The 54820-nt window shown below is 68.4% G+C and carries 51 protein-coding genes (1 of these 51 running past the window's edge); 31 read left to right on the top strand and 20 right to left on the bottom strand.

Annotated features, from left to right (window positions below):
- On the top strand, positions 1-1154 hold the 3' portion of the coding sequence (locus HYV14_16825; GenBank protein ID MBI2387652.1) for an AMP-binding protein. The gene continues 1474 nt to the left of window position 1, outside the view; 1154 of the gene's 2628 nt are visible here — the last part of the coding sequence; its start codon lies off the left edge, out of view; it ends in the stop codon at positions 1152-1154.
- A 35-nt stretch (positions 1155-1189) separates the two neighbouring features.
- On the opposite strand, the gene HYV14_16830 is transcribed toward HYV14_16825, so the two are convergent.
- Entirely contained in the window at positions 1190-2137 is a 948-nt protein-coding gene (locus HYV14_16830) for a hypothetical protein (GenBank protein ID MBI2387653.1), read from the bottom strand.
- A gap of 83 nt (positions 2138-2220) precedes the next feature.
- On the opposite strand from HYV14_16830, the gene HYV14_16835 reads away from it, so the two are divergent.
- Genes HYV14_16835 through HYV14_16845 form a run of 3 tightly spaced genes read left to right on the top strand, consistent with a single transcriptional unit; the run spans position 2221 to position 3940 of the window.
- Entirely contained in the window at positions 2221-2511 is a 291-nt protein-coding gene (locus tag HYV14_16835) for a hypothetical protein (protein ID MBI2387654.1), read from the top strand.
- Between the two features lie 2 nt (positions 2512-2513).
- Positions 2514-3704: an exodeoxyribonuclease VII large subunit gene (gene xseA / locus HYV14_16840; protein MBI2387655.1), complete on the top strand. Its 1191-nt coding sequence runs from the start codon at positions 2514-2516 to the stop codon at positions 3702-3704.
- Complete coding sequence (locus HYV14_16845; GenBank protein ID MBI2387656.1) at positions 3704-3940, top strand: exodeoxyribonuclease VII small subunit; 237 nt, start codon at positions 3704-3706, stop codon at positions 3938-3940. The genes xseA and HYV14_16845 overlap by 1 nt, the downstream gene beginning before the upstream one ends.
- Positions 3941-4102: 162 nt before the next feature.
- Here HYV14_16845 and HYV14_16850 read toward each other — a convergent pair whose 3' ends face one another.
- From HYV14_16850 to HYV14_16880, 7 genes are all read right to left on the bottom strand, one after another.
- Positions 4103-4681, bottom strand: a complete 579-nt coding sequence (locus HYV14_16850) for a YceI family protein (GenBank protein ID MBI2387657.1) — start codon at positions 4679-4681, stop codon at positions 4103-4105.
- A 2-nt stretch (positions 4682-4683) separates the two neighbouring features.
- Positions 4684-5457 carry an SDR family NAD(P)-dependent oxidoreductase gene (locus HYV14_16855; protein ID MBI2387658.1) on the bottom strand — a complete coding sequence of 258 codons (774 nt, stop codon included), beginning with the start codon at positions 5455-5457 and terminating at the stop codon, positions 4684-4686.
- An 18-nt stretch (positions 5458-5475) separates the two neighbouring features.
- Entirely contained in the window at positions 5476-8643 is a 3168-nt protein-coding gene (locus HYV14_16860; GenBank protein ID MBI2387659.1) for an efflux RND transporter permease subunit, read from the bottom strand.
- Between the two features lies 1 nt (position 8644).
- Complete coding sequence (locus tag HYV14_16865; GenBank protein MBI2387660.1) at positions 8645-9991, bottom strand: TolC family protein; 1347 nt, start codon at positions 9989-9991, stop codon at positions 8645-8647.
- Between the two features lie 109 nt (positions 9992-10100).
- Positions 10101-10721, bottom strand: a complete 621-nt coding sequence (locus HYV14_16870) for a TetR/AcrR family transcriptional regulator (protein ID MBI2387661.1) — start codon at positions 10719-10721, stop codon at positions 10101-10103.
- A gap of 60 nt (positions 10722-10781) precedes the next feature.
- A complete protein-coding gene (gene rimO / locus HYV14_16875) occupies positions 10782-12092 on the bottom strand; it encodes a 30S ribosomal protein S12 methylthiotransferase RimO (protein MBI2387662.1) in 1311 nt (436 codons plus the stop codon).
- A 43-nt stretch (positions 12093-12135) separates the two neighbouring features.
- Positions 12136-12393: a zinc ribbon domain-containing protein gene (locus tag HYV14_16880; GenBank protein MBI2387663.1), complete on the bottom strand. Its 258-nt coding sequence runs from the start codon at positions 12391-12393 to the stop codon at positions 12136-12138.
- An 86-nt stretch (positions 12394-12479) separates the two neighbouring features.
- On the opposite strand from HYV14_16880, the gene HYV14_16885 reads away from it, so the two are divergent.
- Genes HYV14_16885 through HYV14_16900 form a run of 4 tightly spaced genes read left to right on the top strand, consistent with a single transcriptional unit; the run spans position 12480 to position 15635 of the window.
- Positions 12480-13433 (top strand): RluA family pseudouridine synthase, encoded by a 954-nt coding sequence (locus tag HYV14_16885; protein MBI2387664.1) that lies wholly within the window; start codon positions 12480-12482, stop codon positions 13431-13433.
- Complete coding sequence (locus HYV14_16890) at positions 13430-14551, top strand: hypothetical protein (GenBank protein ID MBI2387665.1); 1122 nt, start codon at positions 13430-13432, stop codon at positions 14549-14551. Before HYV14_16885 ends, HYV14_16890 begins: the two co-directional genes overlap by 4 nt.
- 26 nt (positions 14552-14577) lie before the next feature.
- Positions 14578-15177 (top strand): HAD family phosphatase, encoded by a 600-nt coding sequence (locus tag HYV14_16895; GenBank protein MBI2387666.1) that lies wholly within the window; start codon positions 14578-14580, stop codon positions 15175-15177.
- A 2-nt stretch (positions 15178-15179) separates the two neighbouring features.
- The gene (locus HYV14_16900; protein ID MBI2387667.1) at positions 15180-15635 is read left to right on the top strand and encodes a thioredoxin family protein; all 456 of its coding nucleotides are present in this window, start codon (positions 15180-15182) and stop codon (positions 15633-15635) included.
- A gap of 49 nt (positions 15636-15684) precedes the next feature.
- Here the strand turns inward: HYV14_16900 and HYV14_16905 are convergent, their stop codons facing one another.
- From HYV14_16905 to HYV14_16915, 3 genes are read right to left on the bottom strand one after another with little or no spacing between them, the layout of a single operon-like run.
- On the bottom strand, positions 15685-16566 hold the full coding sequence (locus tag HYV14_16905) for a DMT family transporter (GenBank protein ID MBI2387668.1): 882 nt from the start codon (positions 16564-16566) through the stop codon (positions 15685-15687).
- Positions 16547-17428: a bifunctional 5,10-methylenetetrahydrofolate dehydrogenase/5,10-methenyltetrahydrofolate cyclohydrolase gene (locus tag HYV14_16910; GenBank protein ID MBI2387669.1), complete on the bottom strand. Its 882-nt coding sequence runs from the start codon at positions 17426-17428 to the stop codon at positions 16547-16549. The genes HYV14_16905 and HYV14_16910 overlap by 20 nt, the downstream gene beginning before the upstream one ends.
- Positions 17425-18645, bottom strand: a complete 1221-nt coding sequence (locus HYV14_16915) for a hypothetical protein (GenBank protein MBI2387670.1) — start codon at positions 18643-18645, stop codon at positions 17425-17427. Before HYV14_16915 ends, HYV14_16910 begins: the two co-directional genes overlap by 4 nt.
- A 32-nt stretch (positions 18646-18677) precedes the next feature.
- Here HYV14_16915 and HYV14_16920 point away from each other — a divergent pair, with 32 nt between their 5' ends.
- From HYV14_16920 to HYV14_16980, 13 genes are all read left to right on the top strand, one after another.
- Positions 18678-19415, top strand: coding sequence for a TlyA family RNA methyltransferase (locus HYV14_16920; protein ID MBI2387671.1), 738 nt, complete (start codon positions 18678-18680; stop codon positions 19413-19415).
- The gene (locus HYV14_16925) at positions 19412-19957 is read left to right on the top strand and encodes a response regulator (GenBank protein MBI2387672.1); all 546 of its coding nucleotides are present in this window, start codon (positions 19412-19414) and stop codon (positions 19955-19957) included. Before HYV14_16920 ends, HYV14_16925 begins: the two co-directional genes overlap by 4 nt.
- A 142-nt stretch (positions 19958-20099) precedes the next feature.
- Positions 20100-21593 (top strand): B12-binding domain-containing radical SAM protein, encoded by a 1494-nt coding sequence (locus HYV14_16930; GenBank protein ID MBI2387673.1) that lies wholly within the window; start codon positions 20100-20102, stop codon positions 21591-21593.
- A 3-nt stretch (positions 21594-21596) separates the two neighbouring features.
- On the top strand, positions 21597-22616 hold the full coding sequence (locus tag HYV14_16935) for a glycosyltransferase (GenBank protein MBI2387674.1): 1020 nt from the start codon (positions 21597-21599) through the stop codon (positions 22614-22616).
- Complete coding sequence (locus HYV14_16940) at positions 22613-23374, top strand: hypothetical protein (protein MBI2387675.1); 762 nt, start codon at positions 22613-22615, stop codon at positions 23372-23374. The genes HYV14_16935 and HYV14_16940 overlap by 4 nt, the downstream gene beginning before the upstream one ends.
- Before the next feature lie 64 nt (positions 23375-23438).
- The gene (locus HYV14_16945; protein ID MBI2387676.1) at positions 23439-25106 is read left to right on the top strand and encodes an O-antigen ligase family protein; all 1668 of its coding nucleotides are present in this window, start codon (positions 23439-23441) and stop codon (positions 25104-25106) included.
- A gap of 38 nt (positions 25107-25144) precedes the next feature.
- Positions 25145-25345 (top strand): hypothetical protein, encoded by a 201-nt coding sequence (locus HYV14_16950; protein MBI2387677.1) that lies wholly within the window; start codon positions 25145-25147, stop codon positions 25343-25345.
- 7 nt (positions 25346-25352) lie between these two features.
- Complete coding sequence (locus HYV14_16955; GenBank protein MBI2387678.1) at positions 25353-26381, top strand: DUF115 domain-containing protein; 1029 nt, start codon at positions 25353-25355, stop codon at positions 26379-26381.
- A complete protein-coding gene (locus HYV14_16960) occupies positions 26374-27975 on the top strand; it encodes a B12-binding domain-containing radical SAM protein (GenBank protein MBI2387679.1) in 1602 nt (533 codons plus the stop codon). Before HYV14_16955 ends, HYV14_16960 begins: the two co-directional genes overlap by 8 nt.
- A gap of 4 nt (positions 27976-27979) precedes the next feature.
- The gene (locus tag HYV14_16965) at positions 27980-29041 is read left to right on the top strand and encodes a nucleotidyltransferase family protein (GenBank protein MBI2387680.1); all 1062 of its coding nucleotides are present in this window, start codon (positions 27980-27982) and stop codon (positions 29039-29041) included.
- The gene (locus HYV14_16970; protein ID MBI2387681.1) at positions 29038-30828 is read left to right on the top strand and encodes an ABC transporter ATP-binding protein; all 1791 of its coding nucleotides are present in this window, start codon (positions 29038-29040) and stop codon (positions 30826-30828) included. The genes HYV14_16965 and HYV14_16970 overlap by 4 nt, the downstream gene beginning before the upstream one ends.
- Complete coding sequence (locus HYV14_16975; protein MBI2387682.1) at positions 30818-31843, top strand: Gfo/Idh/MocA family oxidoreductase; 1026 nt, start codon at positions 30818-30820, stop codon at positions 31841-31843. Before HYV14_16970 ends, HYV14_16975 begins: the two co-directional genes overlap by 11 nt.
- Positions 31840-33606 carry a hypothetical protein gene (locus HYV14_16980; protein MBI2387683.1) on the top strand — a complete coding sequence of 589 codons (1767 nt, stop codon included), beginning with the start codon at positions 31840-31842 and terminating at the stop codon, positions 33604-33606. Before HYV14_16975 ends, HYV14_16980 begins: the two co-directional genes overlap by 4 nt.
- Here the strand turns inward: HYV14_16980 and neuC are convergent.
- From neuC to HYV14_17015, 7 genes are read right to left on the bottom strand one after another with little or no spacing between them, the layout of a single operon-like run.
- Positions 33600-34784: a UDP-N-acetylglucosamine 2-epimerase (hydrolyzing) gene (neuC, locus tag HYV14_16985; GenBank protein ID MBI2387684.1), complete on the bottom strand. Its 1185-nt coding sequence runs from the start codon at positions 34782-34784 to the stop codon at positions 33600-33602. The two genes, HYV14_16980 and neuC, sit on opposite strands and share 7 nt — an antisense overlap.
- A gap of 5 nt (positions 34785-34789) precedes the next feature.
- Positions 34790-35620: an NAD-dependent epimerase/dehydratase family protein gene (locus HYV14_16990; protein ID MBI2387685.1), complete on the bottom strand. Its 831-nt coding sequence runs from the start codon at positions 35618-35620 to the stop codon at positions 34790-34792.
- A complete protein-coding gene (locus HYV14_16995) occupies positions 35601-36638 on the bottom strand; it encodes an N-acetylneuraminate synthase family protein (GenBank protein ID MBI2387686.1) in 1038 nt (345 codons plus the stop codon). The genes HYV14_16990 and HYV14_16995 overlap by 20 nt, the downstream gene beginning before the upstream one ends.
- A 7-nt stretch (positions 36639-36645) precedes the next feature.
- The gene (locus HYV14_17000) at positions 36646-37356 is read right to left on the bottom strand and encodes an acylneuraminate cytidylyltransferase family protein (GenBank protein MBI2387687.1); all 711 of its coding nucleotides are present in this window, start codon (positions 37354-37356) and stop codon (positions 36646-36648) included.
- Positions 37350-38747 (bottom strand): DegT/DnrJ/EryC1/StrS family aminotransferase, encoded by a 1398-nt coding sequence (locus HYV14_17005; GenBank protein ID MBI2387688.1) that lies wholly within the window; start codon positions 38745-38747, stop codon positions 37350-37352. The genes HYV14_17000 and HYV14_17005 overlap by 7 nt, the downstream gene beginning before the upstream one ends.
- A gap of 44 nt (positions 38748-38791) precedes the next feature.
- Positions 38792-40810 (bottom strand): protein kinase, encoded by a 2019-nt coding sequence (locus HYV14_17010; GenBank protein ID MBI2387689.1) that lies wholly within the window; start codon positions 40808-40810, stop codon positions 38792-38794.
- Between the two features lies 1 nt (position 40811).
- The gene (locus HYV14_17015) at positions 40812-41432 is read right to left on the bottom strand and encodes a sigma-70 family RNA polymerase sigma factor (GenBank protein MBI2387690.1); all 621 of its coding nucleotides are present in this window, start codon (positions 41430-41432) and stop codon (positions 40812-40814) included.
- Between the two features lie 395 nt (positions 41433-41827).
- Between HYV14_17015 and HYV14_17020 the strand changes: the two genes are divergently transcribed.
- The 5 genes from HYV14_17020 (at position 41828) to HYV14_17040 (ending at position 46829) form a co-directional block, all read left to right on the top strand.
- A complete protein-coding gene (locus HYV14_17020; protein MBI2387691.1) occupies positions 41828-42727 on the top strand; it encodes a DUF4384 domain-containing protein in 900 nt (299 codons plus the stop codon).
- Between the two features lie 73 nt (positions 42728-42800).
- A complete protein-coding gene (locus HYV14_17025; GenBank protein MBI2387692.1) occupies positions 42801-43316 on the top strand; it encodes an LPP20 family lipoprotein in 516 nt (171 codons plus the stop codon).
- Between the two features lie 56 nt (positions 43317-43372).
- Positions 43373-44296 carry a PorV/PorQ family protein gene (locus HYV14_17030; GenBank protein ID MBI2387693.1) on the top strand — a complete coding sequence of 308 codons (924 nt, stop codon included), beginning with the start codon at positions 43373-43375 and terminating at the stop codon, positions 44294-44296.
- A gap of 72 nt (positions 44297-44368) precedes the next feature.
- Positions 44369-46135, top strand: coding sequence for a caspase family protein (locus HYV14_17035; GenBank protein ID MBI2387694.1), 1767 nt, complete (start codon positions 44369-44371; stop codon positions 46133-46135).
- Between the two features lie 10 nt (positions 46136-46145).
- Positions 46146-46829, top strand: coding sequence for a T9SS type A sorting domain-containing protein (locus HYV14_17040; protein ID MBI2387695.1), 684 nt, complete (start codon positions 46146-46148; stop codon positions 46827-46829).
- Between the two features lie 29 nt (positions 46830-46858).
- Here the strand turns inward: HYV14_17040 and HYV14_17045 are convergent, their stop codons facing one another.
- Both HYV14_17045 and HYV14_17050 read right to left on the bottom strand, forming a co-directional pair.
- Positions 46859-47665 carry a class I SAM-dependent methyltransferase gene (locus HYV14_17045; GenBank protein ID MBI2387696.1) on the bottom strand — a complete coding sequence of 269 codons (807 nt, stop codon included), beginning with the start codon at positions 47663-47665 and terminating at the stop codon, positions 46859-46861.
- Between the two features lie 2 nt (positions 47666-47667).
- Entirely contained in the window at positions 47668-48660 is a 993-nt protein-coding gene (locus HYV14_17050; protein MBI2387697.1) for an SDR family NAD(P)-dependent oxidoreductase, read from the bottom strand.
- 89 nt (positions 48661-48749) lie between these two features.
- Here HYV14_17050 and neuB point away from each other — a divergent pair, with 89 nt between their 5' ends.
- The 5 genes from neuB to HYV14_17075 are packed head-to-tail and all read left to right on the top strand — an operon-like array spanning position 48750 to position 54530.
- A complete protein-coding gene (gene neuB, locus HYV14_17055) occupies positions 48750-49790 on the top strand; it encodes an N-acetylneuraminate synthase (protein MBI2387698.1) in 1041 nt (346 codons plus the stop codon).
- Entirely contained in the window at positions 49787-50824 is a 1038-nt protein-coding gene (locus HYV14_17060; GenBank protein ID MBI2387699.1) for an SDR family NAD(P)-dependent oxidoreductase, read from the top strand. The genes neuB and HYV14_17060 overlap by 4 nt, the downstream gene beginning before the upstream one ends.
- Positions 50808-51515: an acylneuraminate cytidylyltransferase family protein gene (locus HYV14_17065; GenBank protein ID MBI2387700.1), complete on the top strand. Its 708-nt coding sequence runs from the start codon at positions 50808-50810 to the stop codon at positions 51513-51515. The genes HYV14_17060 and HYV14_17065 overlap by 17 nt, the downstream gene beginning before the upstream one ends.
- Entirely contained in the window at positions 51508-52698 is a 1191-nt protein-coding gene (locus HYV14_17070; GenBank protein ID MBI2387701.1) for a DegT/DnrJ/EryC1/StrS family aminotransferase, read from the top strand. Before HYV14_17065 ends, HYV14_17070 begins: the two co-directional genes overlap by 8 nt.
- Positions 52699-52703: 5 nt before the next feature.
- On the top strand, positions 52704-54530 hold the full coding sequence (locus HYV14_17075) for a hypothetical protein (GenBank protein MBI2387702.1): 1827 nt from the start codon (positions 52704-52706) through the stop codon (positions 54528-54530).
- The last annotated feature ends 290 nt before the right edge of the window (positions 54531-54820 follow it).

The following is a 54820-nucleotide window of genomic DNA, read 5'->3' on the forward strand; positions in this document are numbered from 1 at the left end:
CCGCGCTGTATCTCCTGCTCAAGGTCCTCCCCTCGTCGATGGCGGAGAAACTGTTCCTCGGCAAGGCGTCGAGGAACCTCGACGACACCGCGACCATCCTGTTCACCAGCGGCTCGAGCGCCTTGCCCAAGGGCGTCGTGCTGACTCATAAGAACGTCCTGGCCAACGTGGAGATGGTGCGCGAGATCCTGCCGTGGGCCGAGCGCGACGCGATGCTCGGCGTCCTGCCCTTCTTCCATTCCTTCGGCTTCACGGTGACGCTGTGGATGCCGCTGGTCTCGGGAATGTCCGCCGCCTATCACGTCCATCCGATGCAGGCCGAGGCGATCGGCAAGCTCGCGGCGAGGTTCAAGCCCACCTTGCTGCTCGCCACCCCCGCCTTCCTGCAGCGCTACTCGCAGAAGATCCCGGCCGAGGCGTTCGAGGGGCTGCGCCTCGTGATCGCCGGCGCCGAGAAGTTGCGCGACACCGTCGCCGACGAGTTCGCGGCGAAGTTCGGCGTGCGCCCCTACGAGGGCTACGGCGCGACCGAGCTGTCCCCCGTCGCCTCCGCCGGCACGCCGGACGCGGGCGGCCAGAAGGGCTCCAAGCCCGGCTCCGTCGGCCGCGCCTTGCCCGGCACCGCGGTCAAGGCGGTGGACCTCAAGACCGGCAAGCCCGTCCCCGACGGCGAGGTCGGCATGCTGATGGTCAAGGGGCCCCACGTCATGAAGGGCTACCTCGGCCAGCCGGAGAAGACGGCCGAGGTGCTCCAGGACGGCTGGTACGTCACCGGCGACCTGGGCACGATCGACCGCGACGGGTTCATCTCGATCACCGGCCGCCTGTCGCGCTTCTCCAAGCTCGCCGGCGAGATGGTCTCGCACACCGCCGTCGAGGAGAAGCTACAGCAGGCCGCGGGCCTGGCCGACATGACCTTCGTCGTCACGGGCGTCAAGGACGAGAAGCGCGGCGAGAAGCTCGTCGTCCTGTACGCGGGCTGGGACGGCGACGTCGAGGCCCTGCTGGCGAAGATGCGCGCGGCCGGGGTGCCGAACCTTTGGCTCCCAGCGAAGTCCTCGTTCTACAAGGTCGAGCAGATCCCCCTGCTCGGCACCGGCAAGCTCGACCTGAAGGCCGTCAACGAGCTCGCGGCTCGCCTCGCCGGGAATTAAGCCGTCCGGCCGCGGCGCCCGCTCTCGATCCGTCGCTACTTCGCGCCGGCGATCTTCGACGTCACCGAGGCGAGCGCGGCGGTCGCCTGCGGGTTGGCGGCCAGGGCGGCCGCCCCGCGCGGGTCCATCACGAGCCCGAGGGCCTTGGGATTGGCCATCGCGATGCTCGTGATCGCGGTCGAGTCGCTGGAGAGCTCCTTCAGCGAAGGGCAGGCGCTGAGGCGCTTGACCATCTCGGTCCCCGCGAGCGCCGACACGAGGGCCGAGGCGTTGTCGGGCCGTCCCAGCGCCTGCTGGATCACGGGGAAGACCTTGTTCATCCCGCCGCTGTTGGGGTCGGAGAGGTAATTCTTGAGGGCGCCCCCGCTCTCGCAGTTCTCCTTGGCCCGGGGCCTGCTCATGAAGGCGTCCACGACCCTCTTGTTGTTGAACACCGCGGCCAGTATCTTCGGGTGGTCGAGCATCTTCGCGGCCAGCGCCGAGAGCATGCCCTCCTTCGCGCCGAGGTCGCTCAGGCCCCTGGCGTCGGTGGGTATGCCTGCCGCCGTCATGGCGGCGGCATCTCCCGCGGCATCCGGCGCCGCCGGCGGCGTCGGCGCGTCGGGTCGGCCCTGACTCGCCGCCGCGGCGGGGGTCACGGGAGGGCTCGCCGCCGCCGCGGGGCTGACGGAAGCGTCGGACGGAGGGGTTTGGCGGTAGAGGCTGGAGGTCACGCCGGCGGGGCCGTCTCCGATCTTGGCGCTGACCATGTCGAGGCTCGTCTTCGGGCGCGACTCGAACGGACGGCCGGTCGCCGCGGCGGGCGAGCCGCCCACGGCGCCCATGTTGAAGCCGCGCGAGGAGGCCGCCTCGTCTTCCGGGCGGGCGAACATCATCCACGCCGCGACGGCGGCGACGAAGCCGACGCCGATCAGCGCCTTCAGCTTGATGCCGTCCCAGTCCCAGGGCGCCGATCCCGCTCGCTGCTCCCGCCATTCGCTCATCGCGTCATTAGTGTAGCTCCTGGGAGGAATTCCGCAAGGGGGCGCGCGGCCTCGGACCATATTCGAAGTGTTATAATCGCCGCATGAAGCGAGCGCTCGTCGGGACCTTGATCGCCGGGTTCACCCTCGCCGTGTTCTCCGACCGCAGCACGCCCGCGTGCCTGCTCGCCGGCGGGCTGGCGACCTTCCTCGTCCTCCAGCTCGGCCCCCGCTCGATCGTGGAGAAGGTCGGCGCCCTGCTCACCGCCGCCGCGATCGCCTGGCTCGGCGGGCCCGCCGCGCCGCTGCCGAGCCAGAGCCTGACCGCCTACTTCGCGGGCTGGATCGTCGCCGCGACGGCGCTCTCCGTCTACCTGCACCCGCGCGCGGAGTAGCGGTGGAGCCGACCCGCCGCGTCTTCACGATCTCCGAGCTCAACGCCCAGGTCCACGAGCTCCTCGAGGCCTCGTTCCCCGAGCTGTGGGTCGAGGGCGAGGTCTCCAACTGCAAGGCGTACCCCTCCGGGCACACCTATCTCAGCCTCAAGGACGACAAGGCGCAGGTGCGCGCCGTTCTGTTCAAGGGCTCGTCGTTCGGGGTCAAGTTCAAGCTCCAAGACGGCCTCAAAATACTCGCCCGCGGACGCGTCACCTCCTACGAGGCCCGCGGCGAGCTGCAGTTCATCATCTCCGCCGCCGAGCCCCGCGAGAAGGGCGCGCTGCAGCTGGCGCTCGAACAGCTCAAGGCCAAGCTCATGGCCGAGGGCCTCTTCGACGCGTCAAGAAAAAAAGCCCTCCCTCCTTTTCCGAGATCGGTCGGCCTGGTCACCTCGGGACAGGGGGCCGCTGTCCGGGACATGATCCACGTCCTTTCCCGCCGCTGGCCGGGCCTCGAGATCCGGGTCTGGCCCGTGAAGGTGCAGGGCCCCGGCGCCGCGGCCGAGATCTCGGACGCGATACGCGGCTTCAACGAGCTCGCCACCGACACCGACGTCCTCCTCGTCGGCCGCGGCGGCGGCTCGATCGAGGACCTATGGGCGTTCAACGAGGAGCCCGTCGCCCGCGCGATCGCCGCGTCGGACATCCCGGTCATCTCCTGCGTCGGCCACGAGACCGACACGACGATCGCCGACTTCGTCGCCGACCTGCGCGCGCCGACGCCTTCGGCCGCGGCGGAGCTGGCCGTCCCCGAGAAGAGCGCGATCATGGACCGCGTCGCGGAGCTCGTCGACGCGATGGCGCTGGAGCTCACCGACACGCTGGACGCCCTGAGCCGGCGCCTGCTGTACGCGGCCGCGCACCCGTTCCTGAAGGACCCGCGCCGCCTGTGGGAGCAGCGGGTGCAGCGCGTCGACGACCTGTCGATGCGCCTCCCGGAGGCGCTGCGGCGGAGGCTGGAGACTCTGGGCCTGCGCCTCGGCGCCGCCGCGGGACGGCTCGACGCGATCAGCCCGCTGAACGTCCTCGCGCGCGGCTACGCGATCGCGACGAGCAAAGGAAAGATTTTGACGAGCCCGAAGCAGGTGAAGAAGGGCGATCCGGTGAGCGTGCGCCTGTCGGAAGGCGAGATCGATTGCGAGGTGTCCTAGTGGCCAAGGAATCCAAGGCGGAGACGTTCGAGAAGTCGCTGGAGTCGCTCGAGGAACTGGTGCGCGAGCTCGAGGCGGGCGACAAGGGGCTCGACGAGTCCCTCGCGCTGTTCGAGAAGGGCGTCGTGCTCGCCAAGGACCTCTCGAAGCGGCTCGAAGACGCGAAGACGAAGGTCGAGGCCCTGTCCAAGGAAGGCGGGAAGCTGGTGAAGAAGCCGTTCGCGGCCGAAGACTGATCCGGCCTCCTAAAAAAAGCCCCTGGCCCGCCGTTTCTCACCAGATTCTCGACTGCCGCGGGCCGCGGTGGATCAGGTGCCACGCGACGGCGAAGCAGGCCGCCGACAGCGCGCCGGCGATCTCCGCCCCGTGATAGGTCGACAGAAGCTCGGCGAGCGAGTTCATCTCGGCACCTCCGCGAGCGGTATCCGGTAGCCCAGCTCGAGCTCGTCGGCGACCTTCGCGACGAGGCCGCCGGCCACGGCCGGCGCCGGGATATTGAACGCGTCGAAGCGCGTCTTCACCGTGCCGAACGCGGCGCCGTCCCCGACGGCCGCCGACAGCGCGACGGGGTAGTCCGCGCCGCCGATCCGAAGATCGCCCTCGATCGCGGCCGCGCGGCCCTCGCGCAGGTCCGCCCACTCCTTGGCGCCGTAGGGCTTCGAGAGGAACACGAGCTCGGGCTGGACGGAAGCCTTCAGGATCTCGAGCACGTGCTTGTCCCGCGCCGGCTCGCCGCTGTCGAAGGAGGCGACGGGCACGGCGACGCGCAGGCGGCGGGCGCCCTTCTCCGGCACGGCCTCGACCTTGACGGCGCAGCTAAGGCCGGCCGGCTCGAGCTTCTTGAAGAGGAAGAGGCGCTTGCGCGTCTTCCAGGACACGCAGGCCTTGTCGGGCGCGAAGCCCGGGGTCTGCGCGGCGGCAGGCAGGACGGCCCCCAAGGCGAGGGCCGCGGCGGCGAGCATGGTTTTCGAGCTCATGGTCAGGCCTCGCTCGCCGGCACCAATTTTTTGGACGCCGCCCAGAGCCGTCCGTTGATGAAGCCCGGGGCGAGCCGGCGCATGAACGCGAGCTGATTCGCCTGTCCGGGCCGGATCTCGAGCTCGCCGGCCTCGAGTGCGGCGAAGGAGCGCTTCACCAGCTCGTCGGTCGTCATCAAGGAGACGCCCTCGCCGTCGGCCATCGCCGCGGTCATGTCGGTCCTGACCCCCGGCGGCATGATCTCGACGACCTCCACGCCGGCTTCCTCCAGCTGGAAACGGAGCGACTGGGTGTAGGAGTGGATCGCGGCCTTGGTCGCGCTGTAGATCGGCGCGGCCGGCAGAGGAACGAAGGCGAGCCCGGAGGAGACGTTGATCACGGCGCCCTTGTTGGCCGTGAGGAGGCCGATGAACGCGGAGGTCGTGCGGATCACGCCGCCCACGTTGATGTCCATCTCCGAGGTCAGACCGGCGAGGTCCGCCGCCGGGGCCCTGAGGTTCTTGTAGAGGAGGACGCCGGCGTTGTTCATGAGGACGTCTAGCTTGGGGAATTCCTCCTTCACCCGGGACGCGAGCGCCGCGATCTGAGCGGGATCCGCGGCGTCGCTCTGGATGACGTGCAGCTTCGGGTGCTTCGCCTTCAGCTCGTCGAGCGCCGCCCGGCGCCGGCCGGTCACGATGACCTCGTTGCCGAGCTCGACGAACTTGAGGGCGAAGGCGCGGCCGATGCCGGCGGAGCCGCCGGTGACGAGTACGGTGCGTCCGGTGAGTTTCATGGCTTCATTCTCCTTGCGTCAGATCTCGAGGCTTTCCAAAGCTCTTTCGGCGGCCGCGGGCTTCGCGGACGGGGCCGCCGCGTCGAGCCCGCCGATGCGCCGGGCCCGCGCGAGCGACCACACCCGGAAGCGCTCGAACAGCGCGTAGGCCGCGGGCACGACGAACAAGGTAAGAAAGGTGGAACTCACTATCCCGCCGATCGCGGTCACGCCCATGCTCGTGCGCTGCGCCGACGCCTCGTTGAGGCCGACGGCGACCGGGATCATCCCCGCGACGAGCGCGAACGAGGTCATCAGGATCGGCCGCAGGCGGTCGCGTCCGGCCCGGATCGCGGCCTCCATGTCGGGCATGCCGCGGGCCGTCAGCTGCTTCGTGCGGTCGACGAGCAGGATCGAGTTCTTCGTCGCGATGCCGAGCAGCAGGATCATGCCGATCATCGAGTAGATGTCGAGCGACTGCCCCGTGAGCCACAGCGCGAGAAAGCCGCCGCTCGCCGCCAGAGGCAGGACGAGCATGATCGTCAGCGGCGTGATGAACGACTCGTACAGGCTCGCCAGCGCGAGGAAGATGAAGAAGACGGCGAGCCCGGCCGCGAGCGCCATGTTCACGATGAGCTCCTCGAAGTCCTCCGCCTGGCCCTCGAAGCGGTAGGCCACGCCGGGCGGCGGCTTGAGCTCGCCCGCCGCGAGCGAGCGGAACTCGGCCATCGCGCCGCCGAGCCCGGAGCCGCCCGGAGCCACGTCGGCCCCCAAGCGCACCGAGCGCGCCCGGTCGGAGCGGTTGACCGCCGCCGGCGAGCGCCCGGAGACCGCGCGCGCCGCGTCGGACAGGCGCACGAGCCGCCCGTTGACGTTCGGCACGAGGGTCTTGGCGAAATCCGCCTGGATGTCGCGCTGATCCTCCTGTAAGCGGACCCTGACGTCGTACTCGCGCCCGTCCTTGCGGTACACCGCGGGCGTCTCGCCCTCGATCTGGGCGCGCAGCTCGCGGCCGACGAGCAAGGTGGACAGCCCCAGGCGCCGCGCGCGCTCCTCGTCGAGCGCCGTCCGGCCCTCCGGCTTGCCCGGCTTCTCGCTCGTCTCCGGCTCGAGCAGGGCGGGGTGATTCATGAAGCGGGCGTAGACCTTGTCGGAGTAGGCGCGCAGGGCCTCGGCGTCCTGGCCGAGGAGGACGAGATTGAACGGGCGCATGCCCGCGCCGAAGTCGTCGTAGTCCTTCACGCTCGCGCGCCACGACGCGTAGGGCTTGAGCTCCTCGCGCATCAGGTTCTTGAAGGCCGTCGTGTTCATCGTCCGCTTCCTGCGGGGCACGAGCTCGACGTAGAAGTCGGCCTTGTGGGACTCGTTGTCGGCGTTGCCGACCGTGAGCTTGCTGGTCTTGACCTCGGGGTGGGCGCGCAGGAGGCCGTCCACCACGGCGGCCGCCTTGGCCGTCGCCTCAAGGCTCGCGCCGGGCTCGAGCTCGAGCGAGACCGAGAACTGGCCGTTGTCCTGGGGCGGGAGGAAGGTCTTCGGGACCAGGGCCGCGATGCCGAGGCTTCCGACGAACAGCGCGGCCGCGCCGGCAAGCACCGCCCACGGCCGTCCGATCGAGCGGCGCAGGGACCATTCATACGCCTCCTCGAGGCGCGTCTGGCCGCGGTCCACGGCGGCGAGCAGGCGGTCGAGCGCTCCCGCCTTCTTCTTCGCGCCGTGGCCGGAGCCGCCGGCGGCGAAGTACGCCGACATCATGGGCGCGATGGTCAGCGCGTCGAACAGGGAGATCGCCATCGCGAACACGACGGTGAGGCCGAACTGCTTGAAGAACTGGCCGACGATGCCCTGAAGGAAGGCGATCGGCAGGAAGACGGCGATGACCGCCGCCGTCGTCGCGACGACGGCGAGCGCGACCTCGCGCGTGCCGTCGACGGCCGCCTTCTCCGCGGGCTCGCCCGCCTCCTGGCGCTTGAAGATGTTCTCGCGCACGACGATCGCGTCGTCGATGAGCAGGCCGACGGCCAGGCTCATCGCGAGCAAGGTCATCATGTTGATGGTGAAGCCGAAGACGTACATCATGACGAAGGAGCCGAGCAGAGAGGTCGGGATCGCGAGGCCGGTGATCAAGGTCGAGCGGGCGCTGCCCAGGAACAGGAACACCACGACGAAGGTGAGGATGATGCCGAGGAAGATCGTCTCCTTGACGTCGTCGACGTTGTCCTTGATCGCCTTCGAGCGGTCCATGACGACGGTGAGCGTCGGGGCGCCGGGGCGGGCCGCCAGCTCCGCCTGGAGCTTGGCGAGCCGGGCCTTCACCGCGTCGACGACGGCCAAGGTGTTGGAGCCCGACTGGCGGTAGACCTGGACGTACAGCGCGGGCTTGCCGTTCCAGAACGCCCGGGTCTTCTCGTCCTGCAGGCCGTCGCCCACCTTGCCGAGGTCGCGGACGCGGATCGGCGTCTCGTTGCCGCGGAAGGCCACGATGACGCTCTCGACGTCGCGGGCGTCCGCGAAGTCGCCGATCGTCCGGAACAGGCGGTCGCCCGCGCCGCGGGTGACGCGCCCTGCGGGCGTGTTCTTGCCCGCGGCGGCCAGGGCGTCGGACACGGCGCCCGCCGACAGCTCGCGGCGGGCGAGCTCGGCGCGGTCGAGGTCGACGCGGATCTCGCGCTTGCGGCCGCCGACGACCTCGACGAGGCCGACCTGCGGGACCTGCTGCAGGGCCGGGCGCACGACGTCGTCGGCGAGGTCGTACAGCTCGGCGGGAGACAGGTCGGCCGAAACCGCGATCGCGAGCTGGGCCGTGTCGCTGGGGTCGAAGCGGCGGATCACGGGCTCCTTCGCGTCGTCCGGCAGCTTGCGCCGGGCGAGGTCGACGCGCACGCGCACCTGCTGCTCGGCGTACTTCGGGTCGGTCTCGAGAGTGAACTCGGCGACGATCGTGCCGACGCCCTCCTTGGCCGTGGCGCGCAGCTTCTTGAGACCCGCGATCGCGGCGACCTCGTCCTCGAGCGGCTTGAGGATCTGGGTCTCCACCTCGTCGGGGCCGGCGCCGGGATACTCGACCGTCGCGGTGATCGTGGGGAAGGCGACGTCGGGGTACAGGTCGACGCCGAGGCGCGTCATGAGCAGGCCTCCGGCCGCCAGCATCAGGATCACGATGCTCGTCACGAAGACGGGCTGCTTGACCGACAGTTCGGGAAGGTCCATGTCAATTCTCCTCGGAGTACGGCTTGAGCCGCGCCGACGCCAGCTTCACCTGCAGTTCCGCGCCGACGAGCGAGCGGCGCGCGGCGGCCCAGTCCTGCTCCGCCTGGAGCACGAAGAACGTCGTGGTGCGGCCCTCGCCGTGACGGCGGCGCTCGGTCTCGACGCGCTCGAGCTGGGCCTTCTCGATCTCTCCCGCGAGGACCACGCGGCGGCGCGCGTCCTCGAGACGGTCCGTCAGGTCCTTCCAGTTCGCCGCCGACTCGTACGCGGCGCGCCGGGCGCGGCGTCCGGCCGCGGCGGCCTCGGCGCGGTGGCCCGTCCGCGCCGCGCGCAGCACGGACAGGTCGAGCGGCACCGACACGCGCGCCCCGGCCGTCCAGCGCGGCGAGTCGGGGCCGACGGAGTCCGAGACCGCGTCGCGGGAGCCCGCGCGGCGCCCGGTCAGCGCCCCGGCGACGTACGCCTCGACGCGGGGCCGCGCGCCCTCGACGCCCGCGGCGCCGTCCGCCGCGGCCGCGCCCGCCTCGTGCTCGGCGGCGGCGACCTCGTCCGGCGCCGACGCCCGGCGCGGCGCGGCGCCGTCGTCCTCCAGCGCGGCCAATTCCTCGGGCGCGTTCCCGGTCCCGCCGCGCTCCACCTCGAAGGCGCGCTCGGCGACCCGGCGGTCGTCCTCGGCCTGGCGCAGGTCGAGGGCCCGCAGGCGGACGACGGCCTCGGCCTCGAGCAGGTCGGAGCGGTCGGCGAGCGCGCTCGCGGCGCGCTTGGCCGCCCAGTCGCGCAGCTTCTCCGCGCGGGCCAAGCTTTGCCGGGCGATCTCCGACACGCGCCGCGCGGCGGCGAGCGACCAATAGGCCTGCTCGGCCTCGGAGAGGATCCTCCGGCGGCTCATGCGCTCGCCGAACGCGCGGGACAGCGCGCGATGCCGGGCGGACGCCACACCCGCCTTGGTCTCGCGCCCCAGCGCGTTGCGCCACAGGTCCACGCTGAGCTCGGCCGTCGGGCTCGCGTAATAATAGGAAGGAGGCTTCACGAAATTCGGATCGGCGCCGTTCAGGTCGTTGCGCGAGAACGCGTAGTAGACCTTGGCGTTCGCGCCGAAGGGCAGGACCTGCGAGACGCCGGCCTTGACCGAGGAACGCTCGACGCGCTCGCCTTCCGCGCCGACGAAGTTCTTCGGCGACGCGTCGAGGGAGCGTTCCCCCTCCACGAACAAGGTCGGGGCCGTGCGGATCAGGCCTTCCGCCGCGCGCTCGCGCGCGCCGGCCTCGCCCTCGGCCGCGGCCCGGACGCCGTCATGGCGCTCGGCGACCTGGCCGAGATAATCCGCTACCGACAACGGGGCGCCCACGGCGGTTGAGGCACCGAGAAGAACCCCCGCCGCCGCGAGCGCGAAATTGTGACCAACATTCCATTTGTGACCACCAGTCACCACCGGGGCAAAAAAAATCATATCTCTCCTAACGCTTTGAAATTCCGCGCAGCGCGAACTCTTTGATCACTTGATACTTCTGCTCGGCCGTGAGGTCCGTCTGGACGCACTCGACCCCGTCCATCTCGACGAGACCGACCATCGACGCGTGCAGGCTGAGCATCAGATGCTCGACCGGCCGGTCGATGAGCGCGCCTTCCTTGATGCCGCGCTCGACGACGGGGATGATGATCGAGTTCAACTCGTTGTCGAGCGCGTCGAGCTCCTGGCTCAGCTTGTCGCCGACGAGGCGCTTGAAATCCTCGCGCTCGCAGTAGCGCACGAGGCGCTTGTGCTCCGGAGAGAGCCCGTGCGAGCGCCAAAAAACGTCCAAGGTCTCGCCGATCACCTTCAACGGCGCCTGGCTCAGATCGATCTTGCCGAGCTCGCGCAGGATGTTCCGGTGGAAATTCACGACCAGCTTCGCGTAGATCTGGTCCTTGCTCTCGAAGTGCTTATAGATCGTGCCCTTGCCGATCTCGGCCTTGGCCGCGATCTGGTCGATCGTCACCGTCTGCCAGTCGTCGCGGTTGAACAAAGACAACGCCGCGGCGAGGATCGCCTCCTCCCGCTGCTGGAACTCCCTTTCTTTTCGTTCGAGGACTGTCATGACTGTTGGTCACACTGTGACTGTCAGTATTATATACCAGGCGCGCGATTCTGTCAAGCCCTAAACTGGTTCACCGACAAGATCATACTCCTCGGCGCCCGTGATCTTGATGTCGGCGAAGTCCCCGACGCGCAGGTAATGCGCCGCGGCAGGAATGAGCACCTCGTTGTCCACCTCGGGCGAGTCCTGCTCGGTGCGCCCGATGAAGTGCTTGCCTTCCTTGCGGTCGATCAGTACTTTCACGACCTTGCCGATGCGCGAGGCGTTGATTGCCAGCGAGATCGGCTGCTGGACGGCCATGATCCCCTCGGCGCGGCGCTTCTTCTCGCTCGCGGGGAGGTCATCGGAGAGGGCGTAGGCATGCGTGTTCTCCTCGTGGGAGTACTGGAACACGCCGAGGCGATCGAACTTCGTTTTCTGGACCCACTCGAGCGTTTCCTCATGATCGTCGATCGTCTCGCCCGGGTAGCCCGCGATCAAGGTCGTGCGCAGCGCGATGCCGGGCACCTTCCCGCGGATCGTCGCCACCAGCTCTTCCGTCTTGGCCTTGGTGGTCCCGCGGCGCATGGAGGTCAGCATCCGGTCGGTGATGTGCTGAAGAGGCATGTCGAGATATTTGCAGATATTATCCCGTTCCCTCATGACATCCAACACGTCCATCGGGAACCCCGCGGGGAAGGCGTAGTGCAGCCGGATCCAACCTATGCCGGGGACGTCGGAAAGGGCTCGTAAGAGGTCCGCCAGACGCCGTTTGCCGTAAAGATCGAGACCGTAGTAAGTCGAGTCCTGAGCGATGAGTAAAAGCTCTCTCGTGCCCGCGGCCGCGAGGCGTTTGGCCTCCGCCACGAGATCCTCGATGGGCGTGGAAACGTGCTTTCCTCTCATCAAAGGAATGGCGCAGAACGAGCAAGGCCGGTCGCAGCCCTCGGAGATCTTGAAGTACGCGTAATGCCGCGGCGTCGTGAGCATCCGCTCGCCCACGAGCTCATGCTTATAATCGGCGTTGAGGGCCTTCAGCAGCCGGGGCAGGTCGCGCGTCCCGAAGTACGCGTCCACCTCGGGGATGTCCTTCTCCAGGTCCTCTTTGTACCGCTCCGACAGGCACCCGGTGACGAAGAGCTTGTCGAGCTTCCCCTGCTTCTTGGCCGCCGCGTAGTCGAGGATGGCGTCGATGGACTCCTGCTTGGCGTTGTCGATGAAGCCGCAGGTGTTGATCACGACGATGGAGGCGTCGTCGCAGCCGGTCTCGTGCTCGACCTCGAACTTGCCGGCGCGCAGCTGCCCCATCAGCACCTCGGAATCGTAAAGATTCTTCGAGCAGCCGAGCGTGACGACGTGGACCTTGTTCTTCTTGAGGGTTTTCGTGCGCATCGGGAGGCGGGAGAGGGCTATCCTCGACGAGGATTATACCATTTCACCGGCGGCCGGCGGGCCCGGCGGGATTGCGCACCGGCATCTCGGAGACGGCGCGCCGGTAGTAGAGGCCGAAGGCGATCATCCAGATCGCCACGATCGCGGCCGCGATCGCCCGCCCCACCCAGGGATCGAACCTCGCGGGCTCCGGGACCGGCAGGCTCTCGAGCTTCTTCTTGAACTTGGCGAAGATCACCCCGCAGGCCGGGCAATCCGTCGCGCCGGCCGGCGCCTCGACGCCGCAATTCGGGCACTTCATGGCGTGCAGTATACAAAAAGTCATTATGGAGCATACGCTTTCCCGCCTTGTCGCCCTCCTGGGCAGGTGTTATACTGGGAGTCGACATGTCCGACGCGACGACCCCGGCGGCCGACTGGATCGAGGTTCCTTTCCGCGCCCTCAAGGAGCACGAGGGCCTGCGCCTGGACACCTTCCTGGCCGCGCGCCTGGGCAAGAAATACTCCCGCGTCGCCGTGCAGAAGCTCATCGACGACGGCCTCGTCACCCGGACGTCCCGCCCGGTGAAGGCGGCGGCCCGCGTCGGCGAAGGCGAGACCGTCCTCATCCGCTACCGGCGCGTGGCCGAGCCCCCGGTCCCGCACGAGACCATGCCCCTCCTTTATCAGGACGAACGGATCGCGGTCATCTCCAAGCCCGGCGGCACGCTCAGCCATCCCACCGACAAGGTCCTCCACAACACCGTGACCCATCTGCTCGCCAAGCAGCTCGGCCGGAAGGTGTACCTCGCCCACCGTCTCGACCGGGAGACCAGCGGCGCCATGGTCCTGGCCCTCGACGTGGACGCGGCGCGGAGCCTGTACGAGCAGTTCGTCGGACGCGGCGTCCAAAAGGAATACCTCGCGGTGGTGTTCGGAGCCGTGGAGTGGGCCTCGAAGGTCGTCGACGCGCCGTTAGGCGCGGAGGGCAAGTCCATCCGGGTGCGCCGCGCGGTGGGCGGCGCCGGCGGGCAGAGCGCGGTCACCGAGTTCCGCCGCCTGGCCACGGACGGACGCCTGTCGCTCGTCTCGGCGCTGCCCCGCACCGGACGCCTCCATCAGATCCGCGCCCATCTCGCCCACCTCGGCCACCCGCTCGTCGGCGACAAGCTGTACTGCGGCGACGGCGAGGTGTACATGAAGGCGGTGCGCAAGGAGGTGTCCCGCGCCGACCTCGACGCCCTCGGCGCCGACCGCCAGCTCCTGCACGCCTGGCGCCTGTCGTTCAAGCATCCCGGCGACGGCCGCCCGCTCTCCTTCGAGGCGCCCGTACCCGCCGACTTCCCCCTGAGGCCCTCATGAAGCCCGTCCATAAGAGCTACAACCCCGTGATCAAGGACGGCGTCGCCTACGTCCAGTTCGCCTACGACGTGGGGCTGTCCATCGGCCTCGACGCCGCCGAGAAGAGCGTCACCGCCTCGACCGAGCGCGCGCCTATCCGCCACCAGCGCCGCGCGCCCAAGTATTTCGAGTTCCAGCCCTATCCGCTGCGCGTGACGCAGACGACCGGCATCCAGGAGATCGGCGAGTGGCGGACCTTGCCGGCCGTCGAGACCGTGGTCTTCGACTTCGGCGCGATCAGCGTGACCTACCAGATCCCGCTCGCCGGGCCCTTCTCCGACCTCGCCCGCCTCTCCGAGCTCCTCTACGACAACGAGCCGCTGCTCAAGGACAGCCGGCGCCTCGTCGAGGAGCTGATCAAGACCATCCACCCGTCCGTGAGCCGGCCGCAGATCTCCGCGTTCTACGAGGACTACGTCGTCTTCCAGATCCGGGCCTTCGACGACCACGGCGCCCACGCGCGCCTGCTCGCGGAGGCCCCGACCTCGGTCGCGCAGATCCTGCGCGCCGACGTCGACCTGCGCTCCGAGCAGGAGGTCGTCGACGCGCTCTCCGTCCAGGTCTCCTACGGCTCCGAGGACCTGACGCTCGTGGACTGGGTCGCGGCGATCGTCTTCGCCACCACGGCCGACGACACGCGCGCGGTGCTCGAGTTCGCGACGGTGCAGCTCCTCGAGCTGCGCCACCTCGACCACCAGCTCGACACGGCGCTCGAGAGCTACTACGACGCGCTCACCCACAGCCCGAAGGGCCCCTTCAGCCTGTTCACGAAGGCCGACGACAAGCTCCGCGAGATCGGCCAGCTCCAGGTGGAGAGCGCGGTCCTCTTCGAGAACATCAACAACGCCATCAAGCTGCTCGGCGACCAGTATCTCGCGCGCCTCTACCAGCAGGCCGCCCGCCGCTACCACCTCAACGCCTGGGACAAGAGCATCCAGCGCAAGCTCAAGACCCTGGAGAGCATCTACGACAAGATGGAGTCCGCGCTCTCCTCGGCGCGCCTCGAGTTCCTCGAGTGGATCGTCATCATCCTCATCGGCATCGAGGTCGTCATGCCCTTCGTCAAAGGGAAGCACTGAGCGCGAAGCGCTATAATCTCGGACCCATGGCGATCAAGGCCGTCTTCTTCGATATCGGCAACGTGCTCCTGCGCTTCTCCAACAAGCGCATCCTGCGCAAGTTCGCCTGGGCCGTCGGCCGTCACCCGGTCAAGGTCGCGCGCCTCGTCTGGAAGGGGCGCATCGTCGACCGCATCGAGCGCGGCGAGGTCACGGGCGAGGAGATCCACGCCCTGTTCGTCCGCGAGCTCGGCTACAAGGGCGACTTCGTCCGGTTCAAGACCTTGTGGTGCGACCACTTCACGCTCGACCGCGGCTCCTTCGCGATCCTGAAGAACCTCTCCGTCCGGATGCCGACCTATCTCCTCTCCAACACCAACGCCCTGCACATCGAGCACATCCGCTCGCGCTACGCGTTCCCGGCCATCGTCAAGGGCGCCATCCTGTCGCACGAGCTCAAGCTGCGCAAGCCGCAGCTCGAGATCTACGAGGCCGCGCTCAAGCTGTCGGGCACCGCGCCGGAGGAGACCGTCTTCATCGACGACCTCGAGGAGAACTGCGCGGGCGCCCGCAAGGCCGGACTGCACGCGATCCGCTACCGCGGCGCGAAGGACCTGAAGAAACGGCTGGGGGCGCTGGGACTATGAATATGAAACGGATCGCGCTGATCGCCGGGCTCGCGCTCGCCGCGTGCGGGAACGCCGGGGGCAAGGGCGGCTACGACGCCTCCCGCGACGCCGCCGCCGACGTCAAGAACGCCCTCGCGCAGGCCCGGGCCGGGCGCAAGCGCGTGCTGATCGAGGCCGGCGGGAACTGGTGCTCGTGGTGCAGGATCATGGACCGCTTCTTCGAGGACCACCCCGAGCTCGCCGCTCTGCGCGACGAGAACTTCGTCGTGGTCAAGGTCAGCGTGGAGGCCGGCGGCCCGGCGCCCGCCGCCCTTCAGGGCTACCCCGCTCCCGCCGGCTTCCCCCACCTCTACGTCCTCGACGAGAACGGGACCTTGATCCAGTCGCAGAACACGGCCGAGCTCGAGTCGGGGCAAAGCTACGACCTCGAGAAGTTCACCTTCTTCCTGAACGCCTTCGGGCCGCCCAAGAAGTAGACGGGAACTGTTTCCGGAAACAGTTCGTCGAGCCCGCGCCGGCGCGGGCTCAGGTCGGCAGGATCTCTTTCTTCCTTCCCCTCAGCAGGTCGAGCTTGGAGAGCTCCCCCGCCATCATCGCCGCGACGATCAGGCCGCCGCCGGCCGCGCGCGCGGGGACGAAGGCCTCGCCGCCGAGCGTCCAGGCGAAGGCCGCCCCGAACACCGGCTCGAGCGAGAAGATCAGGCTGACCTTGATCGGCGCGGTGACCTTCTGCGCCCACATCTGGATGAAGAAGGCGGACAAGGTCGGCACGACGGCGAGGAAGGCGATGGTGCCGGCGGCGCTGTCGCCGCGCACGGCGAGGGAACGGCCCGAGAGCAGGCAGTAGGCGAGGGCCATCAGGCCGGTCATCCAGAATTGATGGAAGGCGAGGACGACGGCGTCGGCGTCGGCGCGGACGTACTGGTCGGTGGCGAGGAGGTGGCCGGCGTAGGTGGCGGCGGCGACCAAGGTGATGACGTCGCCGAAATTGACGGAAGAGATGCCCCCGGTCAGCATCCACAACCCCAACAAAGCGAGAACGGACGACACCCATTGAACGGCGGTCGGGGACTTGCGGAAGAAAAACAACAAGAACATCGGGACGAAGATGACGAACAAACCAGTGATGAACCCCGAGTTCGACGCAGACGTAAAACCCAATCCTATGGTCTGCGTCGTATACAGCAAAAACAACAAAACGGCGAGGATCAGGGACTCTTTCAAGTGACGGCCTCTTCCCGGGCGGACGAGCGCCCACGGAGCTAGAAGAAGCGCCGACAACAAAAAACGATGGCATACCATGGCCACCGGATCGACGCCCGCGAGGGCGTCCTTAACCATATAGAACGTCGCCCCCCAAACGGCGGCGCAGTAGACGAGGCCGAGGTCAGCCCAGAGCGGAGACACGGGAGCCGCGCGCGGGGGTGTTCTTGGCGCAGTAGACGAGGTTGACGAAGGTCATCGCCCGCGTCATCGCGCCGATGCGGTTGTCGGGCGCGGTGAGGAAGGAGGCGACGCCGTCGAGGGCCTTCGCGTCGACGTTGCCCTGATAGGAGACGTCGACGACGGCCGCGCCCTTCTTGACCCACGACGGGTCGAGCTTGAAGGACGGGTCCGGCACGGCGGTGACGAGGATGTCGGCGCGGCGCGCCTGCTCCTCGAGGACCGCGCGCGGCGTCTTGTCGTAGCACTTCACGACGGTCGCCCCGAGGTTCTCGAGCATCAGGCCCAGAGGCTTGCCCACGCGCATCGAGTTGTTGACCACGACGGCGAAAGCGCCCTCGATCGGGATCTCGGGGTAGGCCTGGAGGATCTTCACGACGGCCTTGGCGGTCGCGGGCACCACGCACTTGATGCCGCGCGCCTCGTCGAGGAAGCGCTTGTACTTGATCAGGTAGCCGAGGTTCGTGGAGTTGAGGCCCTCGACGTCCTTGGCCGGCGAGACGAGGTCCATCACGTCCTCGTCCTTGAGCGCGCAGTGGAGCGGATACAGGAGCATCAGCCCCGACGCGGCCCGGTCGGCGTTGAGGCGGCGCACGAGCGCCAGCAGGGACTCCTCGTCCTCGGCCTCGTGGCCGTCGACGGGGATGCCCAGGCGCGCGGCGTCGCGCAGCATCAGGTCGCGGTACTGCAGCGACGCGGGATTCTGCTTCGGACGGAACAGGACGGTGGCCAGGTGCGGCTTCTTGCGCATGGCCGCGACCTCGCGCGTCACCCAGTCGAAGTAGCGGGCGGCCGTGCCGCGGCAATCGAGGAAGCGCGTCGTCACAGCGCGGCCCCCGGCGCGGGCAGGAGGCGGAAGCTGACCCCGTCGTAGGCCGTCGCGGAGCTCTCGCGCGCGGTGAAAGGCATCAGGCGCTTGAGCTCGGCGGCGGCCTTCGCGGGCTCCATGTCGCGGGACAGGATCAGGTCGAGGTACATGAAGTCCGTGACGGCGCTCGCCGCCCAATCCACCGGCTGGGCGAAACCCGAGACCGGGAAGCGCGCGGCGGAGCCGGCGAGGCGCTGCAGCTCCGCGGGGACCTTGCCCTTCATCACGTCGCAGGAGCCGAAATGGACGAGCGAGACGTTTCCGCCGGCCTTGAGAGGATCGGCGAGGACGGCCGCGGTCGCGGGGCCCGTCTCCGTCTCGAGGCCCTCCGCCGTGCCGTGGCCCGAGAAGTAGAGCACGACGGGCTCCGCCAGCAGGGAGGCCTCGCGCATCCACTTGAGCAGGCTCGAGCGGTCGGTGTAGAAGCGCTGGCGGACCTGGACGCTCGGCGTGCGCGCGAAGAAGATCTTGAGCATCTCGCCGTAGGTGTACTCGGGCTCCGCGAGGCTCGACTCCCAGCGCGACTCGAGGACGACCAGCCATTTGCGGCCCGCGACGGGCTCGACGCGCAGGCCGGTCCAGTCGCGCCACTCCTTGTCGCCGTCGGCGCGCCAGCGCCCGCGCAGGGCGCGGCCGTCCTGGGCGAGGCGGAACTCGCCGTCGCCTTCCTTCTGGTCCTTGTAGCGGAACCTGAGCAGGTCGCCCTCGACGCGGCCCGAGACCGCGCCGTCGGCGAAGGAGTAGTAGCCGGTGACCGCGCCGCCGGAGACCGTCAGGCGCAGGCGGCCGAAGTTGGTCTCCCACAGGCCGGCGAAGCCGGACGCGGCCTCGGGGGACTGGCGCCTGCGGCCGAGCCAGGGAATGTATTTCTCCGAGCCCCGCGCGCGCCACTCGCCCTCGAACGACCGCCCGTCGGCGGACAGCCGGAAGCGGCCCTCGCCGGACGCCTCGGGCTCGCGGTAGACGAAGGTCAAGGTCCCGTCCTTGCCGCGCTTGCCGTCGAGCGCGCACACCGCGCTTTCCATGATGTAGGTGCCGGTGACGGCCGACGACGACTCGGTCAAGGTCATGTCGCCGTAGGTGGTGGCCCAATCGCCGGTGAAGACCGGCCCCGCGGCGGCGGAACGCATCGCGAAGCACGCCAAGGCCACGGCAAGCACGAGGAAGCGCTTCATTGGGGGCTTATACTATCATACGAGAACAAGTCATGGCCAAACGCGAACGGTTGGACTTACTGCTCGTCTCAAGGGGCTTATTCGAGTCCCGGACAAAGGCCCAGGCGGCGGTCATGGCCGGTTTGATTTTAGTCGACGGCCGTTCCGCCGGCAAAGCCGGCGAAATGATCGGCCCGGACGCCGTTCTCAGTCTGAAAGCCGATCCCTGCCCCTACGTGTCCCGTGGAGGGCTGAAGCTCAAGGCCGCCCTCGACGAGTTCTCCGTCGCGGCCGAAGGCCGCGTCTGCATCGACGTCGGCGCCTCCACCGGAGGCTTCACGGATTGTCTGCTCCAGGCCGGGGCCTCGAAGGTGTATTCCATCGACGTCGGCACCGCCCAACTCGACAGCCGTTTGAAGGCGGACCCGCGCGTGGTGAGCCGCGAACAGACCCACGCCCGTCTTCTCCAGCCCGAATGGTTCTCCCCGAAGCCCGACCTCGCCGTGATGGACGTCTCGTTCATCTCCTCGGCCCAGGTCCTGCCCTTCCTCATCCCCTGCCTCGCCGCCCCCTTCGAGCTCGTCGTCCTCGTGAAGCCCCAGTTCGAGGTCGGCCCGAAGCTCGCCCCCAAGGGCGTCGTGCGCGACCCGGCCGTCCGGCTGCGGGCCGTGGACAAGATCCGCGCCGCCGCCGCGAGCCTCGGGCTCGTCGAGGCGGGGATGCTCGAATCCCCGGTGGTGGGACCGAAGGGCAACCATGAGTTCCTGCTTTTGCTAAAATCCAGGGCATGAAGGTCCTCATCGCGGAAGACGACCGCACCAACCGGGCCCTGCTCCAGGGCTCCCTGATGAAGCTCGGCTACGAGGTCATCGAGACGGTCAACGGCGCCTCGGCCTGGGACGCCCTCGGCCGGACCGGCGCGCGCATCGTCGTCAGCGACTGGGTCATGCCCGACATCGACGGCCTGGAGCTGTGCCGGCGCGTGCGTTCGCGCAAGGACGCGCCCTACGTGTACTTCATCCTGCTCACGGGCAAGATGCTCGGGGCGGGACACTACGCCAAGGCCATGGAGGAGGGGGTCGACGACTTCCTGACCAAGCCCCTCGACGTCGACGCCCTGCGCATACGCCTGCGCGTCGCGGAGCGCATCGTCCAGCTGACCGAGCGCGTGCGGACCCTCGAAGGCATCCTGCCCATGTGCGCCTACTGCCGCCGCATCCGCGACGAGCGCGGCGCCTATCAGAACCTCGAGGACTTCGTGTCGGACAAGACGACCGCCCAGTTCTCACACGGCGTGTGCCCTGAATGCGCCAAGAAGCACTTCGGAGACTGAGATCGGCGACAGACTTACCGGTATTTTCACTTTTGGTTCTGAAAAGTGAAAATACCGGTAAGTCTGTCGCCGTTTGAGAACCCCAATAGACGTAACCGGACCGACATTGACGCCCCAGGACGCCCCTGTTACAATGAGTCCGATGCGCATCTGCCTGATCACCCCCCCCTCCATCTTCCTGCTCGACGAGCGGGTCTTCATGACTTTGGGCATCCTGCGGGTGGCCGCGGCTCTGGAGACGGCGGGCCATGAAGTCGAGATGCTCGACCTGTCGGGCATCGAGAACTACGAGGAGGTCATCCGCCTCCACGCCAAGACGAGCAAGGCCGAGGTCTTCGGCCTGACCTCCACGACGCCGCAGATGCCGGCCGCCTTCCGCGTCACCCAGGCCCTGCGCGCCGCCCTGCCCGGGGCCAAGATCATCCTCGGCGGCCCCCACATCACCCTCATCAACGCGGCATATAAAGGAGAGCTCGCCCGCAAGGCCCCCGGCCGCGCCGCCAAGGCGCTGGAGAAGATGCTCGCGACCTACGACGTCCTGGTCCCCGGCGACGGCGAGGAAGCCGTCTTCGAGGCGATCAAGAAGGACGCGCCGAAGGTCGTCGACGGCGACGATCCCAAGACCCCTCTGTTCCTCACGAACCAGATGCTCAACGAGCTGCCTTTCCCGGCCCGCCACTTGGTGGACGCGAGCAGCTACCATTATTCGATCGACAACGTGCCCGCGATGAGCCTGATCGCCCAGCTCGGCTGCCCGTTCGCCTGCGGCTTCTGCGGCGGCCGCGAGTCGCCGATGCTGCGCCGCGTGCGCACGCGCAGCACCGAGAACGTGGTCAAGGAGATCGCGCACCTCGCCGACACCTACGGGACGAAGGGCTTCATGCTCTACGACGACGAGCTCAACGTCAACCCGAAGATGGTCGAGCTGATGAACGCGATCGCCGCGGAACAGAAGCGGCGGGGGGTCGAGTGGCGCCTGCGCGGCTTCATCAAGTCGCAGCTCTTCAACGACGAGCAGGCCGAGGCGATGTACCGCGCCGGCTTCCGCTGGATCCTGACCGGCTTCGAGTCCGGCTCGCCGCGCATCCTGCAGAACATCAACAAGCGCGCGACCCGCGACGAGAACACGCGCTGCGTGGCGATCGCCAAGCGCCACGGCCTGAAGGTGAAGGCCCTGATGTCGATCGGCCACCCCGGCGAGTCCGAGCAGACCATCCTCGAGACGCGCGACTGGCTGCTCGAGGCCAAGCCCGACGATTTCGACGTCACCATCATCACGACCTACCCCGGCACGCCCTACTACGACCGCGCGGTCCAGCACCCGACGATGAAGAACGTCTGGGTCTACACCTATCCCGAGACCGGCGACCGCCTGTACGGCTACGAGGTGGACTACACGCAGGTGGCCGACTACTACAAGGGCGACCCGGACGGGGGCTACAAGGCATACGTGTACACCGATCACCTGAGCGCGGCCAAGCTCGTGACCTTGCGCGACCAGGTCGAGCGCGACGTGCGCAAGACGCTCCACATCCCGTTCAACGCGGGACGCCCGGCCCAGCGCTTCGAGCACTCGATGGGCCAGCTGCCCTCGACGATCCTGCGCGCCTCCACGGCCGCGGCCGTGCGGAGCTGACGGGTGCGGCTGCTCCTGATCCCCGACCCGACCTCCCCCAACGGCGAGGACGCCTTCTGCCGGGAGATCGTCAAACGCGCGCCCGCGCGCGGCCATTCCGCCTCGATGCAGATGGTCCCGAACGGGCCGAGCAGGGCGGCCGCCGAGCTGCTCGCCTCGCGGGGCTTCGCGCTCGACAGCGACGCCGTCATCATCAACAGCCTCCAGCCGGCGGCGCTGATCGCGGCGAAGGCCGCGGACAAGCCGACCGTCCTGCGCCTCATCGAGTCCTACGCCGGCGCCTCGGCGGAGTCCCTCGCCGAGGTCAAGCGCCTGGCGACGGCCGCGAACCTGCTGCTGCTGCCGAGCCGCCACATGGCCGGCGTCGCCGCGGGCTGGGGCGTGCCGGAGAGCCGCATGCGCGTCATCCCCTACGCGTACGACCAGATCTTCGCCCAGCAGATCGCGCTCGTGACGGTGCGCTCCTCGCGCGCGCGCGGCTTCAACGTGGTCACCGCGGGCGTCGTCGACGACGCGTCGCTGCCCGGCTTCGAGACCGTGCTCTCCGGCGTCGCGCGCCTGCGCATGGACGTCCACGTCACCGTGATCGGCGACGGCCCGGCCCTGCCCGCGCTGAAGGACAAGGCCCAGGCGCTGATGCTCGGCGACCGCGTCACGTTCCTCGGCGAACTGCCCCACCCGAAGAAGATGGAGTACTTCCGCGCCGCGAAAGCGTTCGTGGAACCGACGGGCCGCCAGGGCTTCCCCTCGCTCGCGCTGCACGCGCTGTCCGAGGGCTGCCCGGTGCTCGGCGTGCGGGCGGGCGCGCTGCCCGAGTTCATCCGCGACGGCGAGAACGGCCTGCTCTTCCCGCCCGGAGACGCCGCGGCCCTGGCCGAGCACATCATCACCTTGAACACGACGCCGGGCCTGTCCCTGCGCCTGATCGCCGAGGGCGTGCGCACCGTCGAGCGCCACTCGTGGGACGCCACCGTCGCCGCCGCGCTCGACGCCGTCGAGACGCTGGAGGTGAAAGCCGCGTGATCTGCGCGCTCCTGGTCGACCCCGACGACAGCATCGACTTCCCCGGCAACGAGGCCGAGGTCCTCGGCCGCCCGCTCGCGGCCTATCCGCTGCTCGCGGCGAAAGGCTCCGACCATGCCCGCCGGTTGTACGCGCAGACGGCGTCCGACCCCGTGCGCCGCATCGCCGTGCAGTTGGGCGCCATCATCCTCGATCCCCCGCACGCGCCCGAGGAAGGCCCTCGCCCGACGGAGACGGCGCGGGTGCTGGCCGGCTACCGCCAGGTCGTCGAGGACCTGAAGGCGGAGAAGGGCGAGCTCGAGCTGCTCGTGCTCCTGTTCGCGAACACCGGAGCGGTCAACACGACGCTGATCGACACGGGGGTGCAGACGCTCCTCGACGACCCGTCGCTGGACTCCGCCGCGACGGTCTCGCCCTACGACCGCTGGAACCCGAGGCGCGCGTTCCGCGAGTCCCCCGACGGCCGGCTGATCCCTTACGCGGAATGCCTGCCCGAGGCCGGCACGCCGTGGTTCCCCGACTGGGGCGCGGCCGTCCTGCGCCCCCGCGTCCTCGACGCCCTGAAGCCCGACGCCGCCGAGCTGTCCTGGCTCGGCGAGAATATCCTCCCCCTCAAGCAGGCCGGCGGCGGCCCCGTCGACTACAGCTGGCAGGTGCCGAAGATGGAGTACTGGCTCAAGAAGCAGGGCGTGCGCGACTCCCCGCGCCCCGAGCCCAAGCCCAAGCTCGCCCCCGCGCCGAAGCCCGACCGGCGCTGACCTATTCCAGCTCCAGCTATCCTTGAGGATAGTCATGTCTTCCGAGTCTGATAGAATGTCGTCCATGCTCGACGGGCGCCCGACATGGACGGTCCGCCTCATCGTTTTCAGCCTGGCGCTCGGCGGCCTGCGCGACCCGCGCCTGTTCGCCCTCGCCGGCGCGGCCGCGTGGGCCGCGGTCTGGCTCGAGCGTCCCGCGCTCGGCCCCGCCGCCGCGTGGCTTCCCTGGCTCGGATGGGCCGCGCTCTCGACCGCCGCGAGCGCCCAGCCCCTCGCGGGCCTTCCCGCGCTCGCGCGCTGGTCCGTGGTCCTCGCTTGCGCGTCTCTGGCCGCCGCGTGGAAGCCGAAGGAGCGCGAGGGCTGGCTGCGCTCCTTCCTCCTCGTCGCCGCCGCGCTGGCCGTCGCCGCGCTCGTCACCGGCGGCCGTCACCATTTCCGAAACGAGATGACGGGGCTTATGCCGCCCTACTACAACTACACGGCCTTCGCCCTGTCCGCCGCGGCCGCCGCAGCCGCGGCATGGATCCTGCACCCGCGTGGGGCGAGAGGAACTGACGCGAAGGCCGCCGCGGCCCTGTTCGCGCTGGCGGTCATCTGCCTTTTTCTCGCGCGCTCGCGCGGGGCGTGGCTCGGCCTGGGAGCCGCCTCCTCCGTGTGGGCCGTCCGCCGCTTCGGCGCACGCGCCGCCGCCGTGATCGCCGTCGCCGCGGCGCTGTTCGCCGGAGCGTTCGCCGGGGGCTTCCTGCCCGCGTCCATCCAGGAAATCCTCTTGAAGCGCTACCGCCTGCACGCCGAGGTCCGCCCCGGGCTGTGGCGCGCCGCCGCCGGGATCGCGGCCGACGCGCCTTGGCTCGGCACGGGCCCGGGGAGCTTCGGCGCCGGCTTCCGCCGCCGTCCCGTGGAGTTCGCCGACGGCGCCGCCCGCTGGGGGATGAACTCCGATCACGCTCATAGCGAACCGCTGCAGGCCGCGGCGGAGACCGGCTGGGCGGGCCTGGCGCTGTGGCTGCTCGGCGCCGGGGCGGCGCTGCGGGCGCTCCTGAAACGCTCGGGCGAGGAGCCCGTCCGGGAGGCGGCCGCCGCGGCCGCCGCGGCGATGACGGCCCAGCTCGCCATCGACAACATGCTCCATATCCCGGCTCTGGCCGCGCTCTGGCTGTGCGCCCTTGCGCTCGCCGCCCCGCCGGTCGCCGCGAAGGGGCGTCCCTGGCCCGCCCTCGCGATCCTCGCCGGCGCGGCACTCGCCGCGGTCTCCTGGATGCCCCGGACCTTCGCCGCGTCCTCCCCCGCCCGCGCCGCCGCGGTCTTCCCGTCCGACCCGGGTCCCCGCGAGGACCTGGCTTACGCGGCGATGTCGGCGGGCCGGGCCGGCGAGGCCGAGACGCACTGGGCCGCGGCGCAAAGCCTCGCCCCCTTCAACGCGGTCTATCCCTGGCGCCGGGCGCAGATCGCCGGCGCGCTCGGCCTGTGGGACCGCGCCGAGGGCCTGGCCGCCCGCGCCGTCGAGCTCGAGCCGGGCTTCCTCAGCGCGCGGCGCCTGCGCGCGGAGGCCCTGGCCCGCCTCGGCCGGGCGCCCGAGGCCCGCGTCGAGCTGGCCGAAGCCCTGCGCCGGAGCGCCGTTCCCGGCCCCGAGCCCGCCTCAGGATACGAAACGGCCATCCGGAGCTTCAGCCGCCCCGATTTCGACCGCGTCTCCGCCCTCGCCACCGTCGGGCGGAGGCCGGATAAATAAGGTATAATGACTCCACAATTCTCGACGGAGGTTTCACGATGTCTGAGTTCCTGAAAGGCAATTACAAGGCGCCCGAGCTGAAAACGACCCCGGAGACCCAGGCGGCCAACACCAAGGCCGACGACCTGCGGTCCGAGTTCGAGAAGCGCGCCATGGAGAAGCTCGGCGGCAGCATCGCCTTCGTCCTCAAGCCCAAGGGAGCGTTCGTCTGGGAAGACACCTCCGCGCCCAAGAAGTAGTCCTCCGATGAAGGAACTCTCGCAGGATCAGCTGGCGCTGATCGCCAAGGCCACTTTCACCAAGACCGCCGAGATCGGCCTCAAGCACGCCCTGGCGAACAAGCCTTTCGTCAAGAAGAGCGTCAAGGACCTCGTCGACCGGGACCCCGGCGCCCCCGCTCTGGTCGTCTCGGCCGGCCCCAGCCTCCACCGGGCCAAGCCGATCGAGACCCTCAAGCGGGTCGGCCACGAGGGCCTGACCATCGTCGCCTGCGACGGCGCCCTGGGCTTCCTCCTGCGCAACGGCGTCATCCCCGACTACGTCGTCAGCGTCGACCCCCATCCCGACCGCATCGTGCGCTGGTTCGGCGACACCAAGCTGGCGCGGCGCGCCCCGGACGCCTACTTCCGCAACCAGGACCTCGACCCCAAGGTCGGCGAGAACGAGCGCCGCTACAACGACGAGCTCATCAAGCTCGTCAACCAGCACGGTCCCCGGATCAAGGCCATCCTGTCCACCTCGGTGGCGCCCGACGTCACCGAGCGCTGCATCGAGTCCGGCATGGACGTCTACTGGTGGAACCCGCTCTACGACGACGTCGATGCCCCCGACAGCTTCACCCGCAAGATCAACGCGGTCAACAAGCTCCCCTGCCTCGTCACCGGCGGGAACGTCGGCAGCAGCTCCTACGTCTTCACCGCGGCCATCCTGAACCGGACCAGGATCGGCCTCATCGGCATGGACTTCTCCTACGCCCCCGAGACGCCCCTGCACATGACGCAGTACTACGACGTGATCCAGCAGCTCTATCCCGACGACCCGGAAGAAGGCTACATCAAGGTGCACAACCCGCACCTCGACAAGACCTGGTACACCGACCCCACGTATTTCTGGTACCGGAACTGCTTCCTGCAGCTGGCCGTGGCCGCGCCGGAAGGCATCGAGACCATCAACTGCACCGAAGGCGGCATCCTGTTCGGCGAGCGCATCGGCTGGAGCACGCTCGAAGGATTCCTCAAGACCTCTCTCAAGACCTCCGGAGCGACGCGTGGCTAAGATCCTCCTCGTCAATCCGGTCATCCGGGCCGAGGACAATCCCAAGCACGTCCCCTACGGGCTGGCGCTGGTGGCCGCCGTGGCCGACAAGGCCGGCCACGAGGTCCAGGTCTTCGACGCCAACGCCTGGCGCCCCGGTGACGCCATGCTCCGCGAGGCCCTCTCGGCCGACGAGTGGGACGTCATCGCCACCGGCGGCATGACCACCTCCTACGGCTATATAAAGAAAACCGTCCATTTCGCGCGCGAGGTCTGTCCCAAGGCCAAGATCGTCCTCGGCGGCGGCTTCCTGTCCAGCATGCCGACCGACATCATGGCGATGCTGCCCGAGGCCGACTTCGGCGTCATCGGCGAGAGCTTCGTGACCTGGCCCGAGCTGCTGGAGCGCCTCGACGCCGGCCGGACCGATTGGAGCAGCTGCCTCGGCATCATCTACCGCGACGAGGACCGAGCCGTCCGCCTCACCGGCTCGCGCCCGCTCATCCCGAACCTCGACGTCCTCCCTCTCCCGGCGTGGGACATGTTCCCCCTCGACATCTACTTCAAGAACAGCTGCCTCCTGCTGTCCGAGGAGTCGATGACCGCCAAGCGCCGCCTCGACATCAACACCAGCTACGGCTGCTCCCTGATCTGCCGCTTCTGCTTCCACCTCGGCCTGACCGGCGACATGAAGGTCGTCGAGGACGAGCACGGCACGCGCGACGTCGAGTTCTCCTACAACCGCGAGATCCGCTGGCACACCCCCCGCTACATCGTCGACATGGTCAAGGAGATGCACCGGAAGTACGGCGTCGACTTCGTCACCTTCCTCGACGAGAACCTGATGACGATGAACGTCACCACGAAGGGCAAGTGGCTGCCCGAGATCTGCAAGCTGTGGATCGAGGAGGGCCTCCAGCCCACCTGCGTGCGCGACGGCGTGCCGCACGACCCCGACGTCTGCAAGGGCGTCCACTGGTCCGGCACCAGCCACGCCGGCCTGGTCAACCCCGGCGTCCTCGCGCTGATGCACGAGGCGGGCTGCACCTACCTCGACTACGGCCTCGAGTCCTTCTCCGCCCGCGTGCTCAAGAACATCGGCAAGGGCGCGACGCCCGAGAACAACATCCGCGCGGTGAAGATCACGATGGAGGCCGGCATCCGCCCCATCCCCAACCAGATCATCGGCTTCCCCGACGAGTTCTTCGACTCGATCATCGACAACACGATCTGGTGGCAGAAGCTGGGCATCAAGGCCAACCCGTTCTTCGCCACCCCGTACCCCGGGTCCGAGTGGTACTACACCTACAAGGCCAAGATCCTCGAGCAGTACGACGGGGACCTCGAGGCCTTCATCCTCGACCTCGGCGACGCCACCAAGATCACCGCCGTCATCTCCGAGAACTTCGACGCGGTCGAGCTCCTCGGCCTGCGCGAGCTGATGATCGCGGGCGACATCAAGCGGATCAAGGCCTACGAGAAGGTCTGGCGCAAGGCCCACGGCGAGCCCAGCATCCCCGACTTCCGCAAGCAGGGCCGGCGCACCTTCGGGAACCTCACGGGCCCGACGAGCGCGCCCGCCGCAGAACCCGCCGCCGAGCCCGCCAAGGCGTAGAGCCATGGCGCTCGAGGCCGCCCGTCAGACGCTCCCCAAGACCGCGACGGTCCGGCAGGCCATGGAGCTCATGGCCGGCCCCGCGACGGCCGGCATGGTCCTCGTCGCCGGCGGGGACGGCCGGCTCCAGGGCGTCGTCGTCGACTCCGACCTGCGCAAGGGGATGCTGAAGGGGCACGGCCTCGACGCGCCGCTGTCCCTCGTCATGAACCCGAAGCCGGTCACCTTGCCGTGGGACCTCCCGCGCGAGGAGATCGTCCGCTTCTTCCGCAAGGAGCGCCGCGCCAACGTCCCCCTGGTCGACCCGCGCGGCCGCGTGCGCGGCCTCGCCCGGCTCGCCGAGTACCTCGTCGAGACCGAGGACAAGCCCAACTGGGTCGTCCTGATGGTCGGCGGCGCCGGCACCCGCCTGCGGCCGCTGACGCAGAACCTCCCGAAGCCCCTCCTCCACGTCGGCCCGAAGCCCATCCTCGAGACCATCATCGAGCAGTTCGAGGCCTCGGGCTACAAGAAGATCTTCCTGGCGATCAACCATCAGGCCGACCAGATCGAGCGTCATTTCGGCGACGGGAGCAGGTTCGGCGTCGAGATCCGCTACCTCCGCGAGCGCAAGCGCCTGGGAACGGTCGGCGCGCTCTCCCTGCTCCCCGGTAAGCCCAAGGACCCGGTCATCGTGATGAACGGCGACCTGCTCACCAAGGTCGACTTCCCCGCGCTTCTGCGCTACCACGAGGACGAGGGGCGCAAGGCCACCGTGTGCGTGCGCGAGTACGACTTCCAGGTGCCCTACGGCGTGGTGCAGATGGACGACAAGCAGCGCCTCGAGAAGATCGTCGAGAAGCCCACCCAGAGGTTCTTCGTCAACGCCGGCATCTACGCCCTCGATCCGGGCGCGCTGAGCCTCGTGCCCCGCGACCGCTACTTCGACATGACCTCCCTGATCGAGAGGATCAAGAGGCGGCGCGGCGCGGTCGGCTGCTTCCCGATCCGGGAGTACTGGATCGACATCGGTCAGCCGGACGACTACCAGCGGGCGATGCGCGAATACCCGACGGTCTTCCCGTGACGGGCGGCTACCGGGCCCTGAAGCCGTTCCTGCGGCCCTACCGCGCCCGCCTGGCCGGCCTCTCGGTCCTGCTCGTCGCCTCGACGCTCTCGGAGGGCGTCGGCATCGGCCTCCTCCTCCCCCTGATCGGCTGGATCCAGAAGGGCGAGGAGTTCTTCCGCCAGTCCCCGTGGCTCACGGACGCCCTTTCGCGCCTCGGCCTCCCCGTGACGGCCGGCTCCTTGCTCGGCGCGGTGTTCGCCGCGATCGCCGCGACCCTGACGCTCAAGTTCGCCGCGTTCGTCGCCTCGGCGCGCGTGTACAACCCGCTGATGAAGGACCTGCGCGACGCCGCCTTCGGCCGCGCCGTCGGCTCGCACATCTTCTACTTCCACTCCACCACCAGCGGGGAGCTGACCCAGGTCCTCGAGAACGAGGTCGAGTACGCCGGACAGGCGTTCAATTTCCTCGTCGTAGCCGCGGCCAGCGCGGCGTCCCTGGGCTTCATGGGCCTGCTGATGCTCGCGCTGTCCTGGAAGCTGACGCTCGCCGTGACCGGGCTCGGGGCGGCGCGCTACGCGGTGTCGAGCCTGTTCATCCGCCGCATCCGCCGCCTCGGCGCTGAGCACGGCGCCCTGAAGGGTCTGCTCAAGTCCGCCATCATCTCGATCCACCAGGGCATCGAGGTCGTCAAGGCCTTCGGCACCGAGGATTTCGAGCGGCGCCGCTTCGAGGCCCTGAGCGAGCGGGTGCGCCGCAACGCCGACGACTCGGCGGTGGCGACCTCGGGCAACACCTTCGCGGAAGGCCTCATCGGCGACGCCCTGCTCTGCGGGATCGTCTGGCTGGCGATCTCGCGCTTCCAAGTCGAGGGCGCGGCGCTCATCACCTTCCTCGTCGTCGTCACCCGCGTCATCCCCAAGGTGACCGCGTTCAACGATGCCCGCATCCGCATCGCCGAGTACCTCTCGCGGGTGACCGTCCTTCCCCGACTTCTCACCGACGGCTCGCCGTCCCTGTCCTGGGGCGCGCGCCGCAAGGAGCGCTTCGAGAGCGCGATGCGCCTCGACGGCGTCGGGATGCGCTACCCCGGGGCCGGGGGAGCCGCGCTCGAGGGCGTGACGCTCGAGATCGCGCGCGGCTCGACCGTGGCGCTCGTCGGCACCTCCGGCGCCGGCAAGACGACCTTGGCGCGCCTGATCCTGCGCCTCTTCGACCCCACGGAGGGCCGGATCGCCATCGACGGCGTCCCGCTGCCGGAGCTCGCCCGCGAGGAGTGGACGCGCCTGGTCACGGTCGTGGCCCAGGACACCTTCATCTTCGACGACACGCTCGAGGCCAACGTGAAGTACGGCGCGCCGGGCTGCACCGACGAGCAGTACCGCCGCGCGCTCGAGCGGGCGCGCGCCAAGGACTTCGTCGCCGCGATGCCCGAGGGCGACCAGACGCGCCTCGGCGAGCGCGGCGTGCGCCTCTCCGGAGGCCAGCGTCAGCGCATCGCCATCGCGCGCGCGTTCCTGCGCGACGCGCCGATCCTCATCCTCGACGAGGCCACGAGCGCCATGGACTCCGAGACGGAGCGGCTCGTCCAGGAGGCGATCTCGGACCTCTCCAAGGACCGGACCTTGATCGTCATCGCGCACCGCTTCTCGACCATCCGCGGCGCCGACCGCATCGTCGTCCTCGAGCACGGCCGCGTCATCGAGACCGGCACGCACGACCAGCTCTTCGCCGGCCAGGGCGCGTACCGCCGCTTCCACGACCTCCAGGCGCTGCGCGGCCAGGAGAGGCTCCCCGATGCGGTATAAAGCCGCCGTCATCGGCCTCGGCCAGATCGGCAGCGCCTTCGACGACGACGCCAAGCGCGTCGACATCTGGACGCACTCGGGCGCCTACTCCGCCTGCCCCCGCACCGAGCTCGTCGCCGGCGCCGACCCCGAGCCCCGCCGCCGCAACGCCTTCCTCGCCCGCCGCAAGACCGCGCGGGCCCACGCGGACTGGCGCGAGATGCTCCGCGCCGAGAAGCCGGACATCGTCAGCGTCTGCACGCCCGTGGCGACCCACCGCGAGATCGCGCTGGGCGCGGCCGAGGCCGGGGTCAAGGCGATCTTCCTCGAGAAGCCGATGTGCGCCGAGGTCCGCCAGGCGCGCGAGGTCCTGGAGGCCTGCGAGCGGCTCGGCGTCGTGCTCGCGGTGAACCACTCCCGCCGCTGGGACCCCGTCGTGACGCAGGCCCGGGACCTCGTCGCCTCCGGCGCGATCGGCGAGCCGCGCAGCCTCGTCGGCTGGTACTCCGAGAAGATCTACAACATGGGCACGCACCTGCTCGACGCGATGCGCCTGCTCGGCGGCGAGCTCGACTGGGTCAGCGGCGACCGCTTCGCCGACGCCTCCGGCGACGAGCCGACCGTCGCCGGCTTCCTGGGCTTTTCCTCCGGAGCGAAGGGCTTCCTCGCCTGCCAGGGCCGCCGGGAGAGCTTCGTCTTCGAGCTCGACGTGCTCGGCTCGCGCGGCCGCCTGCGCCTGACCGACAACTGCCGGCGCCTGGAGCTCTCGCAGTTCAAGGAAAGCCCGAACTTCTCGGGTTACGACGAGCTCGCCTCCTTCCCCGTTCCCGCGAAGGCCGACCGGCCCTCCGGCTTCCTCGCCGCGGTCGGCGACCTCGCCGACTGCCTCGACGGCCTCAAGAAGGCCCCCTCCTGCACGGGCCGCGACGGCCTGCTCGCCTTGGCCGCGGCGGAAGCGCTGCGCGTCTCGGCCGCCGACGGCGGACGACGGATCTTCCTGGAGGAGTTCGCCGCGGCCGGCCGGAAGCCGGCATGAGCCGGCTCCTCGTCGAGACCCTCGACTCCTGGTCGTGGCTGCGCGCCCGCGGCTACGACGAGGTCTGGTACGCCGGACGCGAGTGGGGCGCGCCCGTCCCCCGCGGCGCCCGCCGCGTGCTCTTCGGCCAAGACACCTCGGCGGTGTTCCGCATCAAGCGCTTCGCCGTCTTCCTCGCCGAGCGCCTGTTCCCGCAGGTCTACCCCGAGGCGCTCCGGCGGCGGGCCTATCGGGAAGCGGAGCTTTGGTTCGGCTGGCAGGACCCCGAGGCCTTCGACCTCTACCTCAAGAAGCGCCTCTATGAGCACCTGATCGACCAGGTCAAGGGCCGCTATCTCGTCAAGGACGCCGCGGTCCTCGGCGACGGCGGCCCGGACATCGGCCCGCTGATGCACCTCTTCGACCGCTACGCCTCCGAGCCCGTGACGCGGGAAACGGTGGACCGCTTCCTGGCGGAGCCCGCCTCGCCCGCGACGCCCTCCCTGACGCCCTGGCCCGGGGTCTCCCGGGCCCTGCGCCTGGGCGCGATCGCCTGGTTCGCGCTCAAGCGCCTGGGCCTGCCGAAGGCCGTCCCCGTCGATGCGAAGTACGCCCTGCGCTGGGTAGGGCCGCTGACCTGGCGCGACGGCCGCCTGTTCCATCATTTCCTGTTCTACGACCGCTTCGAGGACACCGGCGGCTACCGCCCCGAGAACATCCTCCTCCTCATCGACCCGACCGCGACCGCCGAGGACCTCCGGCGCCTCGACGCGGGCGGCTACCGCTGGATCCTCCGCGGAAAACCCACCGGCCTGGAGCCCCGCCTGGCGCGGGCCGCCCTCACCCGCCTGCCCCGGCTCACGGGCTTCCCCGAGCCGGTGATCCAGCTGTTCCAGAAGCTCCTCGAGCACGAACACGAGTTGTCCCGCTTCTCCTGCCGCCTCTACCGGGAGTGCGCCGAGTACTCCGCCGACAGCATCCTCAAGGCCGCGGCCCTGGGCCGGCGCGAAGTCCCGGTCTTCAACATCGCCCACGGCGACGACTTCGTGCACACCGAGTCGACCTGCTACATCAAGCTCGACCGGTTCTTCATCTGGTCGCAGCGCCAGCTCGACATCTTCCGCTTCGTCTGGGGCGCGGTCAAGAAGATCGAGATCATCGGGCCGTTCAAGAACGACTATTTCCGCCTGCCGCTCGAGCCGGAGCACGCCGCCCTGATGAAGAGGACCGAGGGGCGCTTCCGCGTCGCGGTCTTCGACACGACCTTCTCCGACGACGCCTACATCACCCGCGCCGACGTGCGCCGCATGTACGACGACGTCCTCTGGGCGCTCGACCAGCTTCCCAACCGCCTGATCGTCATCAAGTCCAAGCTCTACAACAGCGGGAAGATCTTCGAGATGGAGGGCTTCCGCGACCTGGGGGAGAGGATCGAAGGCCGCGAGGACGTCTTCGTGATGTCCTCGCAGTTCCCGGCGCAGGAGGCGTTCAAGACCGCGGACCTGGTCATCGCCTTCGGGCCCTCCACCGTCGGCGTCGAGGCGCTGTGCTGCGGCAAGGACCTGCTCTTCTACGACACCTTGCGCCTGGCGGAGCACCCGTTCCTGCGCTACCCGGGCGTCGTCTATCACGACCGGGACGCGCTGCTCGCGCGTCTACGCGAGCTGGCCGCGGGCGGCGTCTACATGGAGCCCGCCGCGCGCAAGGCCATGGTCGAATACGAGGGGCTGCCCCGCCCCGGCCACGCGCGCTTCTTCGCCGAGGCGATCGGCGCCCGTCAGTAGGTCATCTTCTTCTGCAGCAGCCGCCTGTTCAGCGGCACCGTCGCCAGGACCCGGGCGATCTTGCGTCCCGAGTCGCCGACCCCGTAGGGATTCCCGCAGGTCCGGCACTGCGCACGGAACTTGAGGTCGAACAGCGCCTTGCGGCAGGCCTTCTCGATGGACGCCTCGTCGTAGCCCGTGTCGAGCACGTTGGTGCTGCGCAGGCGGCCGTCCTGGCGCGAGCCGATGTTGACGAAGGGCGCGCCCACGGCGGGGGTCTCCTTGATGCCGCTCGAGGAGTTGCCCACGCAGACGGCGCGGCTCAGGGCCAGCGCGCCGTGGTAGTTGTAGCGGCCCATGCTCGCGAGGACCTGGACGTTGGGTATCCTCTCACGACGCACCTTCTCGAGCTCGGCGATGATGCGCCGCCCGCCGGCATCGTTGTTGGGGTAAGTCAGCACGACCTGCACGCCCTCGCGGGCCAGGCGCTTCATCACGCGCAGGGCGGGCCGGATCTGGGCGGCGGCGTCCATGAACTCGGTGGTGACCGAGTGCTGGGTGAAGACCACGAGCGGCCGGTCCGCGTCGAGGCCGAAGCGCGCCTTGAGCTCCGCGGGCTTGGCCAGCAGGCCGGCCTTGATGAGGTCGATGGCGGGGAAGCCCACGTTGTGCACGCGCCAGGGCTCCTCGCCGAGCTTGCGCACGCGCGCGGCGGCCTCCTCGTTCGTCGTGAAGTGAAGGTGCGCGAGCTTGGTCATCGCGTGGCGCACGGAATCGTCGAGCGCGCCGCCCTCGGTGATGTCCCCGCCCTCGATGTGCGCCGTCGGGACGTTCATCTGCGTCCCCGTGATCATCGCGGAGAAGCCCTCGAAGCGGTCGGCGTAGACGACGAGCAGGTCGGGCTTGAGGCGGGCCAGGACGCGGGAGAGGCTCAAGATGCCGGAGCCGATGGCCTGCGCGGTGCCGAACAGGTCGTCGTCGCCGGTCGTGATCTTGACCTCTGAATACACCTTGAAGCCGTCTTTCGAGATCTCCTGCTTCGTGCGGCCGAAGGCCTGCTGCAGGTGGGCGCCCGAGACGAGGAGCTTGTAGTCGAGCCGCTTGTCGTCGGCGATGGCGCGCAGGATCGGGTACTGCAGGCCGTACTCGGCGCGGTTCCCGGTGTAGACGGCGACGACGCGTTTGGTTTTTTTGGGCATAGGGGTCACGAGAGGCACACGGCCAGGCCGCGGCGCAAAGAGGTCGGCGGGGTCCAACGGGTCAGGCGCGCGAGGCGCCGGTTGTCGAGGATGAGGGCTGAGCCTTTCGCGGCCTGGATCGCGCGCGGGCGCCGTCCCGCCGCGCGGCGCGCCGTCTCCACGAGGCGGGCCACCGAAACGCCTTTCCCGGTGCCCACGTTGACGAGGAGGCGCTTGCCGGGGCGCGCGGCCAAGGCGAGGCGGATCATGCCTTCGGCCGCGTCGTCGACGAAGAGGAAATCGCGCACCGGCGAGAGGTCGCGGACCTTCGGCTCGCGGCCTTTCTTGAGCTGAGCGATCACCGTGCCGGGCACCGTGGCGGCGCTGACGCCCGGGCCGTAAACGTTAGCCAGGCGAGCGGCCGCGCCGGCCAGGCGACCGCGCGCGCACGCCTTCGCGAGCAAGGCCTCGGCGGCGAGCTTGGTCTTCACATATGTTCCGCCGGGGCGCGGCGCGTCGGTCTCGCGCGCGGGCCGCTTCAGGGCGGTCCCGTACACATGCGCGGTGGAGGGCAGGACGAACACGCCGACGCGGTGGCGGCGGCAATAGCCCAGCATCCGCCCGGTCAAGGCGACGTTCGCCTCGCGGGCGGCCTTGGGGTCGGCCTCGCACTTCGAGGCGTCGGCCATCCCGGCCAGGTGGAAGAAGTAATCGGCCGGACGCTTCGACGGCCGCGGCTTGCGCGCGTCGAGAGCCTCCACGGCGACGCCCCTCTTTTCCAAGAGGCGGACGAGGCTCCGGCCTAGGAAGCCCCCGGCGCCGGAGACCAGCGCGCGCCTACCAGCCGCGGATGTCACTCGGCGTCAGCTGCCGTTCGGCGGCCAGGCCGCGCGCGGCCTTCTTTCCCAGGACCTTCTTGAACTCGCCGGCGAGGATCTTGCCGGTGCCGGGCCGCTTGACCCAGAGGTTCTTGAGGGTGAAGGGCTCGCCCGCGAGGACGGGCGCGATGGTGACGACCGACGCGTAGGCGAAGTCGATGACCGGCTTCTCCTCGGGCAGGATGGTCTTGCCCCCGCCCATCGCCTCGAAGACGGCGCGGGAGCCCTTGACCAGCTCCGCCAGCTCCTGCGGCTCGATCGAGATCGGAACGTCGGGTCCAGGCCACTTGCGCGTCACCGTGAAGTGCTTCTCGAAGACGCAGGCGCCGAGCGCGGCCGCCCCGAGGCAGGTGTAGATACCGAGCGAGTGGTCCGACAGACCCACGGGCAGGCCGAACGCCTTCTGCAGGTCGAGGATGCCGCCCAGGCGGACCTTCGAGTACGGCGTCGGGTACATCGAGGTGCAGTGCATCAGCATCAGCGGCGTGCCCGCGCGCTTGAACACCGCCACGGAGGCCCGCACGGAGGCGAGGTCGTTCATGCCCGTCGACAGGATGGTCGGCTTGCCCATGCGGGCGACATGCTCGAGCAGAGGGATGTTGTTGCACTCGCCGGAGCCGATCTTGAAGGAGGTGACCTTCATGGCCTGGAGGCGGTCGGCGGCCTCCCGGGAGAAAGGGGTGCACATGTACAGGATGCCCTTCTTCTCGCAGTGCTTCTTGACCTGCCGCTCCTCGGCCTCGTTGAGCTCGCAGCGCTTGATGATGTCCCAGAGCTTCTCCTTGGAGATCTTCCCGGGCTTCATGTCCGTCGGGATCATCTCCTTCTCGGTGATGTGGCACTGGAACTTGATGCAGTCGGCCTTGGCCTCGGCGGCGGCGTCGACGAGCTGAAGGGCCTTCTTCAGGCTCCCCTCGTGGTTGATGCCGGCCTCGGCGATGATGAACGGCGGGTGGGCGGGACCGATCTTGCGTCCGCCGATGCTGAACTCTTTCATGGTCTTATTAGCCGTCCTTGAACAAGGTGCGGGCGAGATGGTCCGCGAACTCGAAATCGATCGGGTCGTCGATGTCCACCGAGCGGTCGCGCGGCATGACGTGCGCCTTCATCCGGCTCCCATAGATCGAGCCTTCGACCATCATCACGTCGCGCCGCGTCGCGTAGATGCCGCCGTTGGGCATGTACATCTTGGGCAGGGCCTGGGAGATGCCGAGCTCCCCCTTGATCTCCTTGCCGAGGAAGGGCTTCGCGAGCCCCTCCGGGTCGAGAGAGAACATCCACTCCGGGCGCTCGTGCACCGGATACATGCTGACGCAGGAGGTGGCGCCGTCCTCGACGGCCTGCACGCAGGCGTCCACGTCCGACGGACGGATGAACGGGGTCGTGGGCTGCATCGTGATGACGATGTCCACCCGCTTCTTGTCGTGCTCCTCGACCCACTTCACCGCGTGCTGGGTCACCAGCTCCGAAGCGACGTCCTCGGAGATATCGGGCGGACGCACGAACGGGACGTAGGCGCCCGCCTCCTTCGAAACGCGGATGATATCCGCGTGGTCGGTGGAGACCAGGCAGGTCGTGACCTTCTTGGAGGCCAGCACGGCCTTGATCATCCAGGCGATCAGCGGCCGGCCGTTGAGGGGCTTGATGTTCTTGAGCGGGATGCGCTTGGACCCGCCGCGCGCGTGGATGACCGCCAGGACGTTCGGGGTCACCACTTGTACACCTTGGGGCCCGTCGGCGCGTAGCCCTTCAGCGCGTCGAGGTTCGAGAAGACCTTCTTGAACGCGTTCGCCGCGTCCTCCATGTCCTTGGGCGTGTTCGGCGCGTTGACGTGATAGAACCAGATGAACTTCTCGTAGATCAGGGACGCCGCGACGGGGTAGTCCTCGCGGCGGTACCGCATCGCGCGGCCGTGCGGGAAGCCCGACCAGGGCCAGCCGTCCATGCCGAAGGCGATCTTCTTGGTGAACATCGGGTTCTCGGGCATCAGGCGCGGGTAGCCGCCGCCGACGGGGATGCCCTCGGCGCGGATCGCGGCGAGCACCGCGTCGCGGCTGACGCCGGACGTCTTCGCGTCGTAGGTCATCGCCAGGACGTGGCAGACGTTGCCGTCCGAGGCGAAGCCCTCGGCGATCCGCAGATAAGGGAGCTTGGCCAGGCGTTGGGCCAGGTAGCGCGCGTTGACGTTGCGCTGCTGGTTGTTGCGGCTCAGCTTCTTGATCTGGGCCAGGGCCACCGCGGCCGTCAGCTCGGTCATGCGGAAGTTGAAGCCGACGATGTTGCACAGCTCCTCGGGCGTCGCGTCGGGTCCCGGGATGGACTCGCCGTGGTTGCGGATCAGGCGGCAGCGGCGCGCCAGGGACTCGTCGCTGGTGACGATCACGCCGCCCTCGCCGGCGACGATGTTCTTCGTGTCCTGGAGGCTGAACACGCCGATCGGGGCGATGGAGCCCACCGGCGTTCCCTTATAGACCGTGCCCGGCGACTGCGAGCAGTCCTCGATGACCTGGAGCTCGTGCTCGGCGGCGATCTTGTTGATGGCGTCCATGTCGGCGGCGCGGCCGAGCAGGTGGACGACGAGGATGGCCTTGGTCCGCGGCGTGATCTTGCGGCGGATGTCCTCCGGGTCCATGCACAGGCTCTCCGGATGGATGTCGACGAAGACGGGGATGGAGCTGAACGCGAGTATGCTGACGGCGGTCGCGTTGAAGGAAAGGCAGGTGGTGATCACCTCGTCGCCGGGCCCGAGGCGGCAGGCGCCGAGCGCGGTCATCAGGCCGGAGGTGGCGGAGTTGACCGCGATCGCGTAGCGGGCGCCGAAGCGCTTGGCGAACTCGGCCTCCAGCGCGCGGACCTTGCGGCCGCCGATGAACATGAAGTGCTGGGGGTTGTAGTCGACGGCCTCGGCGCTGGTCATGGACAGCTGGCGCTCGATGTCGGCCGATGGGCTCCCCATGAAGCGGGACAGGGCGCGGTCGTTGAGGACTTCCAGGACGTTCTTGCGCTCGGCGCCGTCGAAGACGGAGGGGCCGGCGAAGGGCTTCTTGCGGGCGGGGAGGCCGCCGAACAGGGCGAGGCGAGGGGGCGCGGCGATGGCGCGGGTCATGAATTCATTTTAACATTTTTCCCAGTCAAGCCCGGAACCCGGTCCTAACGCGCTTGTTTGCTCAAGCGGGACAAACCCTCGCGGGCCGCGAGGCGGTCTTCCGCGGAGGTCGCAAGAGATTCGGCCTTGGTGTAATAGTAGACGGCCTCCTCGTCCCGCTGGAGGCCGGCGAGAAGCTCGGCGACGAGCAAATGCGCGCGGGCGTCGCCGGAGGACAATTCCAGGCTCTTCTTATACTGCCGAACAGCGCCGCTCAAATCGCCTCGCCGAGCGAGCGCCGCTCCGTAGCCTTGGAGCGCCTGGGTGTCCTTCGGCGCCTGGACCGCGCAGAGAGCGTATTGCTTTTCGGCCGCCTCGAACTCGCCGGACATGCCCAGCGCTTCCGCGTAAGGCAGGCGGATCTTATAGTCCTCGGGGGAAATCTCGACGGCCGCGGCCAGCGCCCGCACGGCCTCCGGATAGCGCTTGACCTGAAGCAGCGCATGTCCCAAGACCTTATGCCCCTCGGAGCGCCGCGGGGCGAGCGCTGCGGCCGCTCGGGCATGATCCAAAGCCGCGGCGAAATCACCCAGTTCGAGGCGTATCCACGCCGCCAAGACGCGCGATTCGAAGTCGCCGGGCGACGACGAAAGGCGCTTCTCCAGCCGCTCTGCCGCGTCCTTGAGCCGCCCCACGGCCATGAGCTTTCGGACGTCCGGCGCCGCATCGGGGGTAAGCGGGGCCGGGGAGCGCATCGCCGTTTTTTTGAGGGCGGGTCCACGAGAGACGGACGGCGCTTGAGGCGGCGGCGCGATATCGGAAGGAACCTTGGCCGGCCTGAACCAGAGAACACTTCCGACGACGAGAAGTAAAGACGAAACCGCGATCCATGCCGCTTGACGACGCTTCATTCGAGGGCGCGCCGACACCGATTCACCCTTCAAATAACGCCCGAGATCCGCCGCCATGGCGCCGGCGGTCGCGTAACGGCGCCGGGGATTCCGCGCCATGGCCATACGGCAAATGTCTTGAAGCTCCCGGGGAGTCCCGGGCGTGGCGTCGCGGAGCGGTTCGGGCTTCGCTCGCGCGACTCGGGACAGTATCTCGGAAACCGTACGCCCGTCGAAAGGCCTCCGCAGCGACAGCATCTCGTGCAGCATGGTTCCCAGGGAAAAAACCTCGCTGGCGAAACTCATGGGCTCATCGCCCGTGACCTGCTCGGGCGAGCAGTACGGGGCGCTGCCGATGAAATCGGTGGGCCGCGTCAGCGCCGACGCCGATTCCGAGAGGGTCAGGCCGAAATCGATCAGCCGGGAGGAGCCGTCCGAATCCAAGATCACATTGGACGGCTTTATGTCTCGATGCATGACGCCCCGTGAATGAGCGAAATCCAACGCTTCGGCCACGCCCATCACGACCGAAGCGCAGATGTCGGGATAAGGCCGCGACCAAAATCCGCCGCCGGCCTTGGGAGGCGCGACGCGCGCGTCATGCTTAGCCGCGAGCGCGGCGAGCTCCTCGATGTTCCCGTCGATGAGGCGCTGGATATCCGCGCCGCTGGGCGGCGCGCTCGACTCGCGCAATCCCGCGAGGATGCCGGCGAGGTCGAGACCGGGGACGAAATCGATCGTCAAGTAAGGAGTCCCGTTCTCCGTCCCGAACTCGTGGATGGAAACGATCCCGGGATGAGAAAGGCGCGCGATCGTCTCCGCTTCGCGGCGGAAACGTTCCACCGCGCGCGCATCAGCCGTCCCGAAGGGCGACAGCACTTTCACCGCGACCAGCCGTTTAAGGGACTCTTGTTCGGCCAAGAATACCGCGCCCATCCCCCCCTGCCCCAACCGTTCAAGGATGCGATAACCCTTGATCCGCGGCTCCGGGACCCCTTCGGATCGCGGCACCTCGCGGAGCTGCTCGAGGCAGGCGTCCAAATGTCCCAAGGCCCTCAGCCGCGCGCGCAGCGGAGCCTCGAGAGCCGGATGTCGCCGGAACAAGGCCTCGGACTCGACGGCTTCGCCGCGCTCCGCGGCGTCCAAAAATTCCGCGACGATCTCGTCGATCCGCTCGTCCGAATTGTCTTCCATCCTACATGGCCTGGAAGATCCCGGCCAACTGAGCCTTGGAGCGCGAGTAATACATGCGCGCGGCGTCTTCCGAACGCCCCGTCAACCGGCCGATTTCCGCGAACGACAGCTCCTCGAGATCCCGAAACACGATCACGTCGCGCGCATCCTGAGAGAGCTTGTCCATGGCGGCGCTCAGGCGGAGGACGTCCTCCCGGTTTTCCAAGACGCGGCTGGGAGTAGGATCGTCGCCCGGCAACGAGAAGTCGCGGCTCGAATCGGTCCTTTCATTGGCCTCGATAGGGTTCTCTTGCCGCATGTCTCTTTTCTGGGCCCGGAACTGATCATAGCGGTCATTGATCGCATTCCGAACCAATTCGCCCAGCCAGTGGATGAACGCCCCTTCATGCCTGAGCTCGAAATGATCGAAGCCGTTGACGGCCCTCGTAAACGCGTCCTGCACGATATCCTGGGATTCGAGCTTGGCGCGGAGCGAAGGCCCGAGACGAAGACGGACGATCTGAAGGACCCGCGCGGAATAGCGGTCGAACAGCGCGTTGAGGGCCTCGGCGTCCCCCGCCTTCGCCTGTCGAATCAGGATCAGAGATGAGTCCGTGCGGTCGTTTTCGGGTGAGAGGCTCATAGGCCCTTAAAACACGCAGTTCGGTTGCGGCGATTTATCCGCTTACACAAGAGAAGCCTAGTGTACCCGACACCGTCATGCCGCGCAATGGGGGGCACCGATCCAATGTTCACAGATATCTTATACTTCGGAGACCGTTCCAGCGCCGAATCGTCGCGAAGCGCCAGGAACAGGCTTCTACTGATGCTGGCGGCATTCGCGCTCTTGGCTGGCGGATGCAAGCACGCCCCCGTGAAGCCGCAAAGGAACTCCATGGGAAGCATGCTGCAATCGTTCCCCGAATCGCCCGAGGAGCGGGAGTTCAACAAGCTATGAAAGTCGTCCCGATCCTCCTACTTATCGGCGCCGCTGCCTGCGTCCACCCCGCTCCCGCTCCGCAAGGACGGGCGGCTTCCATGCTGAACGAGTTGGATCGCCGGACGTCTCCGCTTCCGGCCGCCGATACGCCGACGCCCGCAAAAGCCGCTTCTCCCCGCCAGAACGAAGCGCCCGCGTTTTCCGGCCGCCACGAGAACCTCGAGTTCGACGAAGTCGGGGTCGGCCGGTCGCTGAGCCACGAGCCGCAGGGGATGGCGGTCGCGCGCGCACGTGAGGATGCCTTATCCAAGGCGATGATCGGCGGCGCCGATGTTTTTTACGGCTTCAGCGATTTTTCCTCGGAAATCGGCCGCGTCCGTCATGAGTCGGTCGCGAAGTATTTATTCACCTCGAACAAAGGCCTCCTGACCGAGCACTCGGCCGGCTCGCCCGAGTGCGCCATCAAAGACCTCACGACGACTTGCCGCCTCCGCGTGCGCGGCACGATCTCATTCCGAGGCGCCATCGATCCTTCCTATCTCCTGCTCGACCAGCAGTCGGGGAAATCCCTCGGCCTCGACCGGCGCCAATATTATGACGGCGAGCCGGTGAAGATATCCCTGACCGCCACCAAGGACTCCTACATCTATCTCTTCAGCTGGGACGCGGAAGACGATCTGTATCTGGTCTTTCCCAGCGCCCACAGCAAGAATAATTTTCTTCAAGCGGGAAGTCCGCTCCTCCTGCCGCAAGAGGATTCCGGGCTGAATTATCGAGCGACGCTTCCCTCGGGAAAGACGTCCGCGGCAGAAAAACTGCTCATCATCGCCGCTCAAAAAGAGCTGACCATGCCAAATATCCCGGGCGGCGGCGGCCTCAGCGCCTATAAAGCGGGCACCATGACCACCGTCATGAGGGATCTAGCCCAACTGGAGCGGCGTGAATGGACCCTGCAGGTCATTCCCTACGACATTTTGGCCCGCGGGGCGCAGGAGTGATGTTCGGTTCGGCCGTTTTTTCCGCTTTCATCTGCATGGGAAGGGATCATTTTCACCACGGCTGGAGGCTCATATGAACCGTATCGCGATCGTCTTTTTAATGGGCGCTTTCTTGGCGGGTTGCGGAGCCCCGAAATGGGTTAAGATGGGCTCGTCGGCCTTCGCGCCGAACGAGAAGATGTTTTACGGCGTGGGAGAGGCCGACGCGTCGGTCCGCAGCACGAATCTGCGGAACGAAACCGCCGACAATCGCGCCCGCGCCGACCTGCAGCGGTATTTCGATACCTACAGCGGCTACTTGATGAAGGAGTATGAGGGAGAAGACGGACAACAGGTGGACCGCGTGATCAAGACCTTCAGCGCCGGCCATCTTTCCGGCGTGAGGATCGTCGAACGCTACCAGAAGGGCGACAAGGTCTACTCCCTGGCCAAGCTCAACCTCGAGGAGTTCCGAAAAGTCGTTCGCAACGCGCCCGAATTGACCGAAAGGACTCGGAAATACCTCGCGGAGCGCTCGGAAAAACTCTTCGACCAGCTTCGCGAAGAGGAAGTTCGACGGGAAGCCGTCAAGGACCGTAAAGCGCCGTAGCTCCGTACGCCGCGTTCTCGCCGGACTGATCTCGACGCCTGCATCGTCATGTACAAATGAAAGAGGAAAATCGCGGCGGCGGCCGCAAGAAAACGAAGCTCTTCCACGCGTCACTGAGCCTGCTTCTCCTCTTTCCGTTGAGAGCCGCGGCGGCCGAATCCTCGTCCGCGGGGACATTGCTCCGGATCCCGATCAGCGTGCGCGCGGCGGGAATGGGAGAGGCGTACGTCGCGGCGGACGACGACGTGCTCGGGATCCACTATAACCCGGCCGCTGGCCTCACGAGCAAACAACTCGCGTTCCTCTACCAAAGGGGGAATCTGGAAGATTCCATCGGCGCGATCGGCGGCGGCGCGCCCCTGTCCTTCGGGAAAGTCGCGGGCAGCCTGCTCTACTACGACGCGGGCGCCATCACGCTCACCGACACCCTCGGCAACAGCCGCACCGTCACGGCGCAAAGAGACCTGTTGGCGACCGCCTCGGCAAGCCTGTCTCCCTCCAGCGATCTTTCAGTCGGCGGAAACCTGAAGTTCCTCCGCTCCCAACTCGTCGACGAGTTCACCGGCACCGCCTTTCTCCTCGACCTCGGCACGATCTACAAGCCCTCCTCGTGGTTGAGCCTGGGATTCGCCGCGCAAAACTTAGGCAGCGCGCTCAGTTATGCCGGCACGCAGGAAGAGCTCCCCAAGATCCTGCGCGGCGGCGTCGCTCTCAAGAAGCGCCGCTTCGCCCACCACTATGCTTTCGCCTTTGATATCCTCACGGCCTCGGACGAGACGACGCCCAAGGAACACATCGGATTCGAGTACTCGTACGCCAAGCTGTTCGCCCTGCGTTTAGGCTATAAAGCGGGCTACGATACGGAGAATTTGTCCTTCGGCGCCGGATTCACTCGGGATATCGTGTCGGTGGATATCGCATTCGTCCCCTCCGCGGAGTTGGGCGCGACGGTGAAGACCTCCTTAACGTTGAGATTCTGACCCATGTTGATCCAGGCGATCATGCTGCTGACTTTGACCGGACCGCGTCCCGCTTTCGGGAGCGAGGTCGCCGTGTCGACGGACGGCATCATCACTCAAGAAGGCGTCCGCGCGGTCGCACTGTCCCATTCCGGGGAATACCTCGCGGCGGGTGCTAAAGACGGGACGATCACCATCTGGGATGCCGCGAATCGCCGAATCGTCAGCGCCGCGCGCGGTCACAAGGAAGCCGTCACCTCCCTGTCTTTCTCTCCTTCCGGCGCCCTTCTGGCGTCGGCCAGCCTCGATTCGACCATCGGGATATGGAGCGTCCCCGACGGGAAGCGCATCCGAACCCTTTCCGGACATTCGAATTCCGTCAATTCCGTCTCTTTCTCCCGCTCCGACGATGAACTCGTTTCCGCGAGCTCCGACAAGACGGTGCGGATCTGGCGCGCGTCCGATGGAAGCGTCGTCCGGGTCCTGAGGGGAAACACCGGCGAGGTCTACTCGGCGGCCTTCTCTCCCGGAGGAGATACCGTCGCCTCGGCCGGCGAGGATGAAACGGTCCGGCTTTGGAGGACCCGCGACGGAGCCCCGCTTTGGAAAGCTCGAACCGGCCTAATGAACGTCCAATACGCGCTGGCCTTCTCTCCGACCGGGCAACTCATAGCGTCGGCGGGAGAGGATTCACGGATCCAATACCGGCGCGCGGTCGACGGCGGGGCCGCGAGAACGTCGCAGAGCGGGGGCGGAGCGGTTCTGTCGCTGTCCTTCTCTCGATCCGGAGAACAATTGATATCCGCCGGGAAGGACGGCGCCGTCAGAGCCTGGCGGGTGAGCGACGCGGAACTCCTCAAGCAGTTCGACGGCCATGCAGGCGCGACCGGAAGCGTCGCCGTCCCGAGCGAAAGCGGCTTGGTCGCGTCCGCGGGCGAGGACGGAACGATACGGCTTTGGACGCTGCCGAGGACGGGAAACCCCTCTCGCGAATGGGGAGCGACGCCGATCGTTGAAACCGATTTACCGGTCAGCACCACCGAGCAGGCGCTCATCGACGCCGAGCTCGACAAGCTTCCGGACTACCGGACCCCCCGCCGCAACGCCTACGCGGTCATCATCGGATTAGAGCGCTATAGGGACTTGATCGGCGCGGAATACGCGTCTCGCGACGCGATCCTGATTCGAAAATACTTCGAGAAAGCGCTGGGGATCCCCCCCGAGCACATCCTTCTGCGGCAGAACGAGCGCGCGACGCTCGGGGACCTGAAGAGCTATTTCGAGACCTGGCTGAAAGAGAAGGTGTCCGCCGACGCCGAAGTCTTCGTTTATTATGCGGGACACGGAACCCCGAATCCCAAAACCGGCGAGAGCTCAATCGTTCCCTACGATGCGCTTCCCGAAGCCATGGATGACGGCTACCCATTGAAGCGTCTGTATGCGGTTCTGGGCGCGCTCCCCGCCAAACGGGTGCTCGTCATCCTCGATTCTTGTTTCTCGGGAACCGGAGGTCCCCGTACCGTATTGGCTCAGGGCGCCCGTCCGATCATGCCGGTCGTGGAAGACCAGGTACTCTCGTCCGGGAAGGTCGCCGTCATCTCGGCCGCATCCGGCAGCCAGATCAGCGGCACCCATCGCGTCGCGCGGCACGGTTTGCTGACCTACCACATGATCCGCGGCCTCCGCGGCGAGGCGGCGAAGAAGGACGGCACGGTCTCCCTCATCGATCTCTACAGCTACCTCCTCCCGAAAGTCGTCGTGGACGCCCGCAACAGCCACCGTGAGCAAGAGCCGAAGCTTTTGCCTCCCGTCTCGATCGCCGATCCGTGGAACGGCGAGACGCTCTCGATTCTAAAGTGAGATCTGCCAAATGAAAAAATGGACATCGTCAGCGAACCCCTGCTTCCTCGTCACGGCATTGGCGTTTTGCACTTTTCTGAGCGCAGCGGCATCGGCCGAAATAATCACCGTCCACCTAAGGACACTCGATGGAACTCCAATGCCCGGCGAAACGGCAACGTTCTATATCGACTCCCCCTATACGCTGTTGACTTCCCAAACAACCGACGCCGCCGGGAACTGCACTCTTACCGATCTCGTAGCCATCGGCCAATACCGGTGCGTCGAGGTCGTCAAACCGGGCTGGACCTTTTCTATAACCAACAGCGAACCCTATCTCTACCCCGATTACCCGACCAGTCGCGTCTGCACGGGCCTCCATTCCAACGAATACTTCTTCTGGGGACAGCGAGTTGGGGGCACATCCGTTAAAGTCATCGGAGGCGCACGGGGATACGTGAACCCCAACCGCAATGAGACCGCGACTATCGTCTTCGCTCCTCCCTTTTCGGGACTCGTTACGATTAAAATATATAATGCCCGCGGGAATCTTGTCGTCACCAAAACGAAGTTCGCAATCCCCAAAATCCAGAATACGGTCGAGTGGGATGCCCGCAACGCCGAGGGTCAAAAGGTCGCTTCGGGGATTTATACCGCCCACGTCTCCGGTTCGCAGCTGAACTATACGATCAAAATCGCCGTCGTGAGAAAATAAAGCGGCGCAACAGTACGCCGGACGCGCAACTATTCCAGACGGCGCGCCAGCGCGACGATGCGGTCGGCCCGGGACGGCTCGGTCCACGGGAACAGCTTGGCCCGCAGGCGCCCGAGCAGGCCGTCCGCCGGCGTCAGGCCGGCGAGGTGGACCACCTCGAACCCCGCCGCGGCCAGGCAGAAGCGCAGGGACGCGGGCGTGGGGATGCCCTGGGCGTGGTCGCCGAAGCGCTTGAACAGGGTGCGCGCGGGGTCGGCGTACACCGGCGACTCGGCGTGATGGCCCTTGATCAGCAGCCAGCCGCCCGGCTCGAGGCGGTCATGGACGGTCTTCAACGCCCCGCGCATGTCCGGGAAGTAGTAGATCGCCTCGAGGATGGAGATCAGGGCGAAGCGGCGTCCGGCGAGCTCGGCGGGGAGCTCCGGGAAAAGCCCGGGATAGGTCCGGGTGCCGCGGCGGACGGCCTGGGCGCGGGCGGTGGCCTGCGGCTCGACGCCGTGGGCCTCGAAGCCGAGCGCGTCGAGGGCGGCGCAGAAGCCCCCCGTGGACGAGCCCACGTCGAGCGCGGGCCCGCGCCGGTCGACATGGCGGGCGATGAGGCGGCACAAGGGGTCCGACGGCGAGACGGCCGGGTCGAGCGGGCGCTCGCGCTTGTCGAGGGCGTCCAGGACCACGGCGGACAGGTCCGGGCTCAGACGCGGACGCGGGAAGACGGTGCCGCAGGCGCCGCAGCGGAAGAAGGGCCGGGCCGGTCCGGTCGCGCAGGCCTGGGGCGGGCGGAAAGGCTCGGCCGGGGCCGGGCCGCAGAACGGGCAGTCGTCGGCGGAGGAGGCCACCGTCAGACGGTGTAGACCGCCGGGTCGTACTCGCCGCGGTTGTCGCGGACGTAGGCGATGGTCCGGCGCAGGCCTTCCTCGAGGCTCACGCGCGGCTTCCAGCCCAGGAGACGGCGCGCCTTGCGGTTGTCGCACAGCAGGCGGCCGACCTCGCTCTTCGTGGGGCGGACCCGGGCGCGGTCCTCGCGGAGGACGGCGCGGCCGCCCGTGAGCTTCAGGATCGAGCGCGCGGCCTCGCCGATCGAGACGCCACGGCCGGTGCCGAAGTTGATGGTCTCGCCGACGGAGCGAGGGCTCGCGGCCGCCGCGAGGAAGCCCGCGACCGTGTCGTCGACGAAGTTGAAGTCGCGCACCGGGGCCAGGCTGCCGAGCTTGATCTCGGGCCGGCCGGACAGCGCCTGGCAGATGATGGTGGGAAGCACGGCGCGTGCGGACTGGCGCGGGCCGTAGGTGTTGAAGGGGCGCGCGATGGCGACGGGCAGGCCGAAGGAGCGGTGGAAGCTCTCGGCGAGCTGATCGGAGCCGATCTTGGTCGCGGAGTAGGGAGACTGGCCCTGGAGCGGGTGCTTCTCGTCCATCGGGGTGTACAAGGCGGTGCCGTACACCTCGGAGGTGGAGGTCTGCACGACCTTCTTGACCCCATGGCGCAGGCAGGCCTCGAGGACGTTCAAGGTGCCCTCGATGTTGACCGAGACGAAGCTGCGCGGGGCCCGGTAAGAGTACGGGATGGCGATCAAAGCGGCGAGGTTGAAGACGACATCCCGGCCCTTGATGAGCTCGGCGACGAAGGTCGCGTCGGTGACGTCGCCCGGCCAGACCTCGAGGCGGGAGGACAGCTCGCGCGGGACTCGGTCCAGGAAGCCCTTCGTGCCCTTCGAGTTGTAGCGCACCAGGGCCCGGACCTTGGCGCCCTCGCGGAGCAGGGCCTCGGTCAGGTGGCTTCCGATGAAGCCGCCGGCGCCGGTGACCACGACGGGGACGTTTTTCCATTTCATGCCGCAATATTATGACTTATCAGCCGCCGTTTGATACCTCCCCGGGAGAGCGTTTTATGAAAATAAGCTAAGATGCTCTCGTGAGCTTGATGCGCATCGCCGGAAGAACGATCGGGGCGGGACACCCCTGCTTCATCATCGCCGAGGCCGGGGTCAACCACAACGGGAGCCTCGAGACGGCCAAGAAGCTGATCGACATCGCCGCCGACGCCGGCGCCGACGCGGTCAAGTTCCAGACCTTCAAGGCCGAGGAGTCGGTGACCGCCTCGGCCCCGATGGCGGCGTATCAAAAGAGGAACGACCCCGCCGCCGCCTCCTTCCTGTCGATGCTCAAGAAGCTCGAGCTATCCGGGGACGAGTTCCTGGAGCTGATGGCCCACGCGAAGGCGCGCGGCATCCTGTGCTTCTCGAAGCCCGCGTGGATCGGCGCCGTGGACGAGCTCGAGGCGGCCGGGGTGCCGGTGTACAAGATCGGCTCCGGCGACGTCACCTTCCACTCCCTCTTGAGGCGCGTCGCGCGCACCGGCAAGCCCGTCATCCTGTCCACGGGCATGGCGACCATCCCCGAGATCCGCGAGGCCCTGCAGGTGCTCAAGGACGGCGGCGCCGGGGAGCTGGCGGTCCTGCACTGCGTGACCTCCTACCCCGTCGAGCCGAAGGAGGCCAACCTCCGGGCGATCTCGACCATGCTCAAGGAGTTCGACTGCCCGGTCGGCTACTCCGACCACACGACGGGCCTGGAGGCGCCGCTGGCCTCGGTGGCTCTCGGCGCCTGCATCGTCGAGAAGCACTTCACGCTCGACCGGACGATGCCGGGCCCCGACCACAAGGCCTCGCTCGAGCCCGGGGAGCTGGCGGCGATGGTGCGCGGCATCCGCGCGGTGGAGGCGGCGCTGGGCCACGGCCGCAAGGAGCCGTCGCCGTGCGAGCTCGAGAACATGCGCGTCGTGCGCAAGAGCCTCGTCGCCGCGCGCGCCATCCGCCGCGGCGAGACCCTCGCCGACGCGGACCTGGGCTTCAAGCGCCCCGGCACGGGCCTGCCGGAGAAGAGCCGCCCCTATTTCGTCGGGAAGAAGGCCGTCCGGGACATCGCCCCTGACGAACTGATGCGGGAGGACATGGCCGAGTGAAGAACGTTTTCAAAGGGAAGGTCGCTCTGGTCACCGGCGGCTCCGGCTCCATCGGCAGCGAGATCGCCCGCCAGCTGCTGAAGCTCGGCGCGGAGACGGTCCGCATCTTCAGCAACGACGAGGACGGCCAGTTCAACCTCCAGCACCGCATGGGCGACAAGCGCAACGTGCGCTACCTGCTCGGCGACCTGCGCGACCCGGTGCGCCTGCGCAAGGCGATGGAGGGCGTCGACGTGGTGTTCCACGCCGCCGCGCTCAAGCACGTGACCGCCTGCGAGCTCAATCCCTTCGAGGCGGTGATGACGAACGTCGTCGGCACGCGCAACCTCGTCGAGGCCGCCCTCGACGCCGAGGTCAGCCGCGTCGTCACCATCAGCACCGACAAGGCCGCCAACCCCGTCAACGTCCTCGGCGCCACGAAGCTGCTGGCCGAGCGCCTGACGACCTCCGCCGAGTACCACAAGGGCCCGCGCAAGACGGTGTTCTGCAGCGTGCGCTTCGGCAACGTGCTCGCCTCCCGCGGCTCCGTCGTGCCGATCTTCGCCTCTCAGATCCGCGACGGCGGGCCGGTGACGGTCACCGACCCGGGCATGACGCGCTTCGTGATGAGCATCCCCGACTCCGTCGCCCTCGTCCTCGAGGCCGCCTCCACCGCCGTCGGCGGCGAGACCTTCATCCTCAAGATGCCCGCGCTCAGGGTCGGAGATCTGGCGGCGGCCATCGTCGAGACGATGGCCGAGAGGACCGGCAAGAGGAAGGCCGCGATCAAGGTCGTGGGCATGCGCCGCGGCGAGAAATTCCACGAGGAGCTGATGAACGAGACGGAGGCCCGCAACGCCTTCGAGGCGGGCCACATGTTCGTCCTCGTGCCGCCGGAGATGGACCGCGGCTACGCCAACATCGAGCGCGCGGTCAGCGCCTACAAGCGGAAGTACCGCCGCGCCAAGGTCGCGACCTATTCCTCGGGCGGCCAGAAGCTGCTCACGCCGGCGCAGGTCCGAGAGCTCCTCACGCCCGATGTCATCCCGTTCTGACGCGGTCGTCGCCGTCATCCCGGCCCGGGGCGGCTCGAAGGGCATCCCGCGCAAGAACCTCGTCCGCCTCGGCGGGCGCCCGCTGATCGCGTACACGATCGAGGCGGCCAAGCGCGCCCGGCTCGTCGACGTCGTGCTCGTCACGACCGACTCCCCGGAGATCGCGCGCGCCGCGCGGCGCCTCGGCGCGGAGATCCCGTTCCGCCGGCCGCGCGCGCTGGCCGGGGACGACGTGTCGGTCGTGGAGGCCGCGCGCCACGCGGTGCGCTGGCTGGCGGAGCAGGGGCGCAAGCCCGAGATCGTCGTCCTGCTCCAGCCGACCTCTCCGCTGCGGAGCGCCGCGCGCATCGACGAGGCCGTCCGCCTCCTGCGCCGCCGCCGCGCCGACACCGTGGTCGGCGTGCGCGAGCCGGAGACGCACCCCTGGCAGTGCGTGCGCTTCGCGAAGGGCCGCATGCGCTTCGCCGTGCCTCGCCCGGCGCGCCGCCTCAACCGCCAGGATTACCCGCTCGTCCACGCGCTCAACGGCGCCCTGTACGCGGTCCGGGCGGACGTGCTGCTCGCGGGCGGCCTGTACGGCCCCCGCGTCGAGCCGCTGATCATGGAGGCGTGGGAGTCCGTCGACATCGACGAGCCCGCCGACCTCGCCCTGGCCGAACATCTCTTGAAGTCCCGGAGGACCCGTGCCTGAACTGAGCCTGCTCGGCGGCAAGCCCGCCTTCGACGCGCTGCTGCCCATCACCCGCCCGACCATGCCCGATTTCGCCGCCGTCGAGCCGCGCCTGCGCGAGATCTACGCGTCGGGGATGATCACGCTCGACAAGAGCGTCCGCGAGCTCGAGTCGCGCGTCGCCGAGTACCTCGGCGTGCGGAACGTCGTCGCGGTGTCGAGCAACAGCACCGGGCAGATGCTCGTGCTGCGCGCACTCGGCCTGAGCAAGGGCGAGGTCATCGTGCCCAGCTTCTCGTTCTGCATGTCGAGCCACGTCCTGCTCTGGGCCGGCCTCGAGCCCGTCTTCGTCGACTGCGACCCGGTCACCTGCACCGTGGACCCGCGCCGCGTCGAGGAGGCGATCACCCCGCACACCGTCGCCATCCTCGGCGTGCACATCTGGGGCAACCCCTGCCGCGCCGACGAGCTGATGGCGCTCGCCGAGCGCCGCGGCCTGCGCTTCATCACCGACGCGGCGCAGGCGATGGGCAGCTCGCTCAAGGGCCGCAAGACGGGCGGCCTGGCCCACGCCGAGGTGTTCAGCTGCAGCCCGACCAAGATCCTCACCTGCGGCGAGGGCGGCCTCGTGGCCACCGACGACGACGGGCTCGCGGCCAAGGTCCGCAAGGGCCGCGTCTACGGCCTCAACCCCGACTACACCTGCGACATCGTCGGCCTCAACGCGCGCATGAGCGAGATGAACGCCGCCCTCGGCGTCGCCTCGTTCGAGGCGCTCGAGAGGAACATGGCCGCCCGCCGCGAGCGCTTCGCGCAGTACCGCGCGCTGATCGGCGCGGTCCCCGGCGTGACCTTGCCCGAGCCGACGCCCGGCGCCGTGCCCAACGGGCAGTACTTCGCCTTCTACGTCGACGAGGCCGGCTTCGGCCTGACCCGCGACGAGCTCTACAAGGTCCTGGCGCTCGAGAACATCATGCCGCGCAAGTACTTCGACCCGCCCCTGCACGAGCTGGCGGTCAACCGCGGCTTCCGGCGCCACGACCTGCCGGTCACCGAGCGCATGTGCAAGCGCGTGCTCAGCGTGCCCCTCTACTCGCACAGCACCCCGGAGATGATCGCGAAGGTCTCCGACGCCGTCGCGCGGGCCCAGCGCTCCGCCGGCCGCGTGCGGGACGCGCTCAAGCGGCAGCCCGCCGCCGCCTGAGCCTCATGGCACCGGGCGCCATCGTCGTCATCGACGGGCCCGCCCAGGCCGAGGCCCTGGTCCGCCGCCTGGCGGGCGCCGGGGAGCGCCCGGAGATCCTCGTCCACGACTCCGCGGCGGCCGCCGTCCTCGAGGCGCACGGCCTGGAGCACACGACGACCGAGTCGCTGTACGACGCGAAGGACTGCCGCGCCGTCAAGGACGACTCGCTCGAGCGGACGGTCTGGATCTGCCGCGAGCTCGACCGCCTGGCGCGCGCCGAGGCGTGGACGGACGCGCCCGCCTCCTTCGAGCCCTTCATGGCGCAGGTCTACAGCGTGCGCCACCTGATGGACCATCTGATCTTCACCGCCTGGCGCGTCGAGAGGATCCTCGCGGCCCGCCCCGGACGGCGCGTGTGCTATTTCGACACGGCGCCCGAGACCGCGGGGGACGACCTTTTCTTCCGGGCGGAATCCGCCTGGTCCCGCGTCCTGACGGCGGCGCTGGACGCGAGGGGAATCCCCGCCGAACGCTGGCCCGCCCTGCCGCCCCCGCGAGAGAGCCTCGGCGCTCGCGCCCGCGAGGCCCTGCGCGGGCTCAAGCGCCGCCTGACGGGCCTTCGGAACCCCGCGGCGCTCGCGCCGGCGGGCGGCCTGCTCCTGCTCAACCGGGGCTACTCGGTGGTCCATCTCGCCGAGGAGGCGCGCCGCGACGGGCTCGAGGCCGTCTTCCTCGACCCCGCGAGCCTGGATCGCCCGGCGCGGGCCGCCGCCTCCGCGGCGCTCGAGCGCGTCTGGACCGCCTTCAGCGCCGATCCGGCCGCCGCGTCGAGGTGGGTCTGGAACGGCATCGACCTCGGCCCCGCCGCGATGCCGCGCCTGCGCCGCCTCGTCGTCTCCTGGGCGCCCCGCGCGGAGGCCCTGTTCCGGTCGGCCTCCGCGGCCCTCGCCCCCCGCCCGGCCGCCGCGGTCGCCGCCGCGATGAACTGGCGGGAGAAGATCGCCGCCCAGGCCTGCCGCGCGAACGGGGTGCCCTTCGCGGTCTACAACCACGGCCAGATCGGGACGCGCCACTCGGAGCTGATCTATTGGAACGACATGGCGTTCTCCGACCTGTTCCTCGTCAACGGCGCGGCGCAGGAGGAGTACTGCCGCCGCCAGTTCCCCGAGGCGCGCTGCGCGCCGAAGGCCGTGGGCCTCGCCTTCCTCGACCGCGTCGCCTCCGAGCAGACCCCCGAGGCCCGCGTCGAGATGCGCCGCCGGCTCGGCGTCGAGGACGGCCGCCGCCTGTTCGTCTACGTGCTCAACGCGGCCCGCGACTACCGCTTCCCCCAGTATCACCGCGAGAGCATCGCGAACATGCTCGTCGAGCGCCGCATCGCCGCGCTCTTCGCCCGGCACCCGGACGCCGACCTGATCCTCAAGCTCTACGGCGGCGGCATCGACGACGCCCCGCTGCGGACCTTCGTCCGGTCGCTGAACGCGCCGAACATCCGCATCCTCGACAAGCCCGTGTTCTCCCGGATGCTGCCCGCCGCCGACGCCTTCATCGCGGACTTCCCGTCCACGACGACCTGCGAGATGGCGATGACCGACAAGCCCATCTTCTTCGTCAACGCCGCGACGGCGATCGAGTGGCTCCCCGAGGCCCGGAAGATCATGGGGCGCCGCGCCGAGTTCATGGAGACGCTCGAAGAGGTCGACGCGGTGCTGGGGCGGGCGCTGGCCGCGGAAACCCTCGAGCCCAACGCGGACCGTTCGTTCGCCGAGAACTACGGGGTCTGCCGCTCCGACGGGCTCAGCGCGCGGCGCGCCTGGAGCGCGATCCGGGAGCGCGTCCTCCGGGCCTAGGGGCAATGCCGGTCACTTAAGAGATTTTCCTGGAAAATATTCAACCACAAAGACACCAAGACACGAAGCAAACGCATAAAATGGTCTTTTACCCTTCTTTCTTGGTGTCTTCGTGCCTTGGTGGTTCATTTTTTAGATGGTGACGGCTTAAGTGACCGGCATTGGGCCTAGGAGCCTGAGCAATTAGTCGGGCCGCCACACTGCAGCGGCATTTGCCCCCCAACGGAATGGCCGCCCCCGCGGGGGGCGGCCAGGATCGTCGCCTTCGGCGCCGATCTGAGAAAGGGCTG

This window comes from Elusimicrobiota bacterium (genome assembly GCA_016182905.1).
Classification (GTDB): Bacteria; Elusimicrobiota; Elusimicrobia; order UBA1565; family UBA9628; genus GWA2-66-18.

Excerpts from the sequence above, each read along its gene's own strand:
- HYV14_16995 (MBI2387686.1), bottom strand. The coding sequence starts at position 36,638 with ATGAAAGAGTTCAGCATCGGCGGACGCAAGATCGGTCCCGCCCACCCG.
- HYV14_17020 (MBI2387691.1), top strand. The coding sequence starts at position 41,828 with ATGCTGAACGAGTTGGATCGCCGGACGTCTCCGCTTCCGGCCGCCGAT.
- HYV14_17005 (MBI2387688.1), bottom strand. The coding sequence starts at position 38,747 with ATGACCCGCGCCATCGCCGCGCCCCCTCGCCTCGCCCTGTTCGGCGGC.
- neuC (MBI2387684.1), bottom strand. The coding sequence starts at position 34,784 with ATGCCCAAAAAAACCAAACGCGTCGTCGCCGTCTACACCGGGAACCGC.
- HYV14_17075 (MBI2387702.1), top strand. The coding sequence starts at position 52,704 with ATGGCACCGGGCGCCATCGTCGTCATCGACGGGCCCGCCCAGGCCGAG.
- HYV14_16880 (MBI2387663.1), bottom strand. The coding sequence starts at position 12,393 with ATGAAGTGCCCGAATTGCGGCGTCGAGGCGCCGGCCGGCGCGACGGAT.
- HYV14_16945 (MBI2387676.1), top strand. The coding sequence starts at position 23,439 with ATGCTCGACGGGCGCCCGACATGGACGGTCCGCCTCATCGTTTTCAGC.
- HYV14_16930 (MBI2387673.1), top strand. The coding sequence starts at position 20,100 with ATGCGCATCTGCCTGATCACCCCCCCCTCCATCTTCCTGCTCGACGAG.
- rimO (MBI2387662.1), bottom strand. The coding sequence starts at position 12,092 with ATGCGCACGAAAACCCTCAAGAAGAACAAGGTCCACGTCGTCACGCTC.
- HYV14_16850 (MBI2387657.1), bottom strand. The coding sequence starts at position 4,681 with ATGAGCTCGAAAACCATGCTCGCCGCCGCGGCCCTCGCCTTGGGGGCC.
- HYV14_16830 (MBI2387653.1), bottom strand. The coding sequence starts at position 2,137 with ATGAGCGAATGGCGGGAGCAGCGAGCGGGATCGGCGCCCTGGGACTGG.
- HYV14_17065 (MBI2387700.1), top strand. The coding sequence starts at position 50,808 with ATGTCATCCCGTTCTGACGCGGTCGTCGCCGTCATCCCGGCCCGGGGC.
- HYV14_16870 (MBI2387661.1), bottom strand. The coding sequence starts at position 10,721 with ATGACAGTCCTCGAACGAAAAGAAAGGGAGTTCCAGCAGCGGGAGGAG.
- HYV14_17050 (MBI2387697.1), bottom strand. The coding sequence starts at position 48,660 with ATGAAATGGAAAAACGTCCCCGTCGTGGTCACCGGCGCCGGCGGCTTC.
- HYV14_17010 (MBI2387689.1), bottom strand. The coding sequence starts at position 40,810 with ATGGAAGACAATTCGGACGAGCGGATCGACGAGATCGTCGCGGAATTT.
- HYV14_16860 (MBI2387659.1), bottom strand. The coding sequence starts at position 8,643 with ATGGACCTTCCCGAACTGTCGGTCAAGCAGCCCGTCTTCGTGACGAGC.
- neuB (MBI2387698.1), top strand. The coding sequence starts at position 48,750 with ATGCGCATCGCCGGAAGAACGATCGGGGCGGGACACCCCTGCTTCATC.
- HYV14_16885 (MBI2387664.1), top strand. The coding sequence starts at position 12,480 with ATGTCCGACGCGACGACCCCGGCGGCCGACTGGATCGAGGTTCCTTTC.
- HYV14_16835 (MBI2387654.1), top strand. The coding sequence starts at position 2,221 with ATGAAGCGAGCGCTCGTCGGGACCTTGATCGCCGGGTTCACCCTCGCC.
- HYV14_17025 (MBI2387692.1), top strand. The coding sequence starts at position 42,801 with ATGAACCGTATCGCGATCGTCTTTTTAATGGGCGCTTTCTTGGCGGGT.
- HYV14_16925 (MBI2387672.1), top strand. The coding sequence starts at position 19,412 with ATGAAGGTCCTCATCGCGGAAGACGACCGCACCAACCGGGCCCTGCTC.
- HYV14_16890 (MBI2387665.1), top strand. The coding sequence starts at position 13,430 with ATGAAGCCCGTCCATAAGAGCTACAACCCCGTGATCAAGGACGGCGTC.
- HYV14_16955 (MBI2387678.1), top strand. The coding sequence starts at position 25,353 with ATGAAGGAACTCTCGCAGGATCAGCTGGCGCTGATCGCCAAGGCCACT.
- HYV14_16965 (MBI2387680.1), top strand. The coding sequence starts at position 27,980 with ATGGCGCTCGAGGCCGCCCGTCAGACGCTCCCCAAGACCGCGACGGTC.
- HYV14_16900 (MBI2387667.1), top strand. The coding sequence starts at position 15,180 with ATGAAACGGATCGCGCTGATCGCCGGGCTCGCGCTCGCCGCGTGCGGG.
- HYV14_17030 (MBI2387693.1), top strand. The coding sequence starts at position 43,373 with ATGAAAGAGGAAAATCGCGGCGGCGGCCGCAAGAAAACGAAGCTCTTC.
- HYV14_16950 (MBI2387677.1), top strand. The coding sequence starts at position 25,145 with ATGTCTGAGTTCCTGAAAGGCAATTACAAGGCGCCCGAGCTGAAAACG.
- HYV14_17015 (MBI2387690.1), bottom strand. The coding sequence starts at position 41,432 with ATGAGCCTCTCACCCGAAAACGACCGCACGGACTCATCTCTGATCCTG.
- HYV14_16975 (MBI2387682.1), top strand. The coding sequence starts at position 30,818 with ATGCGGTATAAAGCCGCCGTCATCGGCCTCGGCCAGATCGGCAGCGCC.
- HYV14_16895 (MBI2387666.1), top strand. The coding sequence starts at position 14,578 with ATGGCGATCAAGGCCGTCTTCTTCGATATCGGCAACGTGCTCCTGCGC.
- HYV14_17040 (MBI2387695.1), top strand. The coding sequence starts at position 46,146 with ATGAAAAAATGGACATCGTCAGCGAACCCCTGCTTCCTCGTCACGGCA.
- HYV14_16920 (MBI2387671.1), top strand. The coding sequence starts at position 18,678 with ATGGCCAAACGCGAACGGTTGGACTTACTGCTCGTCTCAAGGGGCTTA.
- HYV14_16980 (MBI2387683.1), top strand. The coding sequence starts at position 31,840 with ATGAGCCGGCTCCTCGTCGAGACCCTCGACTCCTGGTCGTGGCTGCGC.
- HYV14_16855 (MBI2387658.1), bottom strand. The coding sequence starts at position 5,457 with ATGAAACTCACCGGACGCACCGTACTCGTCACCGGCGGCTCCGCCGGC.
- HYV14_16915 (MBI2387670.1), bottom strand. The coding sequence starts at position 18,645 with ATGAAGCGCTTCCTCGTGCTTGCCGTGGCCTTGGCGTGCTTCGCGATG.